This is a genomic window from Burkholderia sp. 3C (assembly GCF_054589155.1).
On sequence record NZ_BAAILN010000092.1, the window covers coordinates 85,406 to 141,514 of the forward strand.

The following is a 56,109-nucleotide window of genomic DNA, read 5'->3' on the forward strand; positions in this document are numbered from 1 at the left end:
GTCCTGGTAGAAATCGGCGAAGCGCGCCACCAGCACGTAGCTGCCGGTGCGCGGTTGCGGCCAGGCGGGCGCGTCATGCATGGCGATCTCCTGCGGGAGCGGGCTGGGCCGGCGCGCCGGTGGCGAGCTTGTTGCGATAGAGCACGATCGCGTTGGGCCGCGCATCGTTCTTGCGGCCGACGATCTGCAACAGCGACGCGTCGCCGAACGCGTGCAGCGCACCCTGGTCGTCGAGCGCGAGCGGCTGGTTGCGGATCGCGAACAGCAGCGCATGCGGGCGCAGCTTCTCGCGCTCGATCTCCTGCGCGCTCAACGCGCGCACCAGCGCGCCGGCCACCCGCGCGCGGCGCAGCTTCGGCTGCACGGCGGCGTCGGCGATCAGGGCCTCGTCGAGCCAGCCGAGCAGTTGCGTGGCGGTTTGCCCGTCGCGCGGCTCGAGTTCGACGATCAATTCGTCGCCCATGCCCGGCGGCAGCCGCCGCTCGAAGCACAGGTCGGGCTGGGTCGGCGAATACGATTCGACGCGCTTGAAATCGAGCTGTTCGTAGCGCGTGTCGAGCGTGTCGATGCGCGCCTGCACGAACTCGATCGCCTGCCGGAACTGCGGCGCGCAATCGTCGTGCTGATACGGCTTCATCAGCAGCGGCGTGGGGTCGGCGCCGATCCCGGCCGCCGCGCCCACCAGGTGCGCGAGCGCCTGGTAAAGCTGGCTCGGGTGGGTGCTGGCGGCCAGCAGCGTGGAGAACGGCGGCAGGCACGCGCCGATGCGCCGCGCCGCATCGAGATGCTGGCGCTGCTCCACGCTCAGCGTGTCCTCGCGCGCATCGAGCTTGCCGTGCTCGCCCAACTGCACGACCTTGTCCCACAGTTGATCGTGCAGTTCGTGCAGGCCGCGCCACAGGTTGGTTTCGCCGAGGCTGTCGGCCACCGCGATGTTCAGCATCGGCGGATGGTAGGGCGTGATGCGCAACTGCTGGTTGTCGGCCCGCGAGATTTCGAGCAGCGGCACGGCGGTCTGGGTCGACGGCGAACTGGTGCCCAGGTGCAGATGGAAGCGCACCTGCAGGCGCGGCAGTTGCACGGCCTGCTCGCCGGTGTTTTCGTCGAGGTTCGATTCGTCGAGCACCGAGTTGTAGCGGCGTTCCTGGCTGTCCTGCACGGCCGCGTGCGCGCCGCGCGGGTTCACGCAGCACCACACCTTGACGGGCGGCTCGCCGCTGCGGCACGCCGCGCCCACGTCGATCTCGATGTTGCCGGGCGGCGTGTAGGGCAGCGCGCCGGGAAAGCCCACCAGCAGCCCGTCGGGCAGCAGGCATTCGAGCTCGCTGATGCTGAGGATTTCCTTCACCAGTTCGAAGCGCAGCGTCAGCACGCCCCAGTAGAACGGCGTCACGGTTTGCAGGCGATGGCGCAGATGCGCCTGCCAATAGCGGTCGTTCTGTTGCAGATGCTGCGGCGAAAGCATCATGCCTTCCGACCACTGGACGGCATCGGGGAGCGGGGCGGTGAGTGTCATGGCCTGTTCATTCCGGAAAACGCATCGCGAGCGGGCCTCACTGCGATTGATAGGTGACGGCGGTCGGCGTGAGCCAGATCGTCACGTTCTTGTACGGCGTGATGTTGCCCTTCGGCTGGCCGGCCGCGCTCAGGTAGTTCGCGTAGCTGTAGACGGCGATCGCCTTGCCATGACGCTTCGGCAGGCTGGCGGTGGCCAGCGTGGCGGGCGGCACCTGCAGGCTCACCACGTCGATCGCGGTGGCGAGGCCGGCCAGCAGCGCGTCCTTTTTCTGGAACCAGTCGGGGCCGGTGGCCGGCAGCAGCGCGAGCACGTTGCTGTCGTACACGAACACCACGTCGAGCTGGGTGGCGGCGTTCTGGTTCGCGCTGATCTCGGCCACCACCTTGATCTGCGAGACGGCGGCCGTCTTCGGGCCGAACCAGCTGCAGGCGGCGAGCAGGGCGCACGGCGCGGCGAGCGACAGGCGGCGTAACCACGCCGGCGGGGCGGATGCGGTGCGCATGCTCATCCCAGCAGCAGCACTTTGAACTGCGCCGGCACCAGCGACATGCCCATGGTGTTGAACGGCAGGCCGTTCATGCCGACCAGCGAGGTCATGCGGGTGGCGAACGCGGTGCCGACGATCACCTTCAGGCTGCCCGTCAGGTAGGTGTCCGGCCCCATGAAGATGCCCGAGACCACGCCGCCGAGCACGCCCGGCTCGTCGCCCATGCTGATCGTGCCTTCGGTCATCAGGTTCTCGGCCAGCCCCTCGCCGAACATCACGTTGAACACCGACGGAATATGGCTGGCCGACATCGCCATGTTCGGATACGGCAGCGGAACGGGCACCAGGGCCGGCGTCTTGCAGACGTCGGGCACGGTGAACATCGACATGGCGGCGACGCTGTTGGTGGCGAACATGGCGGGCGGATCTCCGGTTTCGGTGGCGAGCGGTGCGGTAACGAGGCGGTGGCGGGGCAACGGCGAGGCAGCGCGGCGTCAGCCCATGCTGATGCGTTCGCCGTCGACCTTGACGTCCTCGTCGGCCGTGACGACGGCCTGCTGGCCATGCAGGCGCAGCACCCGGCTGACTTCGAGCAGGTAATGGCCGGCGCGACCGACGAACTGCCCGACGCTCTGCACCAGGCTTTCCTGCACGGTGGTGAACAGGTTGCGCGCGTTCAGGCTCAGGGCGCCGGTGGCGGCGCTGATCTCCACGTCGGTCAGCGCCTGCACGGTGATCGCGTCGCTGGCGCCGAGGCTGATGCGCGGCTGCTCGATGCGCAGCTCGCGTGCGCCCGGCACGCTCAATTGCACCAGGTGCGGCTCGCTGCGATGCAGGATGTGCAGCACGTAGCTGGCCGCATTGCGGCAGGTGGCCACCAGCACGTGATCGCCCACCTCGGGCCGGATCAGGCAGCTCAGGGCCTGGTGCGCGGCGCGCCCGTCGTCGAGCAGGAAGGCGTGCTGGTCGAGCGCCACGATGATGCGGGCCTCGACGAGGTGCAGCGGCAGGGGCGGCGGCAGCTTGTTGCCGGTCTTGGCGGTAGCCATCATTCGTTCTCCAGGGCGAGCGTGCGGGCCTCGGCGGCGAGGCGGGCGGGGTCGGTGCGGCCGACGCGGTGCTGGCTGGCGCCGCGAAAGTTCGTCTCGCACAGCGACGCGTTGTGGAATTGGGCGTGGTCGAGCGTGGCGTCGCCGAAATCGACGTGATCGCCCTCCACCTGTTCGAAGCGCGCGTGGCTCAGGTCGGCGCGCCGGAACGACACGTTGTCGTGATGGCTGCGGTTCCAGATGCTGGCGCGCAGCCGCGCGCCGTCGAGCCGGCAGCCGTGCAGGCGCGCTTTCTGGAAGATCGCGCCGTCGAGCTGCGCGTCGGCCAGGCTGGTGTCGGTCAGCACGGCTTCGAGCAGCAGCGCGTGCGGCGCCACCGCATTGCTGAGGTTGGCGTGCGCGAGCCGTGCGCGGTACAGGTTCACGTGGCTCAGGTCGGCGCCGGCCAGGTCGGCATGACCGAGTTCGGCGTCCTGCATCGAGCACCGCGGCAGGCGCAGCCCGCTCATCAGTTGGCCTTCGAAATTCGCGTTCGAGAAGATCGTGCCCTCGGCCTGCAGGCCGGCCAGGTTCACGGTGCGCCAGTCGGCCGGGCTGATCACGCATTGCCGCAGCGTCGCGCCGGCCACGCTGGTGCGATCGAAGCGGCTGTTCAGCAGCGTGCAGCGCGTCAGCGCGCTGCCATCCAGGCGGGCCTGGTCAAGCGTGCCGTTGACGATCGTGCAGGCCTGCACCTGCGCATGCTCCCAATGGCTGGCAGTCAAATTGCAATCGATCCAGCTGACGTGGCGCAGGTTGCGCGCCGCGAGCCGGGCTTGCGACAGGTCGCATTTGACGAAGCTCGCGTGATCGAGATCGGCGTTGCCGAAATCGGCGCCCCGCAAATCGCAATCGATGAAGCGCACGCGCGCCAGGTCGGCCCCGGCGAACGAGGCGCCGGCCAGGTCCGTCTGGTTGAAGATCGCGCCGGCCAGCGCACGGTGGCGCGCGTCGAGACCGCGCAGATCGTGCGCGCGGATCGGCTGGTCGAGCCGGATCGCGAGCGCGATCTCGTCCCACGGCGCGGCGCTCTGCGAGGCGGGCACGGCTTGGTGCAGGGTGCTCATGCCGGGCTCCCGGTGGCGGCGAGCGCGCCTTCGGGCGGAATCGCGCCGCTGCGTTCGCATTGCAGGAAGGCGGTATCCACCAGGCGCGCGCCGGAAAAATCGGTCTTGCGGCACAGGCAGCGATAGAACTCGGCCGCGGCCGCGTCGCTGTCGCGCAGGTCGGTGCGATACAGGCCGCAGCGCGCGAACAGGCCACCGTCGAGCCGCGCCCCGCGCAGGTCGCTGCGGCCGAGATCGCAACGCAGCAGGCGCGCGCCGCTGAGGTCGGCGCGGCCGAAATCCGCGCCGTTGAAGCCGCATTGCCTCGCCGTGACGCCGGCCAGCACCGCGTCGCGCCAGACCGTCGCGCCGCCTGCCTGCACGCCGTCGAGCACGGCCTCGTGCCAGCGGCTCGCCTGCAGGTCCGACATCGTGAACACCGATTTGAGCAGCTTGGCGCCGCCGAAATCGGCGCGCGCGAGCCGGGCGCGCAGGAACACCGTCTTGTCCAGCGTGGCGGCGTGCCAGCGGCTGTCGTCGGCGTCGAGATCGAACAGCGTGGCCTTGCTCGCGTCGGCGCCGTCGAACACCGCGTACGGGCAGGCGAGACGAATCGCGAGCAGGCGGCGCAGGCATGCGCCGCGCAGGCTGGCATGCGGCCATTGCGCGTCGATCGCCTGGGCGCGGGTCAGGTCCGCGCCGTCGAACACCACGTCGTCGCCCCGGCTTTCGCACAGGTTCGCGCCTTGCAGGTTCGCACCACCGAAGTCGGCCCCGTCGAGCCGCGCGCCGAGCAGCACCGCGCCTTGCAGGTTCGCGCCCGCGAAACACGCGCCGCGCAGGTCCGCGCCGTCGAACATCGTCTCGCGCAGGTCCGCGCCCGAGAAATCGGCGCCGCGCAAATCCGCGCCGGCCAGATCGCGCCCGGCCAGCAGCACGCCGGCCGCATGCCATTGACGCACGCGCGCGCCGAGCTGCGCCGCCACCTCGGGCGGATACGGCAGCGCGGCCTGGGCCAGCTTCGGCGCGGCGCGGCGCGACTGGCGCTTCAACGCCGGCAACTTGGCGATGGCCTCGCGCGAGGCCGCATCGCGGCTGCGTTGCTGCTCGCTTGCATCGGCGGGCAGCGGCGGCCATTGCGCGAGCATCGATTCGACCTGCGGATCGCGGCCGGCCACGGCGGGCGGCAGCAGGTCATGGGCCGGCCGGGCCGCGCGCTCGAACGCGGCGTCGAGCAGGGCGGCCGGATCGACCGGCGCCGGCACGGCGGCGGGCACGCTGGCGAGCGCGGCCTTGCCGCGTCGTTCGGCGTCGTCGGCCAATGCCTTGGCCTTGGTGACGATCTCGGACAGATCGAAATCGCCTTCGGCGACTGTTTGCGAGGTCATCAGGCCGAGCGCCGGCAGCGTGGCGCGCGCCGGCACGTGATCGGCCGGCGGCGGCGTGCCGCGCCGCGCCCAATACTGCGCATCGAGCAGGTCGAGCCGCTGCTGGCTGCGCGCGAGCGCCGCCTGTTCCGCCTCGTGCTGCCGCGCGGCGCGGCGCGCCAGCGCCTCGGCCGAGCGCTCGGGCGCGAGCTGGCTGTCGTTGAATACGTGCTGGCGGCCCAGCACCGGATCGAGACGCAGCGCCATCACCGCGTCGTAGTGCGAGCGCGGCTTGGGCTCGCCCGCATGCTCGTAGGCGGCCATCAGCACGGCCACGTCCTGCCCGTCGCTGTCGGCGATCTCGATCGTGCCGTGATGGATCGACACGCCCAGATCGTGATCGGGCACCAGCCACAGCGTGTCGAGCTTCATCGCCACCTCGCGGGCCTGCGCCGGCGCTTCGCCCGCACCGAGCACGAAGGCGCGCGCGGCGAAGGCCGGCACCTCGCCGGTCAGTTCGGCATGGCGCGGATGCAGGTTGCGCAGCGTGTAGCGCTCGCCGCCCGCGAGCGGCGCGTCGAGCCACTGATCGGGCGGCGCCATGTTGAACACGTGCCAATCGAGGTCCGGCGCGAAGCCGGGCTCGGCCGGCGCGCTCCAGCCGCGCCCGTAGCGGCCGAACCGGTCGCGCCGCGCGGCGTTGCCGATCGGAATCGGGCCGAACCCGGCCGGCACGCCGGCGCGCCAGGCGGCGTCCACCTCGCCGGCCGGGTAGGCCACGTTCGGCATCGCGCCGCTGCCGGTGCCGAAGCGCGCCTCGCGGGTGCCGCATCCGGCCGGATTGACCGGATTGCGCGGGCCGCCGAATGCCCGCGCGTACGTCAGCGGCATCGTCAGGAACGGCTTGGCGCGGCCGACCTGGCGCGCCCGCAACGCATCGGCGCGCCATTCGCGCTCGCCGCAGACCGCCAGGCACTTGCTGATCAGCGGCCGGCCGTCGGCGGCATCCAGCCGCAGTTGCACGGTGAGGCTCGCGCACGCCTGCTGGCCGGGCGCATGGGCGGCGCCGAGCAGCAGCACCTCGGCGCCGGGGCGCGGCATCGCCTCGTCGAGCGGCTGGCCGGCCGGCAGGCTCGCGGCCACGTGCGGCCACTGGGTGCTTTCGGCCAAATAGCGCTCGCAGGGCGCGCCGAGCGGAAAGAAGCCGAGCGCGGCCACCGACAGGTAGTGCCGGCCCTCGAACGTGTACGGCTTGAAGAACAGGCCGAGCGACTGGGGTTTGACGATTTTCATCGGGCGGCGCTCACATGAAGATCAGCGTGGCTTCGATCATGTGGATCCGCGTCACGATGTTGTCGACGTGGGGCGTTTCATCGTTGTTCGACACGCGCGCGCCGGGGCCGGCCGTCTCCACCACGGTGATCGCCGCCATCGTGACGATGTTCGAGGTCGCGCCGCTGGTCTCGATGCGGGTGGTGTCGCCGTGGGTGGCGGTGGTGGTGGACGCGCCGCTGGTCTCGCTTTGCTGCACCACGCCGTTGATCTTGGTGACGGTTTCGCCGCAGTTCACGTGATCGACCACGGTGAGGCCGGTGGTCTCGGTGCGCGTGGTGTTGCCGGTGAGCGAGGTTTCGAAGACGTTGCCGGTGGTGGTGTTGCGGGTGACGTTGCCGGTCAGCGACACCTCCATCACGTTGCCCGAGGTGGTGTTGCGCATCACGTTGCCGCTCACGCTGTCCTCGATCAGGTCGCCCGAAACCGTGTTGCGCACCGTGTCGCCCGACAGGCTGGTTTCGAGGGTGTCGCCGCTGATCGTCGTGCGCACCGTGCTGCCCACCATGGTGCTGTCGATCACCGAGCCGGTGATGTTGGTGTTCATGCTGATACCGGTGGTCGAGAGGCTGACCGAGCTGCCGACGATCGATACCGCGCTGCTGTCGCCGACGGCGCGCGTCGATTGCTCGTCGCCGACCGTGCTGTCGCTGATCGAGGTGCCGAACACCGAGTGGCTGTAGCTGCGCGTGCCGCTGGTGCGGCTGTAGGTCGAGCCGATCGCCTCGGTGGCGCTGAGGATGTCGCCCTCGGGCTGCCCGCCGCCATACAGCTCGGCCGGGTTCGAACGCGCGCCGGGCGCCGACGGGTCGGCGCAACTGAAGCTGTAGCCCGCGCCCTGCGAGAAGCTGGCGTTGCCGAAATGGCCGCTCGCATAGGCGCTGGAGACGATCCGCGTGGCCTGGCCCAGGTCCGGCGCGGACAAGCGGCCGTAGTTGATGGTCTGGTTGTCGCCGTAGTTGGTCGAATACTGGCTGCCCACATGGGTGTTCGACAGCCAGCCCGACGGCACTACCAGCGTGCTGCCGTTCGACTGGATCACGTTCTGGATCTCGGGCAGCTCCGATTCGTCCTGCGCGCGCGACACCACCACGATCGCGCCGATGGTGGGCGCGGTCTGCATCGACGCGGACAATTTGATCCACACCGGCGGGTCGTCCTTGGCGGCGGTCGAGAAGCGCACGTGCACGCCGATCTGCGGAAACGAGCCGGGGTTAAGGGTGTCGACGAAGCTGGCCTGCGCGGTGGCGAACGACGACGCCGCGCCGAAATCGATCGGCGGCTGGGCCGGCGCGCTGGTGCCCGACACCACCTCGGCCAGCACCGCGCCCTGCTGGGTGGACTGGATCGAGTAGGGCGTGATCAGGAACGCCGCGTCGCCGGCCTGGAAATGGTTCTGGTAGCCGCCGTCCATGCTGGCCTGATGCGACACCGAGGTCAGCACGAACGCGCCATCGAGGAACGTCGCCTCGGGCGTTTCGCCATCGCCGGCCGCGCGCAGGCGGAAGCGATGGCCCACCCGAAACGCCGAGCAACGGCTCGCGCCGCTCAACTCGCGGCGGCTGCTTTCCAGCGAGCTTTGCGTGCTGCGCGAGAGGATGCGCGCCTCCTCCTTGCCGCCGCCGTACTGATAGCTCTTGTAGAGGTTGAACGGCAGCGGATCGGCATCGTGATGTTCGTCGGCGCTGAACGAATTGAACTGCACCACGCGGTTGGTCAGCCACGCGCCGTCCTGCTGGGTCAGCACGCCATGCACGCCGGTGCTGGCGAGCGTCTGCTTCATGCTGAATTCGGTGACCAGATCGTCCTGCTCCATGCCGAGCGCGCTCGTCTCGGTGTACGTGTAGCGCAGCGGCGGCTGGCCGGGCGCAACCTCCGGGTATTGCGGCAGGTTCGAGAACACCACGCGGTGGCCGGTGGCGCCGTGCACGAAGTAGTAGTGCATCAAGGCCTTGCCCATCAGGCGCTTGAGGAATTCGAGATCGGTCTCGCCGGCCTGCATCCAGTCCTGGCGGCGGATCGTGGCCAGGTTGTCGAGCGTGACCGCGATCGGCGCGTAGGCGATGTGGTGCGCGTCCAGCAGCAGCTCGATCATCTCGCGCACGGTGCGGCGATTGAACACACGGTAGTGGTTGGTCAGGCCGAGCCGGTGCAGCGCCGGCTTCATGCCGATGCTGTAGTTGCCGCGATGGCCGGCCGCGAAGCTCGTCACGATGCCGTTGAACAGCGAAAACTGTTCGGCGGCCACGCTGTCGCCATCGAGCGCGGCCTGAAACGCGCCCTCGCTCGACGCGGCGTCGCCCACCGGCTTGGCGATGCCGACCGTGATCGCGCGGCCCACCAGTTCGTCGAAGCGCAGCCGGCCCGACGCCGCGCCGCTCGAATTGCCGCTCAGTTCGAGCTGGAATTCGAACGGCTCCGACACCTGCTCCTGGCCCTGGAAGCTTTCCAGCCGGAAGGTTTCCGCGCCGAGCACGGTGTTGCGATTGACGAACACGGCGCAGTGCAGGAACACGCGCGGCTCGGGCGCACCGAGCCGCTGCACGGAGAACGCGCGTGTGGCGTCGACGCCAAGAATCTCGTTCATGCGGCCTCCACGGCGTGATTGGTGCGAATCAGAAAGCGCACCGGGCGGCTCGCGTGCGGATGCGCGGGCTTGCCGGCCAGCCAGGCGCTTTGGCCGAGCCGCATCGAGGTGGTGTCGGTGCCGCGCGCCGGTTGCGGCAGCGGCACGCCCGGCACGCTGGCCTCGCGCACGTGCAGCACGATCTCGCAGTCGGCCAGGCGATCCACCAGCAGCTTCACGAGGCCGCACAGCATCGCGTAGTTCGACGAGGCGCCCGCGGGCCGGGCGGTGGCGGCCGACGCCGCCCAGCGGCCAAGGCTGTCGGGCGGATCGGCCGGTTCGGTCGGGTCCGAGCCGTCGGGCGGCGGCAGCAGGCGTTGCAGCGCGTCGTAATCCACCACGCCGATCTCGATGCGCAGCCGCGCCTGCTGGTCCCACACGCGGCGGCCCACCACCAGCGTGCGGCCGAGCTGATGGTTGCGCACGCCGAGCACGCAACGGTCGCGCACGTCGAGTTCGTGCCAGGCGCCGACGTTCTCGGTCACGCTGACCTGCGCGTCGAGCGCCGCGCCCAGCACGTCCACCAGCGTCGAGGCGGGGCGGCGGCGGTTCGCCAGCAGCCCGGCGATGCCGAGCCAGGCGCGCTGCGGCAGCGGCACGCGCGCGGCCAGCCGGGGGTCGGCAAGGCCCGACAGCGCGGCCAGGCAGCCGGCGATCTCGGTTTCGCCGGGCGGACGGTCGTTCAGCCCCGGCGTGAGCGCCTGCTTGACCTGATAGCGCAGCACGTTGGCGCGCTGGTTGAACATGTCGAGGAAGTCCGCCATCGCCGTGGCGCGCTCGGAGGCCAGCTCCCGCACCCATTCGGTGAACGATTCCGGCAGCGGGCCGGTCACGCTGGCGATGCAGAAATTCGCGGTGCGGATGTCGACGCCGCGAATCCGGCGCGCGCGGCGCCCGGCCGGTGCAGCGGCATCGAGCTCGGCATCAAGCTCGGCGTCGTCCGGTTCGCCGGGCAGCAGCGAAATGCGCGTGAACTCGCGCGCCGGGAATGCCGCCGAGAGATCCGCGCGAAAACGCAGCCGCTGCCCGATCGGCAGCGCCGGGTCGGTGTCCGAGAGCAGCAGGCGCATCAACTGGAACACGTCGAAGTCGCCGTACTGCTGGAACAGGTAGTCCCTTACAGTGCGATAGCGGTGCCGGCCGATGGCTGCCATGGCTTGTGGCTCCCCTTGAGATTGCGCGTTTCGAGCGCGACTTCCACCAGATGATTGACGCTGGCATAGCCGCGCAGGAAATGGCGCAGCACCGAACAGAACAGCACCGTGCTGGCCGCGCCGATATCGCTCGGGTCCATCGTCACGGTCAATTCGACGCCGCGCACGAAGCCGCGCCAGCCGTCACGCCCCACATGGCGCATGATGCTGCGGCTGCGCAGCGCCTGGATCGCGTCGATCTGCGCCCAGCCGCTCTCGCGTTGGGTGCCGACGTGCAGGCGCAGGATGTCCTTGAGCGCGGCCAGCGCCACCGGGCCGCCGTCGAGCGACAGGTGGTTCAGCGACAGTTGCGAGATCAGCGACCACGGGCGGTTGCCGATCTGCGGCGGCGTGTGGTGCGGCGTGGGCTTGGTCAGGGCGAGGATGCGGTTGGCCGGCCCCGCGTCTTCCAGATGCAGCGGGCTGCCCGACATCAGCCGCTCCGGCAGCCGGCGGTTGGTGCACAGCGCGCGGCCACCCACCACCTCGTCGGTCAGTTGGCCGAGGTCGAAATGCTCGTCGAGGAACGACACGTACATCTCGCTGCCGGCCACGTATTGCGCGGTGGCGGGCAGCCGGCGCGGCAGGTAGAAATAATCCTGATCCTCCAGCCGCCGGAAATCGTCCATCGCGAAATACGGCGCGATCGAGCGCGGCTTGCCCTCGCTCGAGATCGATTCGAGCATTTCGATCGAATGGATCTCGCAGTAGCGGTGGTTCTTCAGGTCACCGGTGACGTGATATTCGTATTCGGTATGGGTCAGCGCGATCGGCTCGATGCGTTGCGAGAACAGGTTCACCAGCGGCACGCAATTCAGGCGCAGCGACGCCGGGCCGATATTCCAGTCCGGCTGAAACGGCATGTCGAGCACCAGGATCAGGTCGAAGTAATCTTCCACGGCGCTGAAATCGATCTCGTCGAGACGGCCGATTTCGAAGAACAGGAATTTCTCGGGAAACGCGAAATACTCCTGGAGCAGCCGATAACCGGGGTGCGTATGGTGGTTCGCGGTCAGCGCCGCTTCGTCCGGCTCCATGCCGAGCCAGCGCAGGCTGTCGGGCGGCAACTGGCGGGGCCGGGCCGCCATCGACGGCAGCACCGCGACGCCGCTCAAATGCAGCGCGAGGCTTTCATACAGTTCGATCGCGTCGGCCTGGGCGTTGTCGATATAGAAGCGCAGCCGGCGCGGGCCGGCGCCCTTGGTATGCAGCGTGCCCACGCCGTCGGCGCGCAGGCGGATGCGCAGCACCGATTGCGAGGCCGTCACGCCGCCCATCGATTCGTAGCCGTGACCCGATTCGAACGACACCGTGTCGATGCGCAGCGGCAGCAGCGGCGTGTCGTAGCAGGTGCGGAACCGGCACTCGGTGCTTTGCCCGAGATGATTGGTGGGCGAGGCGCTCATCATGCGGCCACGCGGCAGCACCTGTTCGCGCGAGAAATCCGCGCCGTCCGGCTTCGGTTCGATCTGCGCGATCAGCATCGACGGGATCGGCGCCTCCAGGTGCGGATACAGGAACGACAGCAGCGTATCGGGCAGGCGCGCCTTGTCCTGCGCGATCTGGTGGCGCAGCCGCGCCGCGAGAAACGCGAACGATTGCAGCAGCAGTTCCACCTGCGGATCGGTCGCCTCGCGCGCGTTGAGCCCGAGCGTGCGCGCCAGCTCGTGATGCTTCTCGCCGAACAGCACCGATTCGGTACGCAGCGAGGCGAGTTCCTCGCGGAAGCAGTCGGCGAGGTTGGAGGTGGCGGGGCGCATCGTGACCTCGGGGCTCAGTGGGAGGGCAACTCGAAATGGAACACGTCGGTGCCGTTGCCGTCATCGAGCGAACCATAGATCGCGAGCCGGTACGGGCCGAGCGGCTGCCCGACCGACTCGATCTTCACGCGCGGCGCGAGCAGCCGCGGCTCGTGGCGGGCGATCAGCAGCGCCAGCCGCTGCGCATAGCGTTCGAGCTGCGGCTTGCTGTACATCTCCAGCTCGACCGCGCTCGGCATGCCGAAGCCGAGCAGATCCACGCCCGCGCCGGTGCTGCGCGCGCTGACGATGCGCTGGATCTGCGCGGCGACCGCCTCGCGCAAGTCGAACGGCCGGGAGCCGTCGAAGGCGGGCGCTTGCGCGAGGCGTTCGAGCAGGAACGGCATGGCGTGCTCCGGCTGCGGCGGATCAGAGGTTCGACGAGAACTTGCCGGCGATCGGCATGTTCTTCGCGATACTCCAGCCCGCCGTCTTCACGCCCTTGGTGGACATGTCGTTCATCTGCTGCGTGTAGGTCCAGATGACTTCCGTGAAGTTGAGCTTGAACTGCTCGGTCGGCATGTCGTCGGGATGCGTCTGCAGCTGGATCTCGCTGATGATGGCGTCCTTCAGCTCGATCTTCATGATGTTGGTGGTCTTGCCGCCCGATTCGCGCGCGATGTAGATCGTGCTCGGCTTGTCCGCGCCCTTGCCGAGCGTGGTGGCGCCCAGGCAGTACTCGTAGAGCTTGACCGAGGTCTGGTCCACGTACTTCACGAGCGTGAACTCGGTGATGATCGGCCGGCCCGAGGTGCGCGCGTTGTTGCTGACGTCGGTGGTGATCTGCTGCTTCATGCCCTGGTGCAGCGAGACGATTTCGATGCAGAGGCCGGAGGGGCCGTCCGCGGCCCAGGCCGAGTTGTCGACCTGGCTGCCGTCGTCGTTCATGATGCTTTGATCGCCCGGCTGGAAAAGAATCAGATCCATGATGGTTCCTGGAATGGAAGAGGTCGCGTATTACTTCGGCAGGTTGGCCACGAGGCGGATCGAGGTGGTCAGTTCCTCGAGCTGGAAGTGCGGCTTGAGGAACACCGTGGCGCGGTATGCGCCCGGCTCGCCCGGCACTTCGGTCACCACCACGCGGGCTTCGCGCAGCGGATAGCCGGCCTTGGCGTCCTGCGGCGCGTTGTCGTCGAGCAGCACGTAGTTCGAGATCCACGCGTTGAGGAAATCCTCCACGTTGCCGCGCGTCATGAAGCTGCCGATCTTCTCGCGCATGATCACCTTGATGTAATGCGCGAAACGCGAGGCGGCGAGCATGTACGGCAACATCGCCGAGATGCGCGCGTTGGCGTTGGCCGAATCGGAGAAGTACTTCTTCGGCTGATTGGTGGTCTGGCCGCCGAAGAACGCCGCCTTGCCGGTGCCCTTGCAGTGGCAGAGCGAGATGAAGCCGAGGTCGTTCAGTTCCTTCTCGCGACGGTCGGTGATCGAGATTTCGGTGGGGCACAGCAATTCCACGCTGCCGTGCGCCGACGTGTAGGTGTAGCTCGGCAGGTTGTCCACCAGGCCGCCGCCTTCCACGCCGCGAATCGCCGCCGTCCAGCTGTACAGCGAGAACGCGTTGGTGATGCGCTGGGCCAGCAGGTAGGCCGGGTTGCCCCACAGGAAGTGGTCCGGCGCCGGATCGGGGTAGCTCAGGACGTCGCCCGCGTCGGAAATCAAGGCCGTTTCGGTGCCCGAGCCGATGCGCTCGTCGAAATTGATGCCGTCGCACGGCACCGTGTTGCGCTTGTCCGGCGAGCCGTACGGCAGGCGCAGCAGCGCGCGCGGCAGGGCGAGCGTCACGTAGCGCGCGTCTTCCGTTTCGCGGAACGCCTGCCATTGCAGCGAATCCTGGCCTTCGAAGATCTTCGCGAGGTCGCGCGGCTTGTCGAGCTTGTCGAAGCCGTCCAGGCCGAACAGCGCGGGCGAGGCCTGCGCGATGAACGGCGCATGGGCCGCCGCCGCCACTTCCGACATCTTCGAGATGAAATCGATGTCGTTCGAGGTGTGGTCGATCGCGTAGTCGCCCACCAGCAGGCTGTACGGATTGCCGCCGAAGGTGCCGTACTCGGCCTCGTAGATCATCTTGAACAGCGCGCTCTGGTCGAACTCCACCGCCTTCATCATGTCCTGGCGCAGTTCGTCCTTGGTGGCGTTGAACACGCGCAGCTTCAGCATGGTGCTGGTCTCGGTGTTCATGACCAGGTAGTTCAGGCCGCGCCAGGTCGCTTCCATCTTCTTGAAGCTGTCGCTGTGCATGACGCCCGACAGCGCGATGCTCAGTTTCTCGTCGATCAGCGCCACCAGTTCGTCGATCACGGCGATCGCGCCGCGCGCGCTGGCGGTGTTGATGGCTTGCGTGGCGACCTTGTCGGTCGCGACGAAATACAGGTTCAGTTGGTCGGCGAAGGCCTGCACCAGCGGCTTGATCTGATCGACCTGCACGCCGGGCACGGCGGCGATGGTGGCTTGCGCGGCGGCCACATCGCTGGCGGCGAGGGCGGGAGCGGGCGCGGCCGGTTTGGGCGGCACCACGGGCGGGGTCGGCTCGACCGGCGCGGCGGGATTGGCCGGATCGACGGGCGTGGCCGGGTCGACCGCCGGGGCCGGGGCCGGAGCCGGGTCCTTGGCGGGGTCCGCAGCGGGTGCGGGCGTGGTGCCCTGCGACAGCTTGCCGATCAGGGTATCGAGCGCCGCGCCGAGCGCATCGTTGGTTTCCGCGCGGGCCTGCAGATCGCGGATCTGCGTGCGCGAATCGTAGAGCTTGCTCAACGACGGCAGCGCCTTGACGATCGGCATCGGCTCGAACGCGTCGATGGTCTTGAACGTCAGTTCGAAATCGTCGCCGAGCAGCCCCTTCAGTTCGGCGTCCGCGTTCTTCGCCGCCGTCAACGTGACGCGCGGCAGGATCTGCTCCATCACGTTGTTGAAGTTGTCGCGGTCGATCTCGACCATCGAACGCTGCTTGATGGGCGGCGTCGCGTCGTCGGTGGCGCGGTCGCCCTTCAGGTCGGCGAGCACGCCGACGATGAACGGCAGTTCCTTCTTCTCGATCGCGCCGCCCGTTTCCACGTCGTACGTGATTCGGACCCGGGGAGGGCGGACTCGCAACAGCTTTTTCTGAATGCTTTCACTCATGATCTCACCTCGCGTTATTGACTTTGTTGAAGCAGCCGGTTCGTTCGTCGATGAGCAAGCTCGGCGCGCCGACGTTGCCAGCTACGGCAACACGGCCGGGGCCTCGGAATGGCGGACGCTGTACTGCTATCGATAAGGTCTTCACGACGGCGCGGAAAAACCGGCCGAGGGTGAACGCTTCGCGGCAACAATCTTGCAATCGGCGTGCCAGGCTTGCGCGGGGCCGGCAACGCGATGATTTGAAATGGGAAATGACGCCAGGCGTGGATCGGTGTTGGGTGTGTGCGCACCCAGTGCTCGCGGCGCGATTCGGGTTGCGGCCGCGTGCCGCGAGCCGCTCCGCATGGCGTTCCGGCCGGTGGGTGGAACCTCGCCCAGATGGGTGAGCGCGAACCCCGACGAGGCGTATTTCCGCGAGGTGGTGGAGCGCAGCGTGCACGCGGTGGGGGCGCACGGCACGGTGTTTCTCGGCGACATTCGGCACTGCGGCCTGTTGCCGGTGTTTCACGCCTCGCTCGAAAAGTACGGGCAGCGCGGCGATCTGCGCCTGTCGCAACTCGCGCCGCGCGTCGCGCAGCGCGCGGCCAACGAATCCGAACTGACCGTCGACCCGGCGTGGTTCCTCGCCTTGCAACAGCGGTTGCCGACGATCGGCCACATCGACATTCAGTCGAAGGGGCGGCGCGTGCACAACGAGATGACGGACTACCGCTACGACGTGGTGATCCGGGTCGGCCACGCCGCCACCGCGCCGAGCGGCGGCCTGCGCTTCGATGCGTGGGACGGCGCGCCGCTGCCGCTGATCGAGCAACGGCCGAAGGCGCATTTCGACTCGCACGGCGAGCACGGCGATGCGCCGCCGTTCGCGCTGGGCGGCATCGCCGACGCCGCGCTGGCCGCCGATATCGCCGTGCATCGCGCGCTCGGCACGGACCTGACGCTCGACGCGGTGCTCGAAAGCGTCGCGCCGGCCGTCGATCGCCACGCGATGCGCGCGATGTGCGAATCGCTCGGCCTGCACGTCGCCATGGCGCCCGCCAGCGGCGATCGCGGCACGTTCCACGCGGTGGTGTCGCGCGCGCCGGTCGCCGTCGATTGGCGCGCGGCCGAAGGCACGGCTGCGCCGGCGCGGCTCGTCAATCAGCCGGCGCAGTTGAAGGTGGCCGGGCTCGACGTGCTCCAGGTGCAACGCAGCCTGCGCCAGAGCCTGCCCGACTACATGGTGCCGGCGCACCTGTGCGTGCTGGACAAACTGCCGGTCACGCCGAACGGCAAGGTCGATCGCCGCGCGCTGCCGGCCATCGATTTCAGCCGCAACGCCGCGTCGTACACCGCGCCCGGCACGCCGGCCGAAACCTTGCTGTGCGCGCTGTGGGCCGAGGCGCTGAAGATCGATCGGGTGGGGATTCACGACAACTTCTTCACGATGGGCGGCCACTCGCTGCTGGCGATCCAGCTCGTGTCGCGCATCAACCACGCGTTCGGCGTGGAGCTGCCGCTGTCCAACCTGTTCAGCGACCCGACGCCCGCGGAACTCGCGAAGTGGCTCGCGGCGCCGGTGGTCGAGCGCGGCCTGGTGCTGCCGCTGCGGCCCGGCACGGCCGGCGACGGGGAGGGCAGCGAGAAGGGCGACGGCGCGCCCCCGCTGTTCCTGCTGCATCCGGCGAACGGCGAGGTGCTCGTCTATGCCGGGCCAACGCGATGACGGGGCCGCAGCCCGTGTACGGCATCCGCTCGCCGAAGGCGGCCGGCGTCGAGCTGGCCGACCGCGATCTGGCCGGGCTCTGCTCGGCCTACGCGGACGACATCGAGCGGTTCCAGCCCGCGGGCGAGGTGCGCCTGTCCGGCTGGTCGCTGGGCGGCACGCTGGCGTTGAGCGTCGCGGCGGAACTGGAGCGTCGCGGGCGCACGGTGGCGGGCGTGATCCTGCTCGATACCTGGCTCAATGAACGCCACGAACGCAAACCGCAGGCGGAGGCGGAGGCCGCCGAATTCACGTTCGTCGGCTTCGTCGGCTACATCCTGGCATTCTCCGAGGACGATCCGCTGATTCGCGACCAACCCGAGCTGCATGTCTCGCTCGGCAACCTGCGGGCCGCCGTGTCGAAGCTCGGCGCCGACGCCGTGGCCGACGCACTGCAAGGCGACCCGCGCGCCTTCCTCGAATCTCAAGGCATTTCCGACGAGGCTTATCACACCATGACCGGCTATTTCGAAACGGTGCGCGACGCGTACGCGCTCACCGTCAATTTCGTGCCACCCGTGCTCGATGCGCCGATCCACACGCTCTGGGCGGTCGATTCGCTCGCCACCGGCATCGATCCCGATTGCTGGGCGCCGTACACGCGCAATCTGCGGGGCAGCCACAGCCGGCGGCTGCCGGGGCGGCACATCGATTTCGTGATGGGCGAGAATGCCGCGGCGATCGCGGCGGTACTGGACACATGGCTCGACGACACCGGGCCGCATGCGCCGCAGCACAACCGGGGAGAAATGGCATGGTCCTGAGCCGACACGCGTTGCAAGCATCGACCGACATGAGCGAGGCAAGCGGGGCAGGGGCCGGGACGGTGCCATGCTGAAACTCATTGCACGGCTGTATCGCCAATCCTGGCGGCTGCTCACCGTCGTGATCGCCGGCGGCATCGTGAGCGGCCTGAGCAGCGCCGCGCTGGTGGCGATCATCGGGCGGGTGATCGAACAGCACGACGCCACCGGCGCGCTCGCGCTGTCGTTCGCCGGCCTGTGCGTGCTGCAACTGGCGAGCAAGGCCGCCTCGGAGCTGGCGCTGCTGCAGATCTCGCAATCGATGATCTTCAAGCTGCGCATCTCGCTGAGTCGCAAGCTGCTCGCCACGCCGCTGCGCAAGCTGCAATCGATGGGGCCGGCGGCGCTGCTCGCGATCCTGACGGAGGATCTCAGCACGTTCGCCACCTGCTCGCAGTTGCTGCCGATCCTGTTCGGCAACGCCATCGTGCTGCTGGCGTGCCTCGGCTATATCGCGTGGCTGTCGTGGCAGAGCTTCCTGGCGCTGGTGCTGTTCCTGGTGGCGGGCTCGGCGTTCTTCACGTTCGCGCAGCGCGGGCCGGCGCGGCGCTTCGTGGAGGCGCGCGAGCAGACCGACGTGCTGTTCCGCGATTTTCGCAGCCTGGTCGAGGGCGCCAAGGAGCTGCAACTGAATCAGCGGCGCGCCCATCACTTCATCAAGGACGTGCTGGAGCCGGGCGCCGACAAGCTGCGCCGCGCGTTCTTCGCGGGGATGGCCGGCTACACCTGGGTGTCGAACCTCGGCTCGATGCAGTTCTTCATCGCGCTCGGGATTCTCGTGTTCGGCGTGTCGCACTGGTTTCCGCAGAGTTCGCCCACCTTGCCGATGGTGGCGCTGATGCTGCTCTACCTGGTGGAGCCGGTCGGCGCACTGCTGACCGCCATGCCCACGCTGCAACGCGGCGCGGTGGCGCTGAACAAGGCGCAGGCCCTCAGCGATTCGCTCGACGATTCCACGCCCGCGCCCGCGCTGGCGGAGGCCGACGCGTCGCCGTTCGCGGGCGGCCCGGCGTCGCTCGTGCTGTCGGACGTGCGCTACGTGCACCACGACGGCGAGCGCGGCTTCGCCGTCGGGCCGCTGAACCTGGAGATTCCGCTCGGCCGGATCAGCTACATCGTGGGGCCGAACGGCAGCGGCAAGACCACCCTCGCGATGCTGCTGCTCGGCCTGTATTCGGTGGAGCAGGGCCGCCTCACGCTGCACGGCGTGGACGTCACGCCCGACAATCTGGTGCATTACCGCAACCAGTTCACGGCGGTGTTCGCCGATTTCCACCTGTTCGAACGCCTGCTCGAACCGGTCACCGCCGACACCGCCCCACGCGTGCGGCATTACCTGAGCCGGCTCGAGATCGACCACAAGGTGAGCTTCGAGGACGGGCGCTTTTCCACGCTGTCGCTGTCCACCGGCCAGCGCAAGCGGCTCACGCTGCTGGTGTCGTATCTGGAGGACCGCGCCATCTATCTGTTCGACGAGTGGGCCTCCGACCAGGACCCGGTGTTCAAGCGCGTGTTCTACACCGAGTTGCTGCCGGAGCTGCGCGCACGCGGCAAGACCGTCATCGTGATCACGCATGACGACCAGTACTACCACCACGCCGATCATCTCTTCCATCTGGTGGATGGAAGCTCTCGCACGAGTCCCGACGCATGAATCACGAACCGACCACACTTCGCCCCGGCACGCCACGCACCGCCGGAACCAACCCGTGGCTGACGCGCTTCGGGCCGCCCGACGCGGCCCGCCGCCTGCGCCTCTATTGCTTTTCCTACGCGGGCGGCAGCGCCACGATCTACCAGCCGTGGCGCGCCGCGCTCGATGCCGGGATCGAACTGTGCGCCGTGCAGTTGCCCGCGCGCGGCATGCGCCTGGCCGAGCCCGCGGAGCGCGACCTGGCGGCGCTGGTGCGCCGGCTGTCGGACGTGATCGCCGCGCAGGACGCCGGGCCGTTCGCGTTCTTCGGGCACAGCCTCGGCGCGCTGCTGGCGTTCGAGCTGACGCGGCACCTGCAACGCTCGCGGTTGCCGCTGCCGGCCAAGCTGATCGTGTCGGGCTGCGCGTCGCCGCAGTTGCGCGAGCCGGTGGAGGCGCTCGACGAGCACGACGACGACAAGATGATCGAGCGCCTGACGCGCTACAACGGCACCCCGGCCGAGGTGTTGCAGCACGCGGAGCTGATGCGGCTGATGGCGCCGGCGATCCGCGCCGATTTCGCGCTGGTGGCGCATTACGTCTACGAAGGCGGCGCGCCGCTCGAGGTGCCGATCACCGCGTTCGCCGGCCGCGCCGACGACCAGACCTCGCCCGAAAAGATCGACGGCTGGGGGCGCGAAACGCAGGCGGCCTTCGCCCAGCACTGGTTCGACGGCGACCATTTCTTCATTCGTCCGCAGATGGACAAGGTGATCCTGCAACTGAACGCCGAGTTGAGCGCGACCGCGCTGCGCGCGCGATAACCATCGAGGAGAACGACCATGCCCCTGAAGATCCCCAACGACTTGCCCGCCGTGAGCGCGCTCGAAGCCGAAGGCGTCAGCCTCATCCGCGAGTCCGACGCCGTGCGCCAGAACATCCGCCCGCTGCGGATCGGCCTGCTCAACCTGATGCCGAACAAGATCCGCACCGAAACGCAGATCGCGCGCCTGCTCGCGCCCACGCCGCTGCAGGTCGAGCTATCGCTGATCCGTATCACCGATCACGGCTCGCGCAACACCTCGGAAGGCCATCTGAGCGCGTTCTACCGCCCGTGGGCCGATGTCCGCACGGAGAAGTTCGACGGCTTCGTGATCACCGGCGCGCCGCTGGGCATGCTGAAGTACGAGGAGGTGCGGTACTGGGAGGAACTGACCGAGATCTTCGAATGGACGCAGACTCACGTCCATTCCACGCTGAACCTCTGCTGGGCGGCGCAGGCGTCGCTTTATCACTTCTACGGCATTCCCACCCGGCTGTTGCCGAAGAAGGCGTTCGGCGTGTTCCCGCATCTGAACCGCGTGCCGAACTCGCCCTACCTGCGCGGTTTCGCCGACAACTGCGTCGCGCCGATCTCGCGGCGCACCGAGATCAGACAGGAGGATTTCCCGCCCGGGTCCGACATTCGCGTGCTGCTCGATTCGCCGGAGGCGGGGCTGTGCATGCTGGAGGATCTCAAGCACCGCTCGCTCTGCATGTTCAGCCACATCGAATACGATGCGGACACGCTGCGCGAGGAGTACGTGCGGGACGTGGCCAAGAACCTCGCGCCGGCGGTGCCGTTCGACTATTTCCCCGGCGACGATCCCGAGCGCGCGCCGCTCAACCGATGGAAAAGCCATGCGTATCTGCTGTTCGCGAACTGGCTCGGCGAGATCTATCAGACCACGCCGTATGAAATCGATCTGATCGGCGGTGAGTCGCACGAGGCGTTGAAGGTTTGAGAACGTGAGTGCGGCGTGGATCGAATCGCGGGCGAGGGCCATTGCGGCCCGGCGCCCGGTTTGATCAATGGAAAACGTGAATCAAGGTGCAATGACGTCAGTGATTGCGGCGGCAAATATCAAATCAATGCCGTTCGGTTTTATTTAAAGAATTCGGCCCGTGCCTATGGGTTGACATTGATATGGCCGCATTGCGAACAGGCGGCTTCCGCGCGGGCGATCGGGCGGGTATCCATGATGAAGTTGTCCGCGTCGCACTGCTCGCACACCACCATCAGGCCGTTGAACACGGTCTGGCAATCCCAGCATCTCAATTGATAGACTTCCGATGGCGCCAATACTTCCCAGCTTCCATTCAACGGCTTTTGGCAAGTCGGACAGGAAAAGCAGAGGGTGGAGAGTAAATGTGCCATTTGAGGAAAAGTGAGAATTGGGTTGAATGGCCGATTATTTTCATCACTGCTTCGCGGATGGTGCACCGGGGTGATGCGCGTGTCAACGCTGCCCCGATTGTTTATTGCTCGCGACTTTTCGGTTCATTCCCATCACCCCGCATCGCCCCCTCACACGTTATCGAACCCGACCTCCGCGAAGTTGCTCTGCGAGTGGTCATAGGTATCCGCAACATTGCGCAGGTGCTTGTCCCACACGCCGAACCAGCGGAATTCGAACAGGTAGAGTTGCGGCAAATCGCGCTGCACGAGCCGCTGCAACTGCGCATACAGCGCGACGCGCTTCGCCAGATCCGTCTCGACCTGCGCGGCCTCGATCACGCGATCCGTCTCGGCGCTCGCATAGCCGGCCGCGTTCTGCCACGCGACGCCGCGCACCGCGGCCTTCGACCAGAAATACTGCTCGACGCCGATCTGCGGGTCCTGCCAGTTCACGCCCCACGAGCTGACCAGATCGAACGTGTAGTCGGTGAACACGTTCTTGGTCCAGGCGGCCAGGTCGAACGCACGCAGCGTCACGTCGATGCCGACCGCGCGCAACGCCTGCCGCACGAATTCGCCGGTGCGCTGATAGTCGTCGCCGTACGGGATGAAATCGTGATTGATCCTGAAGCGCCAGCCATCGGCCTTGCGCGGATAGCCGGCCTCGTCGAGCAGCGCCTCGGCGGCCTTGCGATCGAACGCGTATTGCGGTGTATCCGCCGTGTAGAACGTTTTCAGCAGTGACGACACCGGGCCGGTCGCCGGCTTGGCGTAGCCGCGCCACACGGTATTGACCAGCGCCGCGCGGTTGATCGCGTGCAGGATCGCCTGACGCACCTTCAGGTTGCCGAGGATCGGGTGGCGCAGGTTCGGAATCAGCCAGAAGTTCGCCGCGAAGCCGTTGTAGCCGGCGCGGCTCACCACCAGCGACGGCGATTGCGCGAGACGGTCCGCGTCCGAGAACGTGACCGGGTTGCGCTCGCCGTACTTCACCGAACCGGTTTCGAGCCCGACGGCGCGCGCGCCGGCGTCGGGCACGATCTTCCACGTGATGCCGTCGAGATACGGCCCGTTCTCGCGCCAGTAATGCGCGAAGCGGGTCAGTTGGATGTCGCTGCCGCGCTGCCAGCTCTTGAACACGAACGGCCCGGTGCCGACCGGGCGGTTGTTGTACGGGTTGTTCAGGATGTCTGTGCCTTCGTACAGATGGCGCGGCAGGATCGGCGCGGCAATCGCATCGAGCGCGTTGAGGATGACCGGCGACGGCTTCGACAGGCGCAGGATCGCCGTGTGGCTGTCGGGCGTGTCGACGCGCGTCAGGTATTGGAACAGGCGCCGCGCGACCGGCGCGTACTGCTTCCAGATCACCTCGCCGGAATACTTGACGTCGGCGGCGGTGAACGGCTTGCCGTCGTGCCACTGCACGCCTTGCCGCAGCCGGATGGTCCAGCTCAGGCCGTCGGCGGACGGCGTGACGCTTTCGGCAAGCTGCGGGCGCGGCTTCAGGTCCGCGCCGTAATCGAGCAGCCCGTCGAAGATCTTGCTGGCCACAGCGCGACCGGGCGTGGACGTGTTCAGGAAGATCGCGAGCGTCGGCGGCTCGGGCGTGACCACCGCATCGAGCACGCCGCCGCGACGCGGTGCGGCGCCGCCGCTGCTTGCGCCCGGATCGGCATCGGTCAGCGCGAACGCGTCGGTCGCCGGCCAGCCGCCGCCGAGCGCGAGCAGCGCGCCCGTCAGGCCGAAGAAACGGCGGCGCGACGGCGCGTGGCCGTCGCTTTCGGTCGAATCGGGTTGGCGATCTTCGGCGCTGCTCGCGGGCGTCTGAACCATGGTGCGACTCCTGGCGGAAACGAAACGCGCGGCCCCTTGCCGCGCGAGGCGGCTCATTATGGCGGCAGTTTTCGGCACGACTTTGCGGCATTTCTCGAATGCTTATCAGGCGTTGCATCAGGCGTGGAGCGCATGACGGACCGTGCCCGAGACGGGAATCGGACGGGCAGGCGCGATGGCGTGAGCGGGGGGTTTCGCCGGCCTTCGAGCGGCGACCGGTTCGGCGTTGACCGCGCGATATTGCAAACCCTGTAAAAAATCGCGTCGGCCCTTGACCAGAACGACGCCCCGCGACGCCCCGGTGTGTCGATCCCGCACCGGGCATCCGATTTGCGTCTCGATCAGGATCGATTGCTTTCGCAAAGGACCCGCCATGATTGGTGTCGTGATTCCCGCCCATAACGAGGCGCACCGGCTTGCGTCATGCCTGTCGAGCGTCCTGGCGGCGGCGCGCCACCCCGCGCTCGCGCACGAGCCGGTGCAGGTGATGGTCGTGCTCGACAGTTGCCGCGACGGCTCGGCACGGATCGCGACCGGCTTCGGCGTGGCGACCCTGGTGGTGCACGCGCGCAACGTCGGTGTGGCGCGGGCGGCCGGCGCCGATCGGCTGCTGGAGGCGGGCGCGCGCTGGCTCGCCTTTACCGACGCGGACAGCCGCGTCGCGCCGGACTGGCTGGCCGCGCAACTGGCGCTGGGCGCGGACGCCGTGTGCGGGACGGTGAGCATCGACGATTGGCGGGGCCACCCGGCCAGCGTGCGCGAGCACTGGCGGCGCACCTATCGCGATACGGAAGGCCATCGCCACGTCCATGGCGCGAACCTCGGCGTCAGCGCACAGGCTTACCGGCGTGCCGGCGGGTTTCCGCCGCTGGCCTGCAGCGAGGATGTCATGCTGGTCGACCTGCTGGCCGCAACCGGGGCGTCGATTGCCTGGAGCGCCACGCCGCGCGTGGTGACCAGCGCGCGCCGCGATCCGCGTGCGCGCGGGGGCTTCGGCGACACGCTCGGCGCCTGGGCGCGGGTCCCGTTGCGATCCACGGATGAAGCGGAGCCGGACGGGCTGGCGGGCGTCGCGCCAGTCGCGTCATGAGGCCGGTGATGCGGTCGCTGATGCAGGATTGCGCCGCGCCGGAATCGAACGTGGCGCTTTCCGCCCGGCCGCCGAGCCATGACGACGAGCACGCGCCGCTGTTCGTCGTCTCCCCCCATCTCGACGACGCGGTGTTCGGTTGCGCGGCCTTGCTCGCGACCCGGCCCGGCGCAATCGTGTGCACGGTGTTTGCCGGTACGCCGGCATCGCCGCAGCACCGGCCCTGGGATCAGGCGGCCGGCTTCGCGCATTCCACCGCCGCGATGGCCGGGCGCTTGCACGAGGACGCGCAGGCGTTGGCCTGCTGCGGCGCGCGCGGCGTTCATCTCGCGTTCCTCGACGATCAATACGGCGCGTCGCCCGACGTTGCGAAGTTGGCCCGCGCCCTGGCGGAGCAACTGGCGCTGTCGCCCGGCGTCGTGCCGCTGCTGCCGCTCGGCTTGCGGCATCCCGATCATCGGCGCGTGGCCGAGGCGTGGCGTTACCTGCGGCGCGAGGGTTGGCTCGGGGCCTGTCTCGTCTACGAAGAGGCGATCCATCGGAACGCGCACGGCGAGGTCGAGCACGGCCTCGATGCGCTACGACGCTCGGGCGCACGGATCACGCCGCTCGATGGCGGCTGGTGCCCGGATCGCGAGGGAGATCGGGCGCGCGACGTCAAACGACGCGCCGTGGCGGCCTACGCCAGTCAGTTGCGGGCGTTCTGCAGCGGCCCGCTCGGCGATCTCGATCGTCCCGAGCGGTACTGGCGTGTCGATGGGTGACGCGTGGCGCTGAACCGGTCGCCCCGGCTTATGCGCTGCGGCCCGCCATCTCGGAATGCGCCGCCGCTTCCCTGCGCGCGAGGCTGCCCGGCTCGGCGCTCCAGACATCGAGCAGGAAATCGGCATCGTCGATATGCGTCGCGAGGGTCAGCGAGGCGGCCGATGCGGCTTGCGCGAAACAGGCGTGAACCGTGGCGGCGTCGATCCGCATGTCGTCGGCGCCATGCCGCCAGTGGCAGCAGGCGAGCGTGCCGTCGCGATCGAGGGCGGCGCAGGCGCGGCGGGCCAGCGCTGCGCAGCGCGACGGGGCGTCCAGGTAGTAAGCGAATTCGCTGACGACGATCAGGTCGAAACCGCCGTCGGGCCAGTCGTCCGGCATCGCGCGCGTCTCCACGCGAGCATGCGGGAACGGGGCGAGCCGTTGGCGCGCCAGGGCCACGGCGCGCGGCGAGAAATCGGCCGACAGCAGCGTGGCGCAGCGCGGGGCGAGCGCTGCCGACAACTCGCCGTTCGCGCAACCCGGCTCGAACGCGCGACGGTAGCCCTCGCGGGGCAGGGCCGCGAGCAGCAGCGCGCGCTTGCGAGCTTCGTACCAGCTCGAGCGGGTGCGCCACGGGTCGTCGCCGTCGGCGAACTTCGCATCGAAGCGGGCCTGTCGCGCGAGCGTGTCGAGGTTGACGGAAGCGGGGGGCGTCTTCACAGGCGCCATCCGGGTCGAGATTTCGCCAGCGCCGCGCCCGACGCGTCAAGGTCGCGCTCGGCATGACGCCGGAGAAGGAGCACGGGAGAGGGACGCATCTTCACAGGCGCCATCCTGGTCGAGATTTCGCCAGCGCCACGCCCGACACGTCAAGGGCGCGCTCGGCATGACGCCGGAGAAGGAGCACGGGAGCGGGACGCGTCTTCACAGGCACCATCCGGGTCGAGACGTCGCCAGCGCCGCGCCCAACGCGGCCAGATCGCGCTCGGCATGACTCTGGCGAAGGAACACGGGCAGATCCGCCGCCATCTGCGCGAACCAGCGGTCGCGGCACAACGGGCCCGCACCGAGCCCACGTTGCGCGGCGCGCAGCACCGTGTCGGCAGCGTGTTCGGCGGCGCCGCGCGCACGCAGCGCCGCCGCCATCGCGTCGGCGCGCGGTTCGGCGTCGATGGCTTGCGCCGTTTCGCGCAGCAGGGCGCGCGCGGCGGTCAGCGCGATGTCGGCGGTGCCCAGATGCGCGTGCAGATGCGGATCGTCGCGCTTGCCGGCGGCGTCGCGCAGGCGCGTGGCCAGCGCCGCCGCGCCGCCATACCAGCAGGCGGCGATGCCCGCACCGCCGTGCCAGAAGCCCGGGCGTTGCACGTACGCGCCGGGCGGCCCGACCAGGGTGGCGGCGGCATCGACGAAATCGACTTCCACGCTGCGCGTCGCCCGCATGCCGAGCGCATCCCAGCCGCGCGCGCTGATCGTCACGCCCGGCTGGCGCATCGCGACAATGGCGAGCCGGTCGTGGCCGTCGGCATCGATACAGGTCACGAGTGCGGTGTCGACGCAGTGCGCGCCCGAGCACCAGGCCTTCGTGCCATCGAGCCGAACCGGCCCGGTGCTTCCGGATCGCGTCGAGATCCGCAAATCGCCCGCGGGCGAACGGGCGGCCCACACGGCGAGCAGCCCGGGTTCGCGCTCTTCGGGCATCGGACCGCCCAGCTCGGCCAGGATCGCATCGGCATCGGCGTGCGCTTCGACAAGCTTGACCAGCGGCAGGTCACGGCCGGCCACGCCGGCCAGAAAGCGCCAGCGCGCGAGCGTATTGCCCGCGCCGGGGCGCGGCAGATGCGGGAATGCCTCGATGAGCCGATGCGCCGCCGCTGCCAGCGCGGTGTCGTCGAGCGAGGCGGGCAGGGTGGCGAGCAAGGCGTCGAGGCTCGCCAGGTCAGCAACGGGATTGCGAGGCGTGGGCGGCACGCCGGGCGGCCACCGCACCGCCGCACGCGCTCGATGCTGGCCGTTCGCCTGTTCCTGCGAGGTGTGCGTCATGAAGGGTTCTGGCTCCCGTGTTCTGGCCGAATCGATGATGAACACAAGCACGGGCCGTGCCTCCCCGGCGGCGAGGCGGATGGGCGGCGTGCGATTGCCGGGCTGTCATTGATCGGCGATTCCGAGGCACCGCAGCACGGCACGATGCTTGCAATGCAATCAGGAGGGGAGGCGAGCGATGCCTTGACGCCACGCGCTGCCCCTTTTTTTGCGGAGGTGCGCCATGACATCCCGACTTGATTCGGTCCTGCCCGACAAGGTGTTCGCCTTACCGGCCCTCGATCTCGCAAGGCCGCTCGGCGTGCGAATGACGGTGACCGGCCCCGGCTCCGACGATCTGCCGCGAGCCGACATGTCCCCCCCGGAACGACGCCTCGGCCGCGGCGGCCTCGCGGATCAGGACGCAGCCATCGACCGGGCGGTGCGCGCGGCGATCGCGCCGGTGCTCGATCGCGGGGCGGCGCGCGTGTCGGTCAAGGTGCGGCAGGCGCATGTGACGCTGGACGGCGGCGTGCCGTCCGCCAAGCTGCGCGACGCAATCGGTCGAGCCGCCGTGGGCTGCCCCGGTGTGGCCGGGGTCGACAACCGCCTCACGATCGAGCCGGGAAGCGCCTCGCCCGTGGTGCTGACCCCGGAGCGCCGGACCGTCACGATCAGGCCGGACGGCAGGCGAGGCCGGTAACGGTCGTGACGGGGCGGGGCGGGGCAATCCGCGCCTTCTCGATGCGCGGCACGGACCACCTTTGCCCTTGTTTCCCGGCCATTCCCTCCGACGAAACCCGCCGGCACGCGCCAACCGACGCTTTTGTACACGATGCTTGCAAATTGTTCGCGCGCCATGCCGCCGGGCCGACCCGGCTGCCGCCCGTGTTAGGATGCCCCGCCCGGAGGCAAGCTCCGGGGCGCCATCCGACGGCATCGAGGGTCTTCATGCCCATCCACTATCTTCGCGGTTTCACTTCGCCCGAGCGCAACGAGACGTCGAACCGTCGTCTCGGGCGCGTGCTCGCGTTCGTGGCGGGCGCCGCCAACGCGGGCGGCTTCTTCGCGGTCGGGCAGTACACGTCGCACATGTCCGGCATCGTGTCCTCGCTGGCCGACAATCTCGCGATCGGCGAACTCGACCTCGTGGCCGCGGCGCTGAGTTCCCTCGTGGCGTTTCTTGCCGGCTCCGCAACCTCGGCCATCCTGATCAATTGGGGCCGCCGCCGGCGCCTGACCAGCCTGTACGCGATGCCGCTGATGCTGGAGGCCGCGCTCCTGCTGCTGTTCGGCCTGCTGGGCGCGCATCTCGAAACGCACCACGTGCTGTTCGTGCCGGCGACGGTGTGCCTGCTTTGCTATGTGATGGGCCTGCAGAACGCCATGATCACGAAGATCTCGAAGGCCGAGATCCGCACCACGCACGTCACGGGGCTGGTGACCGATATCGGCATCGAACTGGGCAAGCTCGTCTATTGGAATGGCGGCTCGGCGGCCGAGCCGGCGGTGCGGGCCGACCGTCGCAAGCTGGTGCTGCTCGGCTCGCTGCTGCTGTCGTTCGCGGTGGGCGGCCTGGCCGGCGCGTCGGGCTTCCGGCATCTCGGCTTCGTCTCGACGGTGCCGCTTGCGATCGTCCTGGTCGCGCTCGCGCTGGTGCCGGTATTCGACGACATGCTGGCCCGGCGCGGTTAAGGGCGATCAGGGGCGAGCAGGCGCAACCCGCGGCTGCGCCGCGTGATCGGCCTCAGGGCTTCGGAATGACCGTCGCCACCTTGCGCAGTTCGGTCTGCACCTGCAGCGTGATCGCTTCGCCCTTGGCGATATTCACGATGCTGCCCGGGCCGATTTCCTTCTGTTCCCCGCCGCCGACCTGGCACAGCGCCGTGCCGCTGATCACGACAAAGGTTTCGTCCAGCGCGCGGGCCGGATAGCTGTACGTGCCCGGCGTCGCGCGCCACACGGCGACGGCGGCCGGGTGTTCGCTGCCGGTGTCCGTCCACACCCGGCGCGCGTACGAACCTTCGTCACGGCCATCGGCCGGCCGCGAAGGGGCGAAATCCAGGTCCTCGTCAACGTGGAAATACGTCTGCGTCATGCGTTCACTCCTGAAAATCAAACAATGAGGGGGTTGGCGACACGTTCGAGGCGAGTCTGAAGGTGACCTTGGACAATGGCAAATACCGCCAAAATGGCCGCCCATTCATTTTTGTTATGGCAAGCTCGAAAGCCGGCCAAGCAACGAGGGGATGATGAACGTCAGGCAGATCGAGGCATTCCGCCTCGTCGTGTTGCGCGGATCGATGACCGCGGCGGCGGACGAGCTCGGCACGTCGCAGCCCGGCATCAGCCGGCTGATCGCCGAACTGGAGGGCGCAACGGGCCTGCAACTGTTTTCGCGCAACGGCGGAAGAATCCAGATCACCGAGGCCGGTGCGGCGTTCTATCGCGACGTGGAACGCAGCTTCGTCGGGCTCGACATGCTCGAACAATCCGCGCGCGAAATTCGCACCATGGCGACCGGGCGGCTCAGGGTAGTGGCCGCGCCGTTGTTCGCGCTGGGTTTCATGCCCGCCGTGATCGAGCAGTTCGTGCAGCGGCATCCGCAGGTGTATGTGTCGCTCGAGATGCGCAGCGAGGCCACGATGCAGCGATGGGTGTCGTCGGGGCATTACGACGTGGGCATCGGGTCGGTCGCGCCGGAAGCGTATGCGGTGATGTCCGAGGACCTGTATCGCCTGCCGATGCTGTGCGCCGTGCCGGCCAGGCATCCGCTGGCCTCGCGCAGCAAGATCGTCGCGAGCGACCTGCGCAACGAGCGCCTGATCCTGCCGTCCTATGCGGACGAACCGCGCGCACCGATCGACCGGGTGTTGCGGGCGAACGGCGTCGACCAGGTGCCGGCGATCGAAACGCCGTATGCGTCGCTGATCCTGTCGATGGTGTCGCGCGGGCTGGGCATCGGCTTGACGAACGGGCTCGCGACGCTGCACAACGCGCACGAGCATGTGGTGCTGCTGCCTTTCGAGCCTCTCATGGTTGCGCGCGGGTACTTCCTGCACACCCAGACCAATGCCGCGAAGCCGCTGGTTCAGGAGTTTCTGGGTCTGGTCAGGCTGGCGTTGAAGGAGGACATCTTGAAGCTGCCGGAAGCGTATCGGGTGAACGCGAGTTTTGCGGAATAGCGGCTTGGCGGGGAGGGGGGTGAGTTGTGCGCTCGCCCATCGCGTTCCGCCAGGCCGAAAACCGCGCCGTTCGTTGGTGGACCCGCCGTGACAGGGCGGCACCTTCAACCCGGTGCCGCCCCGTGAGCGTCAGGGCGTTTGCCAATAGCCGCCGTCCGGGCCGCCGATCAGGTTGATCGAGTCGAAATCCAGGTGCCGCAGCGTTTGCCGGGTGGTGGTGGCCCAGCTGTGCGGTTCCTGGACGGGATATTCGGCGAGCAGCTTATACGTGGAGCCGACGGCCCAGGCGCCCTTGTTGAAAGTCCAGGTCTCGTTCGACTTGACCGGGCCGTAGCTGATGATGCTGCCGAACGGCTCGTAGATCGTGATCCAGACTTCCTTGTCGGTTTTATTGGTAACAGCATAGCCAGCCATGTTTGATCTCCTGTTTAAGTGAATATTTCCTGAAAAGCCAATGCCTATTCCCGATGGCTCCTGACTTAATGGAGCCGCGCTAGTATAGGTAGCCGACTTCGGATAGATTGATCGGGCGTCTCATTTTCAAATAACAAAACGCCATGGTTACGGGGTGCCTTTCTTGACGACGAATCTCTCGGCCGGCGATACGGTTCCGTCCGCTTGTCTGCACGATCATTTCAGTACGCATGCCGAGGCGCGTTCGCAGCAGTTGCTCGCCTGGCGAAGCCGCCTCGGCCATATGCTCGATGTGCCGATATCGCGCGCCCAAATGGCCGACGGCTTTCACGGAAGCATCGACATGTATCGGTCGGGTGATCTGAGATTCACGGATTGCCGTACCGATCCGGTGTTGCAGGCGCGATCGTCGGCGAGGATTTCCACCGACACCGTTCGCGACTACGTGTTTCACATCGTCGTGGAGGGGCACGTCGAGACGACGACGGGGCTCTATCCGAAGCGCAAATCGATGCAGTCCACGCCCGGCATCCTGGCGCTGGACCTGAACCAGCCCATGCGCATGGAGCGCAGCGCCTGCCGCCTGCTGGCGTTCTTCCTGCCTCGCGCGCTGTTGAATTCGGTGCTGCCGGAACCCGAGTCGATTCATGGAAGCGTGATCGGCTATCACTCGCCGATCGCGCGCCTGATCCCGTCGATGCTCGACAAGCTTTGCCGGAACCTGCCCCGAATGCAGGCGGCCGAGGCGCATGACGCGATGCGCGTCTGCGCGCTGCTGATCGCCGCGGCGTTCGGCAAGCAGGCGCGCCTGACCGGCACCGCCCGCATTGCGGCGCGCGCCGCGACGTTCGGCGCAATACGACGTCATATCGCGGCCAATCTGCACGAGTCGGACCTGTCGCCCGAGAGTGTGCAGCGTGCGTCGCAACTGTCTCGCGCTACGCTGTATCGCCTGTTCGAGGCGGAGGGGGGATTGGCGACCTACATTCGGAATTGCAGACTGCGTGAAGCCGCGGATCAATTGCGCCAGTTTCGGCATATGGCGATCATCGATATCGCCTTCGCACTGGGCTTCAGCAGCGCGTCGGATTTCAATCACGCATTCCGCCGCGCTTACGAGATGACGCCGAACGATTTTCGGTGGTTTGCGTTGTCGGCGCAGGCTGAAGCGAGGTGAGCCGAGGGCTTGATCGAGAACGACCGATATTTTCTGTGCATCACTCACGCATGCGCCTGAACCCGCAAACACGACATTTCAACTTTGCCCAGATGCGACATTACAACTTTGCTCTTACACACAAAATGTCGTTAATTCGCATTATGTCAAATTATTGAATGCCCGGCGCTCCAGGTTTGGAATCTGGAGTGGCACTACCTACCTAGCCCCGTGAATGGCTTTCGGTGAAAGCGATTGGCGGGGCTACCGAGCTTTACGGGTAAAATCATACCATCGGAACGTTAAACTCTCAACATGACCTCGCTTCTTGCATGGATGGCCGCGGACGACAAACCGGAAGGTAAGCGAATCGTCTCTCTTAACTTCGCGAGCGACAGTCGAATTTCATGGGGGACGGGAGCCGACCTTCACTCGCTCGACAGTTGTAGGAAGGTGTTCGCTTCAGATTCGTGGCCCGAAATCGTAGCGTTTGCAGGCGAAGTCGATCTGATACAACCGATAATAATCGCCTTCACTTCAGAGACAAACGCCCGCGGAGCGGCATTCCAACCAGACATTCGATTCGGGAATTTGAAAAATCTGATCGAATCTGGAATATCCATCTACTCGCGCACCCCCGTGTCGTCGGTTGTTTACTATGGTTCGCGCACCGGGATCGGTCCACGAGATAGCGTATTTCACTTTAAAAAATTGGAATGGAACGAGTATTCCAAGCTGCTAACCCCCTCCAATATTCCTTTGAATCGTGAATCCCCTAGCTCGACCATTTGCTGGGACGGGACCGGTCGGCCTGCAGTGAAGGCATGGCAGGAAGCCTGGAACAAGGGAAGCCCAAATCTTCATTTCACACGCCATATTTTTTCGGCATTTTGCGATGCAATAGCCAGCGGTAGTGATGAACGAACGGGTGGAGCACCGCAACTTGCGACCGTTCGCAGAAACGGAAATGGCATGCTGCTAGGATTTGTGGGTGGTTCTAGCGCGTACTTTAAAGGCGATAAAATTCGCGCGCACTCGAAAGACCTTCCCATCGAGTTCTTCGACGCGAATTTTCAGCGAGTTAATCGAGATGGGACGCTGGCGAAAGATGCACAGAAGCAACCTCGACCCTACGAAGCACCTGTTCCTGTTAGGAAAATCACCGACGTCGTCTGAGCCACCCACTTTATTTCGGTTTAGCCGCCTCAGCTACCCCGAGCTACGCATCGTGGGTTCGAGATCTGCCAACCGCGCACAACATTTGCGTTGGGCACGAATGTCGGGCGACATTTCAGCACTACCCGCTGCTGTTGCCGGTCCACTGTAACTACTTGAACCGGGATGCTCAAGACGCCCCCATCATTCTCGGCTGGGCCGAACTTGAGCTGGCTCGGTGTCGCCTGATAAAAGAGCGCCATATAATCGGTCGCTACTTCTACCGCTGCATCTACACTGCCAGGCTGCGGCTGCGATCTCGATGAACGTGCAAGGTTCCGCTATCGCCTCGGGCGCCACCTGCCCGTATGCAGCGTCGCTCGATGTGATCAGCACGACGGCGCATGGCACACCAGTTGCCGTTTGTCGATTTCACCACTCATGGATAGTTGCCCAATGGCTGTTCGCCGGTTCGAGTATCGAGCCCAACCAGCGCGGGAATCGTCTTGACCGCCGCACGCGCCGTGTTCAGCAAGTGCGAAGTTACAGCTAATAATTGACGTGCTACAGCTTCCCCTGCAAATTATTAGGAAAAATAACATCCTCCGTAAACGACCGACCAAGATCCTCAATGTCAAATATCGGCAAAACATGTTTTTTTAAATCTCCGCACATTATTTTATTGAATTTTACAAAATCCTTTACATTATTAGTAATGATAGTGCTGCCGGAATTGTAAGCCGATGCAAAAATAATTGCATCATTCCCTAACTCCCGCGCCCGCCTTCCTCCGATCTCCTCCGCATCCATGAGCGATATCAACGAGTGGCGTGCAGCGAACCATTCGTGTCGAGCCGGCACCCATAAATAAATAGATCCGGGCGGAAATGGCAAATTACGGTATTCGTGAATTTGCGCAGCATCATTATCAAGATGCAAAATATCATTACTCGAATATATCTTTCTGGCCAACTGATGTTGATTGTCATCGCGCTTACTCTCTGGGCCAAACCCGACTTCCAAGAGAGAAACGGCACTATATACAAAATTGTAATACTTAGCAGCATTTTCTAAAATAGATTGCGTTTTCGGATCCGTTGCAAGGTCATTTAAAATGCAAGAATCGAGAAGAAGATGCTTGGTCTTCAAGAATCGCTCAGACCCGGAATTTTCAGATTTCAGCACATTTACCCCAGATTATAGTTTTTGAATTGAAACGGCCGGTCGGCCTAATTTTATCGTGCTGCTTCATTTCCTGTTTTCTTTTCCGTTCAGCGAGCAATCCCATGCTCGGATCGCAAGCCGCTCGGCCTCGTTGATGTCTTCATCCGGTAGGACGTTTCGTAGCAACGTCAGCGTGATGAGATTGCCTCCGTATACCGCTTCCGCCAGAGCACGGTGTATGCGGCGAAATCCGTTTGGTTTGCTCCTGCGGTATGGGAGACCCGCAATCAGTCTCCGGACGTTCCTCTCGTAGTGATGCAAGGGCCTCCGGCTTCCACGCACCGCTTTACCGATGTAACGAGCAAGAACGACGCCGGTTTTCGGGTTGTGGATCTCCCACTTGTAGAGGAGCGCCATTGCTTCGTTCACGTCCACCCGGATCAACAAGAAGTCCATATCGTCCTTATGTCTTGAGCACCGCAATGTACCGGCCGCGTCGAATGCAAGGTGACACTGTGACGCGATTGAGCGGCTCACCAAGATGCCCTGCAGGGGAGTTCTCTAGAGAGCAGCTTCGGACGGCACAGATGAGGAGCGCCAGCCGGTCCCACTTCGCCCCGTCATCTTGCTGTCGGCCGCAGGGCACTATAACGTTGCGTGGCAGTGCCGACGGCAAGGCTTACCGCTAACAATGAAACGCCGCTGACCAGTAAATGCGCTAGCACGACGCCGACCGATTCGCCGCTGAGACCGCTGCGCTGAAGCTTCCACGAAAACTCAAAGTTCAACCAAGGAAGTGCACTCACCAGGCCGATGAAATAAGCCGGCGTAGCGAGGGCAAGCCGACGCAGGCGATCGCGTCGAGCGAGACCCCAACCAATAAATACGATAACGGCACACAGAACTAACCAGCAGCTCTCGCCGTACCGGAAACACCAAACGAACACCGCAGCCACGACCGCCAGGCAGCATCCGAAGGACCACCGCAGCCACTGCGGTAATGCATAGGAGCCTGCGGTAGGCGCACCCGCCGCGAAGTAATAGAGCTGCAGGATGCCAACGCCAATAAATGCGATGCCTACACCACTCAAAGCATGCTCAAGTGTGGACACAGCGCCATCCCAATGCAGCGCCGTGCGAATCATTTTCCTTATCGCCCGAACGCGCAGATCGCCGTGGATTGCCGCCGATCGCTCGCTATCACCCCATAGAAACAACCGCCAAGCGAAGCTAATCGCTGTCGCACCCATCAGAAGATGCCTACCATCGCGCATCGCGCCGTGCCAATCGATCACCGCGATACGCGCAGCCACCCGGATGAGTCGGTTGGTCCCGACCCTCCTCTTCGGTGCTCGAGTCATCAAGGTTCCCGTCCTCTACGAGAAGAATGCTTTTGCCGCTGCCTCCCCAACCCGTGCGGGCAGCCCCTTAGCCTCCGCAAAGGCGCGAACGACTCTGTCATACCCTGCTTGTGTGCCACCACAAGCAAGTTCGACATGACGTAGCGCATCGCGGTAGGTCCTCAATTTCACCAGCTTTCCTTCGTGCGCGCCTGCGAGATATGGATCGCATTTGTTGCACCATGGGTAAAGCACGGAGTCATTGTTCCAATAGCCAGTCACCAGGGTCGCGCGACTCGTGCAGTGATGGCACACCTTGGAGAGCGGCTTCGCGTCAAACTTGACAATTAACCTCTCCAAATCCGCTTGCAAATGGCCTAATCCAGAACCTGCGTTCGTTTGCTCAAGAACCCATTTCGCGTATGCGCCATGCTTCAGTACAACTACCTCAGACGACTTTCCCGTGTACCTGCCAAAATTAATCTCCATCGTGCATTCTCCCTCTTTCAGGAATCAATTTCATCCACCGGGTACCGAAACGGCACGTATATCCGACTTTGTATCTGAACACGGCGATTCGAATATCCAACCACGCTCCTCGGCAATGACCGCGGGATAGCCGGGCCGCATTATCGACAGCGGAGAGCTCATTGGGGCGTCGGCCGTTGCCGATTGATCCAAGCGACGTATGTCGGGAGTTATCGAACCTTCAAAGGCTATTCAGGTCGATCTGCAGTCCGGCTGCACGCATTTCCTTCGCGACCGTGACTTTCCAGGAACCACCATCATCGTAGGGCACATACTGCACACCGCTAAAATCAGATGGGATCTCGACGTCGCCACGTCGCAATGCGCATACGCGCCCCCTGCCGAGTCTCGCCGCGAAGTAACCGAGCTCGAGGATCACATTCTGCCGTGCCCGCTGCTTGAGTTGATCGAAAGTAGCGGCAGCCGTTCCCCCCTTGTCATCGGGCGTGAGCAACACGATGGCGAACGAGGCAGTGCTCGCCTCCCGCTCGAATTTCTCGATGATCGTTGAGCCTTGCCCTGCTTGCTCGTCGAGAATCACGCCCTCGAGCCCCAACCGGCCAAGCAGCAATTGAACTGCATATTTCGCGGCTTCATCGTGACCATGGACTATGAACACGCGCTCGCCCGTGGGGCGACGCGCCTCCTTCAAGCCCGCGTCGAGCTGGTTGAGATAGGCACTCCTAGGCGCGGCACGACGCGCCCTGCTCAGCAATCCAGCATCGTGGATATCCCCGTTCATAGCGCCCTCAATCAGGCGGTTGCGCTCAAGTACGCTATAAAGGTCTACCTGCTTAACTGACCAATGGGTGCAACCTAGGTCCCCGAATCCACGAGTACTGATATCCAGAGCATCGGCGAGATCTATCAAGGTTCTCTGCGGGATCGGGGGCACCCGGGGATCCCGGTCGAAGTGGAGGTAGTAGGAGTCGCTGCGATGTTCGATCTTCGTGATCCGACCAATAATCGCAGGAGTCGCAGAGTCCGCTCGGCCCTCGCAAGCAAACAACGTCGGAAAGAGCTTGAGACTCATTTCGACTGCGTCGCTCATCGGGAATCGCTCAGCAATTGTCCGGGCCGATCGATAGTGGAAACGCTCCATTGGCATCGTTCCCTCGCCTCGTTCCCACTGGCCGTCCCTTCCGGACACGATTAGATTGTAGTATTCATTCGGCCGCATGATGTCTCCGGATGTCCTCGACCTTCGTATGTGCAAATATCCACCGTGCAAGACGCCGCGCACCATACAGTGCAGAAGCACCTGCAGCCGCGAAGACAAACGCGGTTAACAGCCACCTGGACATGCTCAACACGGCTCCAGGAATCTGCGCGACAAGGTCTTTATAGACAGGCGTGGTGAATACAGCGAGCACTACGGCCAGAACGAGCGTGCAGACGTTGATTCGAGTGAGCTTCATGGATTTCCTTGGTGCCGGCTAGGCCGTTCTCAGATCAGTTGTGAGCGTTGCTTGCCATCTCTCGGCAAACCTTGTCTCGTAGAACAAAATCAACCGGTCCGGGCGCCCCTGTGCAGCCAACCCAGACACCATTCTTGAAGTCTTCCAGGCGGTGCTTCGTCCCGGTGCTATCTGCCATGTGCCATGTGATTGCGCTCGCGCCGGCAGCCACCGCGAGTGCGACCGCTAAGAACCCCAAAAAATTCAAATTCTTCATCTCATCGTTTTCCTATGCATCGCCAGCGACCGCGACTACCAGCAGCTCGTAAGGAGCGTTTGGTCTGCAGAGCAGCGAGAAAAATCCGTCAATCCCGCGTGGATGCGGCACAAATGGGTATGCCGGCTCACCATGCGCGAAAGACGGATCGATTAGAGTGCCGTCGATATCGCGCACAACCGAATGAGCGACCAACCGCAGAGGGCTACCCTCGAACTCTATCGCGAGCCATCCTCGCACTGCGTGGGCACCCGTGTGCGCCACCGTCCACATGTCGACAGCATCATGACAGTTCCGCTTTGGATCGGCCGCTGGACGCACATGTTTGACGGGCCGTGCGCGTCGCGCTGCAGCAAGACCATCGGTAATAGCCATCGCGAGCGACTCGTAACCGCCCGGCTGCGTCCGAATTAGTGCCATTTTTACTTTTCCGTTTTGCGCTTCGCGATTTTGTAGAAACCGTATCCATGATGAACGTTTAGCCCTGTGGACGACACCTCAGAAGAGGTGCCATCGTCTGCATTCCCTGTTTGATGCAGTCACGGGTGAGCCCAAAAAGCATTTCCAAATTCTCTTCGGACGGTCCGAATCGCATGTCGGCTAGTGACCGGCCAAATGCGTGGCCGCCCGTCGTGTACGACGAGTGCGTGCCAACAAGAGACAACGTGCGGTAAGCCGCCTCATAAAGCTCTTCCATACCTCCGAGCCTCGCCGCTTCAAACGCTGAAAACTGCTTATTCGTTTTCGGCGTAGCCCGGATGAAATCATCCAACAAGGCACAATCTTCTTCCGAAAGCGCTTGACGTATAGATTCGTTCTTCTGAAGCTTCTCCGCCTGTTTGATTCGTTCCGTGCGATCTTGTCCCTCGATTCGCGCGAGGCAGGCGGGGTTGTTGGCAATCGCCGCACAAAAAAACAGATGTTCATAGGCTGTGCGTAGTAGAGCGAGCGCCTCGACATTAAGCCCTCGCTCGCCGAGCACGATCGCTGCCTGGCACGAGGTAAGACATCGTGCCCAGAACGAGGCCGCCATCAATTGCGGTAACGACCTAGCGTCGACGCCCGACCTGAATAGTTGGCTCGTCGCCTCCCCTGAGATCTGTCGACATTGCCGGATCTCCTCGGCAAAGTCCTCCCGAATGGTTGCGATATAACCGTCCAGTTCAGGCGATAGGAATCCTTCCGTCTCGATCATTCGCTCTCCGTTTTCCTTTCGGTCATACAATCCATGATCCTTCCTCGCTTTCCGTGGTCATTGGAGGACGTCGTCGGGACGAACACCCGTGAAATAGCTGCCGTCCGGTCGGACTGCGACAAAACCAAATCCTGGTCCGCTGTACGACGGATCGCGAGCGACGTAGAGTGACTCTGCTTCGTCGTACTTCCAATTCCCTCGCCCGAACAACTTGTCCATAAACGCGGGAATGTCCTTCGCGATTTCGGCGTTCAACGCGGCTCGCGTTTCGTCGTTGATGGGCTTCTTCACTCTCGTGTCCTTGTGCGGTATGGCCGGCGTTTTCCTATGCGGCGCGAAGGCAGCATGTTCACATTCAACGCGACGAGATCTGTCGACCCGTCGCCGCGTGCGCAAAAATCCAGCGCGAAATGGGCCGCGCGCCATACACTGCGGAAGTACCTGCCGCGGCGGAGACAAACGCGATAAACAGCCACCTGCAGATTCCCGACACTGTTCCAGGAATCAGCGCAACAAGGTCTTTATAAACAGGCGCGATGAATACAGCGAGGACGACGGCCAGTACGAGCGTGCAGACGTTAATTCGAGTGAGCTTCATGGATTTTCCTTGGTGCCGGCCAGGCCGGCTTTTCCGATAGTTATTCAGTCGCTGCCAAAGCCGTTCCACATGAGGGGCATTTGCCAGTGGCGATGATGGGGGTCCATTCGTTGCCACAATGCTCGCACTTGCGACGCTGCGTGTTGATCGCATAACCCTGCTGCGCCAGCGTCGGAGCCTTAGAAAATTTGCCGCCCTGCCGATGCAGTTCACGGCGGTTTCGATATTTCTCCATCGTCCCGGCTCCCTCGTCTTTTCCGTTGTGCCGGCCACGCCGGCGTTTTCCTTGGCGCCGGCGGCCCGGCGTTTTCCTATCGGCGGTAGCTCGACTGACCGGCAACGTGTTTCATAGCCGGGATCGCATTTGAATACAGGCCGCGTCTGCGGCCTGTGGCTTCTCAGCGATGCGCGCGTCTAGCTGGCGTGCCAGTGCGGTGTGACATCAATCCAGTCGCCGAGATCGTCTTCCACGACTCCGGGATACCCGTTGGGCCACCCTTCCAGATTGGCCCGGATGAAGGGGTCCTGCGCGTTCCGCGCTCCCTCCGCATCCAGGCGGCTCACACGCTGCGCGTCGAGTTCCTCATTGATGAGCCTGACCAGTTCGGCACGCAGACCACGGCGGTCCTTGTAGAACGACGTCGGATCGATCTCCAACTGCGGCGGGAAATTCAGGCTCGCGGGTACGACGTCCTCGTCACTTAGGCTCTCAAGCAGGCGCCCCGAATACCCGTGCCTGTCGGACTGGATACGAACGGTGAACCGGCGTCCGTTTTTCTCATAAAAATGCACCCGGTGGTACACATCCTGCATCACGTCATCTGCCATGTCTGGTCTTCCTCTTCAACGTTTTCTTAGGCTCCAGCGAGGAAGGTCGCCGTCACCTTATAAGTGTCATACAGGCAAAAATTCAACACTGTAACCTCAACGTTCACCTGGTCCAGCGGGACGACTCCATTGATTATGCGATAGTAGAAGTACTCTTTCTGATTGCCGAGCGACTGACCTCGGTCAAACAATGACTCAAGATACTCCAACTGCTCCGCTTCATCCGGATGCTTCGTTGGCATCAAGAAATGCGGCGTAAGTATCATCTTACCAATGTGCTGCGTCTTGAATATCCAGTAATAGAGCGCGCGGGCGCCCATGGAGAAGTAATTGACAATTCTAGCCACATCGATTTCGACGGACACGGCGTCCTTCTCCTGGCCGGAAGGGGAAGTAAAGCGCACGGACACCGGGCTCTTCGTTGCGAGTGCATGAAGCGAGGAGCGCAGGCGCCCGTCTTTCACGAGTGCGTCCAACTCTTTCATCGCGGTAATCTCACCAAGTCCATCTAGTCGGTGGTGTATCTCCGCAGCCCTCACGCCGTCCGAATCTTCCTCTTCCAGCTTGGCTAGAGAACGCTCGAGCGAACGGGCAACAGCGCGTCGTGATATCTCGCGCAAACCCTCGAGATGCTTGACGCCGTCTGCTCGAACGTCTACCAGGAGCAATGTGCGGATGTATTCGTCGTCGGTCGATTTTGCTTGGTTATGCTCTGCGCACGATGGAACCACGATCAACCCCGACCGATGGCCTTTAGGGAAAAATGATTCCGGAGGGAAATGTTCCATTCCAACAGCGGGCTCATCGCAGCGGTAGCAAGTGTTGCCTGCTTGCGCCGGAACATCTTCACACATAATTGATTCGCTCTATAGTGCCGGCGGCCGGGGTTTTCCGTTACTTGACGACATCTAGTCGGTAGTAGTGACGCGTAACAGCATCGCGGCTAGATCTTCTTTCGTGAGAATCAGCTCGCATAGCTTACGTGGCTTCTCGTTACTGTCGAGCGTCATGACGTCAACGGCCATAAAAGATGCTCCGCCGACGAGCGTTGCCTGCTCCGGGAATTGCAACCATCGCGACGAAACTTGGCATTCAACCTTGCCGGCGATCAAATTTCGGCGCCGCCTCCTTTCAGCCGATCCGGGGAACCGTTTGACATTGCTCATTGTGTGCAACTCCTCGCGTTCACGTATCAACTACCATTTATACCTGTCGGGTATTTCGCATGTTTTCCTTGGTGTTCGCCAACGTCACCCTAAGTTGCCGCGCACGTCTATAGCGCAATGCAGCGCTTGTCGCAACTGGTTGGTCTGGCCGCCACCGAGATATTCATTCTCTTGCGGTTCGCATGCCACCCGCGCTCGGTCCAACGCTTCTTTCGGCTCGTTCTGCATCAGGAGCGTCGTCGCGTGGCAGAAGTATTCCCACTCGTGAACAGTCGCGCGCCGCGCGTGCTCGTCTAGTTGATCGAACAGTCGAGTCATCAGCGTAGAAACGACCTTTCCTTGATCAAACCGCGGCAAGTTATCGAACTCACCACCAACGGCCAGGTCGCGCGACGCCGCCTCGAAATCCAAATATTTATGCATTATTTAAGACCCTATTTTCTTTCAATGCCAGCGGCACCAGCGTTTTCCTTGGTGCCGGCCACGCCGGCGATTTCCTTGGTGCCAGCAGTGCTGGCTTTTCCTTAGTCCACAGCGACTGGACGGCTGTTCGAGCCGCACTGAGTATATATACTCAATGAGTACTGTCAGGCGCTTTTCGATCGATGCTCTAGGATCTCACGCACGAACTTCCAGACCATCTCTGGCATCGTCCGAAACTCGCTTGAGTCAGACGCCAGAAGCCAGTTATCCAGAGCTCTTTTCTTCGCGCCGATCCGGTCTGCAAATTGCTCTCGTGTCATGTCGAGCGTGGTCATTGCCTGACGCAAAAAATCCTGCTGAGATTGTGGCACGCCCTTCTTCACATTCACCTCCAAAATATACTCACGGAGTATATTAGCTCAGTGTATGAAAAAAATCGAGCGTGATCTGGATATCGGCATCTCGTGGAAAAGCTTGGGCCTCATTGCGAACGTCGCGTTACAGGCCAAGCTCAATCCTAGCAACAGATTCAAGCATCTCTCTATCCGAGACATCGATGTACGGCGACACGTGGTCCAAATGCGCGTGTCCCAACAGAATCTGGACCGTTTCAAGGGATTGTCCGTTCGCCACAAGACGAGTCGCAAACGTCCTGCGGCCGGTGTGGCTGCTATAGCCTGCCCCGAGGCCAGCGGCGCGGTAGAGGCCTGTTATGTAGCTTTGCAGGCTATCGGCGGCCCAATACTCCGTTGGCTCGCCGTCCGAGTTGATACGCCGTTTCAGACTCAGCTCGAATGGGCCGCCCTTCTGCGTCAGGATTAGGCGCGTTCGTGGCATCAGACCGCGAAACTCGCTCCGATCCAAGGAGACGCCGTCACCACGGCAATATCGCCATTCGACATAACGGTCGAATGTCTCCACGGCGCGCGGATGCGCGAGAAATACGCAACGTGCCCGACACCCCTTGGTGATGCTGCCCGGAAGCGCAACTTCCTCTCGGCGGCTGCCAGACCTGGCGATGACATGATGGACTTCGAGCCTCGCGATTTCTGTCACGCGCATACCGCACGTGATGCCTAGAAGGAGGATCAGTGCATCGCGCTCAGGAAAGCGACTCGTCGCTTCGGTGACACGCAGAAGGTGGCGGAATTTTGCGGGGGTGAGGACTTTGGCTCGCTTGGGTTCCATGTTTTCGGATCTCGTAATACGCACGTTTTTAAGCTTCGTTACGAGAGAGAAAACGCCGGGCGCTCCTTTTCAGTGTAATCCGCGTAAAGCCTCGCCTCCTCGGAAAAAGCCACCAATCACGGTCAGCGCAGGCGTGCCATGTATCTCACGGTCCAAACAAGGCGGTAGTGAGGCCGCCCGACGCCTAGCAAGCGCAACACCCGCGCGCGTGAGCCCGATATAGAGGAGCGCGTCGACGGTCTGGTACTGGCGCGCGGCGTCGCCCTTCGCTTCGTGGGTACTGGTTGCCAGACTTGTGTGGCCGAGCAGCGATTGCATATCGCGCATCGTGGCCGGACTGCGACGGCTTCGGTGGCGTGGGTCGCGTGCCACCCAGCGGGCGAGTATTGACCCGCTCGGGCGGACGGGCGCTTCACCGCGCCACACATCGCGCCGCGCGGGCGGTTGCAGACGATCGATGAGGCTGCGTACGGGGTGATTCGCCACCCTGTGGCAGCGTGCGGTCGGTGAAACGCGATCTCTCGCAACGTGACGCGTGGAGCGGCTTTCGACTGATTCTCGGGAGCGCTGGCATGAAAGTTGATTGCAGATGCCAACGTCGGATGGTTAGAAACGACGACGCCGCGACTTCCCGATGAATCGCTAGACTCGATGGAGAAATCGATGAGTTATGTAGCTAAAAAATCAGCGAGCACCTTTGGCAAACTCCTCTATGGTGAAAAACACGCAGCACCGCTCTATGCGGATCTGAAGAGCCATGCCCTTCAAATCCACCAGAAACGCACTAAAATCGCACAGCAGAGCAATCCGAACGCCTTTCACAAGATCAACACGATGGCGGAAAGCCTGCCCGCGAGCACGACAGAGTTCTCGCTGGTCGACAAGCGCATGCACAACGGGAAAATGACGGATTTTGTTCTGTATCCTTCGCCCTCCGTCGTCGATACGCGACAGACCAGCGCGAGCACGGTACCTGTCGTTAGCACACACCATGGCCCGGGTTACATGGAAGCGATACAGGTTGGGGGGAAAACCGTCCATCATGAATCGGTGAAACAGCCGAGCTGGTTGTCGAGCCTGCCGTATTTCGGAAGTGCTCCCGTGACCGACCAGGCATTGCTCGACGAAGCAGCCCGCAGGCGCGGGAAGCACATACCGAAACTCTAATTCTCGGACCACTGGGCAGAACGAATTCGCCCTGTCGGCCTAGGCGCACGTCGCGCAGCAACTGCTCCAGCTCGGCAAGATGGCCGGGCGATACGGCAGGAGCACTCTCGCCGTCCGCGTGTGACCGCAGCCGATTGAGAATCATGGCCACGGCGCTTTGACTCGAGAGGAAGTAGGTATCCATAGGCTGATCGCAGGATAGGCCGATGCGTTAGCGATGGCGCCCCTCTACCGCTCGCGCGCGAGTCCGGCGTGGAACTTCGCCGCCTCGATGCGCTGCCGGCGCTGCTCGGCCGTGACGTAGACGGACGTGGTTTGCAGCGACGCATGGCCGAGCAGTTGCTGGACAACGTCGAGCGTCATGCCGCTGGCCACCGACTGCGTGCCGAACGTGTGCCGCAGACTATGCGGGCTCGTGCGCGCCAACTGGCGGCGCTCCGGCTCGCTCAGATCGCCCATCGTCACCTGCAGGCGCTTGAGCACCCACGCTACCAGGGTCGCTGCGCCGCGCACCGAGTAGCCTGCCGCGTCGGCGCCGCCCTCACCCGACTGAAACTTCGTTTGTGCCCGCAGTGTTCTCGGTATCACCAGCGGAGCGAGCAAGGCACCGGCCGCCTGGTCACTGTCGAACTGGCGGCCGCGGTCGGCCCAATGCGCGCGCAGCGCGGCCACGCACACGTCCGATACCGCGACGAACCGCTCTTTCCTTCCCTTGCCGATCACCTGCAGCCACCAGGTCGCCGGCACCTCGCCGTCGCAGGGTAACCAAGCTAGCTGCTCGCGACTCGCCGCTGCCGCTTCCGATACGCGCGGGCCCGAGTCGCCCATCAGGAGCAACAGCGCCCAGGCTGCGCGCCATCGCGCAGCCTGGGGTGACGGACTCTGGCTCCAGTTGGCCATCTCTGCGCGAACCCGCGTCCACAGGTCGAGCGGCAGCGCACGGTCGACACGCAGCAGCGCCGCACGTTTGACGGGACGCGGATCGGTCACGGCCGCCCAGGGATTGCCGGCCAGGTAGCGAATGCGCACCAGCCAGTCGAACGCCGCTCGGATGGTGCGGATCGCATACCGCTGACTGTCGAGCGACATTGGCGCGTCGCTGAACGGGCGCCAGCGGCGCGAGCCGTGCGCAGCACGCGGCCCACAGAAGGCGGCCGACGGGCTTGCGAGAAACGCCTTGTAGGCCTCGCAGTCCTCGACCATCAGCGACGATAGTGCGGTCCCGCGCTCGACCACGCACCAGAGCAGCAGGCGCTCGAGTTCGCGGCGGTAGCTGCGCAGCGTGTTGGACGCGTCGGTGTAGCGGTTCAGGAAGGCTGCGAAAATCCATCACCCCACACAGAAGTTGACCCGCCGTCGCCCCTCATGGATATTGCTCGGGTGCCAAGCCCCGCGCGCCCATCCAGCCTCGGCGGCAGCATCTGATCGACATCGAATCCAACAAACCAAAGAGAGAACGCAGTCATGATCATGATTCCGACCGAAAACCTCATCGGCATCGCCGTCATTTCCCTGGGCATGGTCCTGACGCCCGGGCCGAACATGATCTATCTGGCTTCCCGTTCGATTTCCCAGGGACGGCTCGCCGGCATGATTTCGCTGGCCGGCGTCGCGCTCGGCTTCGTCTGCTATCTGGTGGCGTCGGGGCTCGGCCTGGCCGCACTGTTCAAGGCCGTGCCGCTGGCCTACGACGTGGTGCGCATCGGCGGCGCACTGTATCTCGGCTATCTCGCCTGGAACATGCTCAAGCCCAAGGGCGTGTCGCCGTTCGAGGCACGCGAACTGGCGCCGCACTCGCCGCGCCGCCTGTTCACGATGGGCTTCGTCACCAACGTGCTGAACCCGAAAATCGCCCTGATGTACTCGGCGCTGATTCCGCAATTCATCAATCCGGCGGCCGGCTCGACGTTCACGCAGTTCGTGCAGATCGGCGTGGTGCAGATCGCCATCTCGGTGTTCGTCAACGGCATGATCGTGCTGGCAGCGGCACGCGTCAGCGGCTTTCTCGGCAAGCGCCTCTCGGCGATGCGCGCCCAGCGCTGGATCGCCGGCACCGTGCTGGGCCTCTTCGCCGTCAACATCCTGGTGCGCGGCAAACCGGCCGCGTAACGCCAGGCGCGCCGGCTTCGGCCGGCGCATCACACAATGCATGCGATTCGCGACGCGCCCGGAACGGCGCTCCCCGTTACGCCCCCGTTCCCGGCGTCGCCACCATGAACGCCTCGTCGGTCGGCACGCCCAGCGCGGTCACCAGCCGATTCGTCTCCGACGCCATGCCGATGATCGCCAGCATTTCCGCATATTCCTCGTCGGTCATGCCCTTGGCCCGCGCGCCGGCCGTGTGCGAGTGAATGCAATACGCGCAGCCGTGCGCGATCGACACCGCCACATACAGCATTTCCTTCGTCTTCGGGTCCAGCGCGCCCGGCGCCATGACTTCCTTGATGCTTTCCCAGGTGCGCTTGAGCGTCTTGGGATCGTGCGCCAGCGCACGCCAGAAGTTGTTCACGAAATCGGAATTGCGCGTGGCGCGGATATCGTCGAAGACGGCTTTCGCGGCCGGCGACAGTTCGTCGTCGGCAAGCAGCGTTACGGTGGTCATTACCTGGCCTTTCGAAGAGGTTTCAGTCGAGATGTCCGGCTGGCGCGGCGCTAAACGAGCGCGCCAGCCGGCAGAGCCGACATGGTAGACGGTGCCGCGTGGCATGGGCGGCGCGCGCGTGGTTCGAGCGACGCGGCGCCCCATCACCCGCCCCCTTCCCCCCGCCTCCGCCAAAACGGCCGATCCACCCAACGCGTCTCCATCCGGTAGCACGCACTCAAATTCCGCAGATACGCATCGCGAATCCCGTCGATATGCTGCCGATATGCGTCGAGTGCCGCCGGCACGCCCTCGACGTCATGACGATAGACCGCGTCCGCACCGGCCAACCCGGTATAGAGCGCATTGAACAAACCCTGCGACGACAGCGGATCGAACGCGAGCGCGGCATCGCCCACCGCCAGCCACGCCTCACCCGCCACGGCCGCCTGCGTGGCGGTGTGCGCGGCGCAAAAGCCGTATGCGCCATCGGGACGAAACCCGCACGCATCGAGCCGGCCGACCATCTCGGCCAGCTCGGGCATGGCGGCCAAGCGCGCCAGCAACGCGTCGCGAGAATGGGCGCTGCTCGCGTCGGGCAGATCGGCATCGGTATAGAACGCCAGCACGCGGCCGCGATCGGGCAGCGACGCGGTGTACCACCACCCGCCCGGTTCCGCGTGCAGCTCGTTCGCGTCGCCGTCGTTGCCGGTGCTCGAGCCCGCATCCGTCCCGAAGATCCAGCCGCAGACAAGCCGATCCAGCGGCTCGCGCCCGCCGCCGAGCCGCCTGCCCAGCACGGCGCGCCGCCCGCTCGCGTCGATCACGAGCCGCGCCCGGGCCGCGACCGGCCGGCCGGCGCGCAGCAAATCCAGTTGCCAGGTGCCGTCCGGGCCGCCGCTGCGCTCGATGCCGCGCACCGCGGTATCCGCGACGATCGCCGCGCCGCGCCGGCTCGCCTCCTCGCGCAGCCATGCGTCGAAGCGTGGCCGATCGAGATGCCAGCCCGGGCCGTCGAGATTGCGGATCGCATCGGTATCGGCGAGCTGCGCGCCGCCCCAGGCGCTGCGCAGATACCGGCTCGGCGCATGGCCCTGCGCGACGAATGCGTCGTACAGCCCCATGTCCCGCAGCAGCCGGCCGGCGGCGGCCGGCAGGTTTTCGCCAATGCGGGCCGCGCTGGCCCCGCCCTTGTCGATCACGAGCACGCGCCGGAACGGCGCGAGATTGAGCGCGGCGATCGCGCCGGCCGGCCCGGCGCCGATCACCGCCACATCCGCCGTCAATACCGGCGAAGCGCTCAACGCAGCAGGCCGTGCGGGAAGCGCCGCACCTTCTCGATCGTCATCAGATCGACCGAATCGGCGCTCGCGTAGGACACCGCCCCCACCTGCGCCGCAGCACCCGACACATGAGCGCTCGCCTCGACAGCAGCCGTCCCGGCCTTGAGCCTGCCCTTGCCCTCGGCCTTCGGATCGTCGCTCGCCCGGGCGCCGGTCAGGCTGACGTCCTTGATCGGCACGTGCTGATCCTCCACCTCGACGAGCGCGGGAAAGTGCGCACGATCCGACGGCCCCTCGCGCACCTCCACCACGCCCAGATGATCGAAGTGGGCAATCATGTTGTTGATCTGCTGCGTGTAGCTGGTCGAGCCGAGCGGATCGATCCACGCGGCGCGATTGGCGAAGGCCGCGAGCCGCTCGCCGAGCGGGCGCTTCTCGTCCATCACGATGTCGTAGTTCTCCCGGGTCAGCACCTGGTTCGGCACGCGCGCCGGCCAGAACGACGGGACGTACGGATCGTAGGTCTTGTCATAGCCGGAACGGCAGCTCGCGGTATCGGTCTGCCACGGCACCGCCATCCAGCGCGTGATGCCGCCCGCCTGCTGGCCGGCCATCGGGCCGTTCGGCAGCGTCAGCGCATCGCCGGTCAGCACCTCGCCGAGGTTCGGGGCCTGCCAGCCCTCCTTCGCGTGGGCGAAGCGGAACGGCGCGACATACATGCTCGCGTAGCGCACCGGCCAGGTCATTTCGCAGCCCGGATGGAACGCGTCGGCCAGACAGAAATCGAGCGCGGCCTGGGTCAGCACGTCACCGCGCCGGGCGAGCGGATAATCCTCCAGCTTGGCCGGGTGCCGGTGCTTCGGATCGTAATCCTCGATGAAATTGCCTTCCGCCCAGGCCTGCAGCATGGCGAGCTGGGTGGCCGACAGCGTCGAATTCTGGCGCGGCGTGTTGGCGGCCGGCACGGCCATCGCATCGCCGTAGAGCCAGGGCCACGGCTTCGGCGACGCGCCGTCGATCGCCACGTTGCGGAACTGCAGCGCGATGGTGCGGCGCAGTTCGACGAACGCGCCGCTCGCGCTAGACAGGCGGCCCAACGCATCCTCGCTGGTCAGATCCACCATGCCCTTCCAGCCGAAGCCGGCCGCGAACCCGGCGTTGACCCACTGCAGGCCGTTCAGGCGCTCGAAGATCGGCAGGATGTCGTGCGTGAAGCTGGGCCGCGCCGGCATCGGCAGCATCGCGGTCCTGATCGCCAGGTCGCGCATCAGATCCCACATGGTGCGTACCGACTTGCGCTGCGGCCCGTAGTTCGGCGGCGCCACCACTACCCACGCGGGCGTGACCAGCAGCGGCTGCTTCTTGTAGGTGACGGTGGCGGTCACCGGGCCGTCGGACACGTCGTCGTGCCAGCCCTCGTTGTTGCCGAACGTGACCGCGCGGCTGCCGTCGTACGAGGCCGACACGCCATGCCCGCCGAGCACCACCAGGCGGCCCTGGTCGTCGGTGCGCAACTCGCCGAGATACACCGGCTTGTCCATGAACTTGCCGTCGTCGAAACGTTGCACCGCGGCGCCCTTCTTGCCGGCGACCTTGCGCGCCTTGGGCGTGATCGAGAGCGCGGCGCGGTCCGGCACGCCGGGGTTGCGCAGCGTGGTGGGCGGTGCGGAAGCGGCCTCGGGGATATCGAGCGCCAACTGGAAGCCATACCAAGCCGCCTTGGTGTTCGCGAGCTGCACCTTCCATTCGATGTCGGCGTTGCCGGCGTGCAGTTCCTCGACGATCTCGCCCTTGGCATTGACGCCATACACGCGAAAACGCGCCGCCTGCCGCTTCAGGCGCTGCTTCGCGTCGCGATAGAACCCGGCCGCTTCGGCCGGCGGATACGGCACTTCCGGCCCGATGAACCAGTCGTCGCTGGTGCCGACGCGCGCCACGCCGATCGACGGGTAGATCACGGCCTTGACGATGCAGGTATCGAGCGGCGCCGGTGCGGGCGCCGCCTCGCGCGGCTCGGTCGGGTCCTGCAGCGGCTGGCCGTTCGCCTCGTGACGGGCACGGGCGCTGGCCGCGTACACCACCTTGCGCGCCTCGGCCAGCGAACCCACCGGCTTCTGTACCTCGGGCACGCGCCAGATGTTGAACGCGAGCCCCTGGCCGTATTCGGCCTGGCCGCGCGCGCCCACGTCCTGCTGCGGCAGCACCAGCGTGCCGACCTGCACGTACGGGCTTTCCGATTCGGGCCATTCGACCGTGGCGCGATCGAGCGGCATCGTCTGTTTCGCCGGATCGGCCGGCTGCGGGGTACGCACCTGCACCATGAAGCGGAAGCGGTACTCGCGGCTGGCGAGGCGCCGGGCCAGATCGGTCGCCAGGTAATCCGCCTCGTTGTTCGGGACGTTTTCCGGTCGGGTTTCCGGTTCGAGCCGGTATTTCACGTACTGCACGTCCTTGCCGCCCTTGCCGGCCTTGCCGGCCTCGAACGGCAGGATCGCCCAGTAGTCGGCGGTCAGCACGCTGCCTTCCACCTTGGCCATCTGGTCGAGAATCCGCTGCGTTTCGGGGTGTGCCTTCAGATAGCCTGGGTAGTCGTTCGCCACCACGCCGGCGTAGGTGAACGCCACCATCTCCTCGGCGTTGTCGACGAAGAACACCGGGTGGTTCTGCATGATGAAGTCGGCCGTGTCGCCGCGCTCGCCGAGCGCATTCTGCCCCGGCACGCCGAACAGCTTGATGCCGATGCCGAGCGTCGTCTTCAGGTCCGCCGAGGCGGGCACCGTGTCGCTCGAAAAGCGCACCCACGCGTTGAGGGTGCCTTGCGCGAACGCGCCGACTTTCAGGTGCTTGGGAATCTTCTTGTCGATCTCGAGCCGCGCATGCGCGACGCCATGCAGCTTGCGGAACACGGCCCGTTCGGCCGGCGTCTGGCCGTTCTTGATGCGGCGCGCCTGCGCCACACCGACGAACAATTCGGTCAGGCGCTCGGTGCTTTGATCCTTTTCGGTAAAGCAAGGGGGAATCGCGTTGTGAAGCGCGTTGTTCTTCTTTTCCATGTTTTCCTCGGAATGTCTCGATCGCGTTGAATGCCGCGCGCCTTCGCTGCCCGACGCGCAGGCAAGGAACCTATTCAAATCATTGATTCGACGCCGTCAATCCCTCACGCCCCGGAGCCGCCTGCAGGAAGGATCAGCAGCGAAGCTTACCGATTAATCGTGAAACTTCAATATGAGAAAAACGTTTGCCCGTTAATCGATATAACAAAATAATTTCACCGATTTTGTTATCGAAAATCGATTGAAGAATACGATCGCGATGCCGTTAATAACGGGCTGATCCAACGGGTATGACGGGATATCGCGCAGCACGCTGCCCACGTATCCAGCACGCTCGGGGTAATTCCTGCCGCCGGTTCCCGCGGCCGCCACTCACCCAGGCTGTTTGTAAGCCACCACCTCGCCCCAACGCGCCTGCCACGCCCATCCGCATTCGCATATCGCACCGATATGGGTGCGTGCGCAAAAGCATATTGGACACGCCCCGCACTCCCCCGTAGCCTGCGCGGCAGGATCGACGGCAGGCTGCCGCTTCGCTCGGGGCAAGCGCGCAACGTCGCCGGATATCGCCGCGCCGTATATCGCCGATATCGCCCTGCCACGAGCGATCGCACCGAACGTCGAGCGGGATCGGCGCGGCATCGGAACGTGCGCGCCGTATATCGAGGCGGCCCCATCGGCATGACCCGGAGGCCGCCGGCAGCATCCGGGTCGCGCAGGCGCAACGCCGCGCACCCGAACGGAGGCAACGTGATCGACAAGCAGTTTTCCCGAAAGGCGGCCCGGCTGGCCGCCGCATGCGGCATGGCATTCACGCTCGCGGCATGGCTCGCCGCCTGCGGTGGCGGCGACGACAACAACGGCGGACAGGCCGCCGCCTCGTCCAGCGCGACATCGTCTTCCACGTCGTCGGCGTCCGCCGCCGGCGTGCAGCACATCCTGTTCGTCGGCGACAGCTTCACGCACGGCCGCTATGCGCCGGTGCGCCCCTATCATTCGGGCGGCGCGGCCGGCTCCACCAGCGCCTCGACGCTGGTGGTCGACGAAAACTACGGCCAGACCGGCGCGCGCGCCGAGCTCGAAACCGGGCCGTGGGGCGGCATTCCGGCGATCTTCGCGCAGCTCGCGGCCGAGGCCGGGTTGCGTTACGACGTCCATATCGAAGCGATCTCGCAAACGAGCCTCGCGAAGAATTTCGCGGCCGCCCCCAGCGTGATCGCCCAGCCGGGCTGGAACGCGGTGGTGTTGCAGGAACTCAGCGTCAAGCCGTTGCCGTCGGCGCTGACCGGCTCCAGCGTCAGTAATCCGAAGGATTTTTGCGCGAGCGTGAAGACAATCGAGAGCGCCGTGCACGGCGCGGCGCCGCATGCGAACGTGTATCTGTACGAGCCGTGGGCGCGCGGTGATCTCGCACAAACGCTGGCCGGCAGCACGAGCGCGTCGGGTTTCGCCGCGCAATATCAAACCGCGCTGAACACGCTCGCCGATGCGAACCACGACGCGTATTACAACGCGGCGGCTGTCGATGGCGCGATCGCCGGTGTCGCGCCGGCCGGCGAGGCGTGGCGGCTCGCGTGGAATCAGGGCGTCGCGAATTCCGATCCGTTCGTCACGACCAGCGCGAGCCTGCCGCTGCTCTGGTACGGCATCAACGCCGTCAACGATCCGCAGATCAGCGCGCCCGACTACATGCACCCGAGCGTGAACGGCGCCTATCTGGCCGGCCTCGTGCTGTTCACGCAGATCACGGGGGGCGATGCGACGCGCTTCGGCGCCGCCGAGGTGGCCGCGCAGCAGCTCGGCATTCCTGCCACGCTGGCCGTGCGATTGCAGCAGATCGCGGCGCAGGCCGTGGCGCAGGAAAGCGCCGCGCTGATCAACAGCACCGCGCCCGCGCCGTGCACGCAATCGCAATGAGCGCAAAGGCGGCGACTGGCCGGGCCACTCGAATGGCGTCCACGCCTGCTTCTGGTTGAGGTAGTGAAGCTCGCGCCCGGACAGCACGAATTTCATGTCGGTCACACCCGGGGTGGGCACCGCCTGCAATTCATACCGACGCGGTGATGACGGTTCCGCCATGCTCGGTCGTGTCGCCGAGTCGGATGAGGTTGATCATGATTGGGGTTCTTTAAAAACGGAGGCGGGTTGTTTCGGGATTGGAGCTTGGGTTTGATCGGCAGGCGGCTTGCATCGTCACGTTTTGTCCTCGTAGGCGACCAGTTTCCACATGACGTCTGTCGTCAAGCGGCGTTCGCCCATTACGCGATCAAGCAAGGCCAGCGGACGCGGTTCGTAATAGTCGATCATCGGCAGTTCGTCGCCCTTTTTGAAAATCCGTGTCGTTTCAGCCTGAAGGCCCGGGCGAAGTTGCGCACACCAGACTCCGCTTTCGGGACACTGCGTTCCGGCTCGCGCCGTTGAGCCCAATGGCAATCGAGCGATTAATTCGGGCGACGCCGCTGCCCTCGAAATCTGGGCATCAGCCGAAAGCGGCCATCCGGTCTCGGGATTCAGGTTTTTTTCCTTTGCCAATCGGTCGATCAATTCTTCCGATGGTTTGGGCGGCACTTGGGCATGCTGCTTTTCCCATTCGAACGTACCGTCCCATGTTGGGAGCTTTGCCGGCGGCAGCGGAACGATCTGGTCGATGTCAGGAACTTTCGGGTTCGCTAGTTCGTTGGCTCTCAGAAATTTCCCGATCACCTGATAGCGACGCGAGCGCTCGGAATCGCTACGCAAATCAAGATATAACGCTCTATCAGTGACAAGAGGATCTAAAAAAGATTTCTCAAGGGCCAAGGCAGATGTGCTATTTCCTGCAGCCACGCTTGTTTGAAAAGTAAGCGCGGCCTCACGGAGGTTATTAATGATTTCGAAATATAATGCCAACTCCAAAGCCGCACGTCCGTGCCCTTGATCAGCCGCACATTTCAACATTTTAATGGCCACATTCGGCGCCTTATCATGAGGAGCAAACAACTGCGAAACATAATACTGAGCACCGGCATTTCCCAGATTGGCGGCCTTCCGAATATACTTCAGCGCCAATTCTTTGTTTTGCTTCAGTCCATATCCTGAATTTAGGTAATAGCCGATATCGTAGTAACCTATCGGAATATCTTGAGTGACTAGCTGACTCGCCCACTCGACTGCTTCGTGTGCCGCATTCGGAGAACTGGCCATGCCATGCGACACCAATTGCTGTACGTTGTGATTGGCCTTGTAATGACCATGTGCGGCAGCGATCCTGAAATAACGTGCAACGTCGTCGAAGTTTTTCGGCCCATCGTGCGTCTGTAAATAACGGCCATAGCGGAACAACGCATCAACGTCCGAATCGATGGCAGGTAGTCGATCCGCTTCGCGGCTACAGGTGAACGCCAGATTGGCGCGTACGCCAGCAAGGTCAAACGATCCGGGCAAATCATGTTCCTTCGAGCAGGCGGATAAACTCGCAATTGCCAGAAAAATTAAAATGGTGAGATTTCTCAAAATAACATCCCCTTCTTTTTACGCGCGCTTAAGCGAGACTGCCGAGCCCGATCGGCGCGCGCGAGTGCATGCGGAATCAATTCGATATCGTCACGTTTTGTCCTCATAGGCGACCAGCTTCCACACAACGTCTGTCGTCAAGCGGCGTTCGCCCATTACGCGATCAAGCAAGGCCAGTGGACGCGGTTCGTAAAAATCAATCATCGGCAATTCGTCGCCCTTTTTGAAAATCCGTGTCGTTTCAGCCTGAAGGCCCGGGCGAAGTTGCGCACACCAGACTCCGCTTTCGGGACACTGCGTTCCGGCTCGCGCCGTTGAGCCCAATGGCAATCGAGCAATTAATTCGGGCGACGCCGCTGCCCGCGAAATCCGGGCATCAGCCGAAAGCGGCCATCCGGTCTCGGGATTCAGGTTTTTTTCCTTTGCCAATCGGTCGATCAATTCTTCCGACGGTTTGGGCGGCACCTGAGCGCGTTGCTTTTCCCATTCGAAGGTACCGTCCCATGGTGGGAGTTTTGCCGGCGGTAACGGAACGATCTGGTCGACGTCGGGAACTTTCGGGTTCGCCAGTTGGTTATTCCTTAAAAACTGAGCGATTATTCGATAGCGACGTGACCGCTCGGGATCTTTTGGCACGTCGAGAGCGAATTGCTTATCAATCGATTCCGGTGACAGGAAGGCCTTTTCAAGATTCATGGCGGTCCCGCTGACTCCTGCGGCCACGCCTTTCTGATAGGCCAGCACGGCGCCATCAGACCTCCCTATATAAGCCAAGTGGATCGCTAACTCGTAAGCCGCACGGCCGTGCCCCTGATCGGCGGCACATTGGCGCATCTGCCGAGCAATATTCGGTGC

At 64.7% G+C, this 56,109-nt stretch carries 56 protein-coding genes and 1 pseudogene (1 of these 57 running past the window's edge); 15 read left to right on the plus strand and 42 right to left on the minus strand.

The annotated features are described in order from the left end of the window. Positions 1-73: 73 nt before the first annotated feature. From tssK to tssC, 12 genes are all read right to left on the minus strand, one after another. Entirely contained in the window at positions 74-1,516 is a 1,443-nt protein-coding gene (tssK, locus tag ACYP33_RS16620; protein WP_459622869.1) for a type VI secretion system baseplate subunit TssK, read from the minus strand. Positions 1,517-1,553: 37 nt separating this feature from the next. Further along, positions 1,554-2,021: a hypothetical protein gene (locus ACYP33_RS16625; protein ID WP_459622870.1), complete on the minus strand. Its 468-nt coding sequence runs from the start codon at positions 2,019-2,021 to the stop codon at positions 1,554-1,556. 2 nt (positions 2,022-2,023) lie between these two features. Beyond that, a complete protein-coding gene (locus tag ACYP33_RS16630; RefSeq protein ID WP_459622871.1) occupies positions 2,024-2,422 on the minus strand; it encodes a DUF4150 domain-containing protein in 399 nt (132 codons plus the stop codon). A 78-nt stretch (positions 2,423-2,500) separates the two neighbouring features. Further along, positions 2,501-3,058: a DUF3540 domain-containing protein gene (locus ACYP33_RS16635; RefSeq protein ID WP_459622872.1), complete on the minus strand. Its 558-nt coding sequence runs from the start codon at positions 3,056-3,058 to the stop codon at positions 2,501-2,503. After that, positions 3,055-4,161: a pentapeptide repeat-containing protein gene (locus tag ACYP33_RS16640; RefSeq protein ID WP_459622873.1), complete on the minus strand. Its 1,107-nt coding sequence runs from the start codon at positions 4,159-4,161 to the stop codon at positions 3,055-3,057. The genes ACYP33_RS16635 and ACYP33_RS16640 overlap by 4 nt, the downstream gene beginning before the upstream one ends. Next, positions 4,158-6,800, minus strand: coding sequence for a DUF2169 family type VI secretion system accessory protein (locus ACYP33_RS16645; RefSeq protein ID WP_459622874.1), 2,643 nt, complete (start codon positions 6,798-6,800; stop codon positions 4,158-4,160). The genes ACYP33_RS16640 and ACYP33_RS16645 overlap by 4 nt, the downstream gene beginning before the upstream one ends. A 10-nt stretch (positions 6,801-6,810) precedes the next feature. Continuing rightward, complete coding sequence (locus ACYP33_RS16650; protein ID WP_459622875.1) at positions 6,811-9,426, minus strand: contractile injection system protein, VgrG/Pvc8 family; 2,616 nt, start codon at positions 9,424-9,426, stop codon at positions 6,811-6,813. Continuing rightward, a complete protein-coding gene (gene tssG, locus ACYP33_RS16655) occupies positions 9,423-10,619 on the minus strand; it encodes a type VI secretion system baseplate subunit TssG (RefSeq protein WP_459622876.1) in 1,197 nt (398 codons plus the stop codon). Before tssG ends, ACYP33_RS16650 begins: the two co-directional genes overlap by 4 nt. Next, a complete protein-coding gene (gene tssF, locus ACYP33_RS16660) occupies positions 10,583-12,418 on the minus strand; it encodes a type VI secretion system baseplate subunit TssF (protein WP_459622877.1) in 1,836 nt (611 codons plus the stop codon). The genes tssG and tssF overlap by 37 nt, the downstream gene beginning before the upstream one ends. 14 nt (positions 12,419-12,432) lie before the next feature. Further along, complete coding sequence (locus ACYP33_RS16665) at positions 12,433-12,804, minus strand: GPW/gp25 family protein (protein WP_414445200.1); 372 nt, start codon at positions 12,802-12,804, stop codon at positions 12,433-12,435. A 22-nt stretch (positions 12,805-12,826) separates the two neighbouring features. Continuing rightward, positions 12,827-13,384 carry an Hcp family type VI secretion system effector gene (locus ACYP33_RS16670; protein WP_414445201.1) on the minus strand — a complete coding sequence of 186 codons (558 nt, stop codon included), beginning with the start codon at positions 13,382-13,384 and terminating at the stop codon, positions 12,827-12,829. Between the two features lie 30 nt (positions 13,385-13,414). Further along, positions 13,415-15,580 (minus strand): type VI secretion system contractile sheath large subunit, encoded by a 2,166-nt coding sequence (gene tssC, locus ACYP33_RS16675; protein WP_459622878.1) that lies wholly within the window; start codon positions 15,578-15,580, stop codon positions 13,415-13,417. Positions 15,581-15,962: 382 nt separating this feature from the next. Here tssC and ACYP33_RS16680 point away from each other — a divergent pair, with 382 nt between their 5' ends. The 5 genes from ACYP33_RS16680 (at position 15,963) to ACYP33_RS16700 (ending at position 21,544) form a co-directional block, all read left to right on the plus strand. Next, positions 15,963-17,285 (plus strand): thioesterase domain-containing protein, encoded by a 1,323-nt coding sequence (locus ACYP33_RS16680; protein WP_459622879.1) that lies wholly within the window; start codon positions 15,963-15,965, stop codon positions 17,283-17,285. After that, entirely contained in the window at positions 17,282-18,088 is an 807-nt protein-coding gene (locus ACYP33_RS16685) for a thioesterase domain-containing protein (protein WP_459622880.1), read from the plus strand. The genes ACYP33_RS16680 and ACYP33_RS16685 overlap by 4 nt, the downstream gene beginning before the upstream one ends. Before the next feature lie 67 nt (positions 18,089-18,155). Further along, on the plus strand, positions 18,156-19,781 hold the full coding sequence (locus ACYP33_RS16690; protein WP_414449349.1) for a cyclic peptide export ABC transporter: 1,626 nt from the start codon (positions 18,156-18,158) through the stop codon (positions 19,779-19,781). Then, positions 19,778-20,584: a thioesterase II family protein gene (locus tag ACYP33_RS16695; protein WP_459622881.1), complete on the plus strand. Its 807-nt coding sequence runs from the start codon at positions 19,778-19,780 to the stop codon at positions 20,582-20,584. Before ACYP33_RS16690 ends, ACYP33_RS16695 begins: the two co-directional genes overlap by 4 nt. A gap of 18 nt (positions 20,585-20,602) precedes the next feature. Further along, positions 20,603-21,544 (plus strand): homoserine O-succinyltransferase, encoded by a 942-nt coding sequence (locus tag ACYP33_RS16700; RefSeq protein ID WP_459622882.1) that lies wholly within the window; start codon positions 20,603-20,605, stop codon positions 21,542-21,544. Positions 21,545-21,708: 164 nt separating this feature from the next. Here the strand turns inward: ACYP33_RS16700 and ACYP33_RS16705 are convergent, their stop codons facing one another. After that, positions 21,709-21,834, minus strand: a complete 126-nt coding sequence (locus ACYP33_RS16705; protein WP_414445219.1) for a hypothetical protein — start codon at positions 21,832-21,834, stop codon at positions 21,709-21,711. Between the two features lie 273 nt (positions 21,835-22,107). After that, complete coding sequence (locus tag ACYP33_RS16710) at positions 22,108-23,811, minus strand: ABC transporter substrate-binding protein (protein ID WP_459622883.1); 1,704 nt, start codon at positions 23,809-23,811, stop codon at positions 22,108-22,110. Between the two features lie 373 nt (positions 23,812-24,184). Between ACYP33_RS16710 and ACYP33_RS16715 the strand changes: the two genes are divergently transcribed. Both ACYP33_RS16715 and ACYP33_RS16720 read left to right on the plus strand, forming a co-directional pair. Further along, positions 24,185-24,901, plus strand: a complete 717-nt coding sequence (locus ACYP33_RS16715) for a glycosyltransferase family 2 protein (RefSeq protein ID WP_459622884.1) — start codon at positions 24,185-24,187, stop codon at positions 24,899-24,901. Between the two features lie 8 nt (positions 24,902-24,909). Next, positions 24,910-25,665: a PIG-L deacetylase family protein gene (locus tag ACYP33_RS16720; protein WP_459622885.1), complete on the plus strand. Its 756-nt coding sequence runs from the start codon at positions 24,910-24,912 to the stop codon at positions 25,663-25,665. A 28-nt stretch (positions 25,666-25,693) separates the two neighbouring features. Here ACYP33_RS16720 and ACYP33_RS16725 read toward each other — a convergent pair whose 3' ends face one another. Both ACYP33_RS16725 and ACYP33_RS16730 read right to left on the minus strand, forming a co-directional pair. Continuing rightward, entirely contained in the window at positions 25,694-26,365 is a 672-nt protein-coding gene (locus ACYP33_RS16725) for a class I SAM-dependent methyltransferase (RefSeq protein WP_459622886.1), read from the minus strand. A 204-nt stretch (positions 26,366-26,569) separates the two neighbouring features. Continuing rightward, the gene (locus ACYP33_RS16730) at positions 26,570-27,685 is read right to left on the minus strand and encodes an acyl-CoA dehydrogenase family protein (RefSeq protein WP_459622887.1); all 1,116 of its coding nucleotides are present in this window, start codon (positions 27,683-27,685) and stop codon (positions 26,570-26,572) included. A 307-nt stretch (positions 27,686-27,992) separates the two neighbouring features. Between ACYP33_RS16730 and ACYP33_RS16735 the strand changes: the two genes are divergently transcribed. Both ACYP33_RS16735 and ACYP33_RS16740 read left to right on the plus strand, forming a co-directional pair. Then, on the plus strand, positions 27,993-28,367 hold the full coding sequence (locus ACYP33_RS16735) for a BON domain-containing protein (protein WP_459622888.1): 375 nt from the start codon (positions 27,993-27,995) through the stop codon (positions 28,365-28,367). A gap of 248 nt (positions 28,368-28,615) precedes the next feature. After that, positions 28,616-29,359, plus strand: a complete 744-nt coding sequence (locus tag ACYP33_RS16740; protein ID WP_414449341.1) for a YoaK family protein — start codon at positions 28,616-28,618, stop codon at positions 29,357-29,359. 52 nt (positions 29,360-29,411) lie between these two features. On the opposite strand, the gene ACYP33_RS16745 is transcribed toward ACYP33_RS16740, so the two are convergent. After that, positions 29,412-29,762, minus strand: coding sequence for a cupin domain-containing protein (locus ACYP33_RS16745; RefSeq protein WP_414449340.1), 351 nt, complete (start codon positions 29,760-29,762; stop codon positions 29,412-29,414). Positions 29,763-29,916: 154 nt separating this feature from the next. Between ACYP33_RS16745 and ACYP33_RS16750 the strand changes: the two genes are divergently transcribed. After that, a complete protein-coding gene (locus tag ACYP33_RS16750) occupies positions 29,917-30,849 on the plus strand; it encodes a LysR family transcriptional regulator (protein WP_459622889.1) in 933 nt (310 codons plus the stop codon). 129 nt (positions 30,850-30,978) lie between these two features. Here the strand turns inward: ACYP33_RS16750 and ACYP33_RS16755 are convergent, their stop codons facing one another. After that, on the minus strand, positions 30,979-31,263 hold the full coding sequence (locus ACYP33_RS16755) for a hypothetical protein (RefSeq protein ID WP_414445229.1): 285 nt from the start codon (positions 31,261-31,263) through the stop codon (positions 30,979-30,981). A gap of 313 nt (positions 31,264-31,576) precedes the next feature. Between ACYP33_RS16755 and ACYP33_RS16760 the strand changes: the two genes are divergently transcribed. Together ACYP33_RS16760 and ACYP33_RS16765 are read left to right on the plus strand one after the other, a co-directional pair. Next, entirely contained in the window at positions 31,577-32,440 is an 864-nt protein-coding gene (locus tag ACYP33_RS16760) for a helix-turn-helix domain-containing protein (protein ID WP_459622890.1), read from the plus strand. Between the two features lie 294 nt (positions 32,441-32,734). Further along, a complete protein-coding gene (locus ACYP33_RS16765) occupies positions 32,735-33,595 on the plus strand; it encodes a hypothetical protein (protein WP_459622891.1) in 861 nt (286 codons plus the stop codon). Between the two features lie 543 nt (positions 33,596-34,138). Here the strand turns inward: ACYP33_RS16765 and ACYP33_RS16770 are convergent. The 17 genes from ACYP33_RS16770 to ACYP33_RS16850 form a co-directional block, all read right to left on the minus strand. Continuing rightward, positions 34,139-34,723, minus strand: a complete 585-nt coding sequence (locus ACYP33_RS16770; protein WP_459622892.1) for a type II toxin-antitoxin system VapC family toxin — start codon at positions 34,721-34,723, stop codon at positions 34,139-34,141. 99 nt (positions 34,724-34,822) lie between these two features. Beyond that, positions 34,823-35,194, minus strand: a complete 372-nt coding sequence (locus ACYP33_RS16775; RefSeq protein ID WP_459622893.1) for a hypothetical protein — start codon at positions 35,192-35,194, stop codon at positions 34,823-34,825. A gap of 164 nt (positions 35,195-35,358) precedes the next feature. Continuing rightward, a complete protein-coding gene (locus ACYP33_RS16780) occupies positions 35,359-36,051 on the minus strand; it encodes a hypothetical protein (protein WP_459622894.1) in 693 nt (230 codons plus the stop codon). 63 nt (positions 36,052-36,114) lie between these two features. Continuing rightward, entirely contained in the window at positions 36,115-36,567 is a 453-nt protein-coding gene (locus ACYP33_RS16785) for a hypothetical protein (protein ID WP_459622895.1), read from the minus strand. Positions 36,568-36,787: 220 nt separating this feature from the next. Next, complete coding sequence (locus tag ACYP33_RS16790; protein WP_459622896.1) at positions 36,788-37,657, minus strand: TIR domain-containing protein; 870 nt, start codon at positions 37,655-37,657, stop codon at positions 36,788-36,790. A gap of 115 nt (positions 37,658-37,772) precedes the next feature. Continuing rightward, the gene (locus tag ACYP33_RS16795; RefSeq protein ID WP_459622897.1) at positions 37,773-38,024 is read right to left on the minus strand and encodes a hypothetical protein; all 252 of its coding nucleotides are present in this window, start codon (positions 38,022-38,024) and stop codon (positions 37,773-37,775) included. 34 nt (positions 38,025-38,058) lie between these two features. After that, complete coding sequence (locus ACYP33_RS16800) at positions 38,059-38,280, minus strand: hypothetical protein (RefSeq protein WP_459622898.1); 222 nt, start codon at positions 38,278-38,280, stop codon at positions 38,059-38,061. A 478-nt stretch (positions 38,281-38,758) separates the two neighbouring features. Further along, complete coding sequence (locus ACYP33_RS16805) at positions 38,759-39,475, minus strand: DUF5677 domain-containing protein (protein ID WP_459622899.1); 717 nt, start codon at positions 39,473-39,475, stop codon at positions 38,759-38,761. Between the two features lie 57 nt (positions 39,476-39,532). Next, positions 39,533-39,766, minus strand: a complete 234-nt coding sequence (locus tag ACYP33_RS16810; RefSeq protein ID WP_459622900.1) for a hypothetical protein — start codon at positions 39,764-39,766, stop codon at positions 39,533-39,535. Between the two features lie 64 nt (positions 39,767-39,830). After that, a complete protein-coding gene (locus ACYP33_RS16815) occupies positions 39,831-40,073 on the minus strand; it encodes a hypothetical protein (RefSeq protein ID WP_459622901.1) in 243 nt (80 codons plus the stop codon). A 40-nt stretch (positions 40,074-40,113) separates the two neighbouring features. Beyond that, on the minus strand, positions 40,114-40,308 hold the full coding sequence (locus tag ACYP33_RS16820; RefSeq protein WP_459622902.1) for a hypothetical protein: 195 nt from the start codon (positions 40,306-40,308) through the stop codon (positions 40,114-40,116). 179 nt (positions 40,309-40,487) lie between these two features. Continuing rightward, a complete protein-coding gene (locus ACYP33_RS16825) occupies positions 40,488-40,901 on the minus strand; it encodes a hypothetical protein (RefSeq protein WP_459622903.1) in 414 nt (137 codons plus the stop codon). A 26-nt stretch (positions 40,902-40,927) separates the two neighbouring features. Beyond that, a complete protein-coding gene (locus ACYP33_RS16830) occupies positions 40,928-41,689 on the minus strand; it encodes a hypothetical protein (RefSeq protein ID WP_459622904.1) in 762 nt (253 codons plus the stop codon). Positions 41,690-41,809: 120 nt separating this feature from the next. Further along, positions 41,810-42,067 carry a hypothetical protein gene (locus tag ACYP33_RS16835; protein ID WP_459622905.1) on the minus strand — a complete coding sequence of 86 codons (258 nt, stop codon included), beginning with the start codon at positions 42,065-42,067 and terminating at the stop codon, positions 41,810-41,812. Between the two features lie 84 nt (positions 42,068-42,151). Continuing rightward, positions 42,152-42,490, minus strand: a complete 339-nt coding sequence (locus tag ACYP33_RS16840; protein WP_459622906.1) for a hypothetical protein — start codon at positions 42,488-42,490, stop codon at positions 42,152-42,154. A 164-nt stretch (positions 42,491-42,654) separates the two neighbouring features. Continuing rightward, positions 42,655-42,873 carry a transcriptional regulator gene (locus tag ACYP33_RS16845; RefSeq protein WP_459622907.1) on the minus strand — a complete coding sequence of 73 codons (219 nt, stop codon included), beginning with the start codon at positions 42,871-42,873 and terminating at the stop codon, positions 42,655-42,657. A 115-nt stretch (positions 42,874-42,988) separates the two neighbouring features. Beyond that, on the minus strand, positions 42,989-43,678 hold the full coding sequence (locus ACYP33_RS16850; RefSeq protein WP_459622908.1) for a tyrosine-type recombinase/integrase: 690 nt from the start codon (positions 43,676-43,678) through the stop codon (positions 42,989-42,991). Between the two features lie 663 nt (positions 43,679-44,341). On the opposite strand from ACYP33_RS16850, the gene ACYP33_RS16855 reads away from it, so the two are divergent. Next, positions 44,342-44,845 carry a hypothetical protein gene (locus ACYP33_RS16855; RefSeq protein WP_459622909.1) on the plus strand — a complete coding sequence of 168 codons (504 nt, stop codon included), beginning with the start codon at positions 44,342-44,344 and terminating at the stop codon, positions 44,843-44,845. A 228-nt stretch (positions 44,846-45,073) separates the two neighbouring features. On the opposite strand, the gene ACYP33_RS16860 is transcribed toward ACYP33_RS16855, so the two are convergent. Then, entirely contained in the window at positions 45,074-45,934 is an 861-nt protein-coding gene (locus tag ACYP33_RS16860) for a tyrosine-type recombinase/integrase (RefSeq protein ID WP_459622910.1), read from the minus strand. A gap of 381 nt (positions 45,935-46,315) precedes the next feature. Between ACYP33_RS16860 and ACYP33_RS16865 the strand changes: the two genes are divergently transcribed. Next, positions 46,316-46,954: a LysE family translocator gene (locus ACYP33_RS16865; protein ID WP_459622911.1), complete on the plus strand. Its 639-nt coding sequence runs from the start codon at positions 46,316-46,318 to the stop codon at positions 46,952-46,954. A 76-nt stretch (positions 46,955-47,030) separates the two neighbouring features. Here the strand turns inward: ACYP33_RS16865 and ACYP33_RS16870 are convergent, their stop codons facing one another. The 3 genes from ACYP33_RS16870 to ACYP33_RS16880 all read right to left on the minus strand — a co-directional run bounded on the left by ACYP33_RS16870 (position 47,031) and on the right by ACYP33_RS16880 (position 51,762). Next, positions 47,031-47,447, minus strand: a complete 417-nt coding sequence (locus ACYP33_RS16870) for a carboxymuconolactone decarboxylase family protein (RefSeq protein WP_459623173.1) — start codon at positions 47,445-47,447, stop codon at positions 47,031-47,033. Between the two features lie 143 nt (positions 47,448-47,590). Then, complete coding sequence (locus ACYP33_RS16875) at positions 47,591-48,730, minus strand: NAD(P)/FAD-dependent oxidoreductase (protein WP_459622912.1); 1,140 nt, start codon at positions 48,728-48,730, stop codon at positions 47,591-47,593. Next, positions 48,727-51,762, minus strand: coding sequence for a LodA/GoxA family CTQ-dependent oxidase (locus ACYP33_RS16880; protein ID WP_459622913.1), 3,036 nt, complete (start codon positions 51,760-51,762; stop codon positions 48,727-48,729). Before ACYP33_RS16880 ends, ACYP33_RS16875 begins: the two co-directional genes overlap by 4 nt. Positions 51,763-52,512: 750 nt before the next feature. Between ACYP33_RS16880 and ACYP33_RS16885 the strand changes: the two genes are divergently transcribed. Then, positions 52,513-53,679 (plus strand): hypothetical protein, encoded by a 1,167-nt coding sequence (locus tag ACYP33_RS16885; RefSeq protein ID WP_459622914.1) that lies wholly within the window; start codon positions 52,513-52,515, stop codon positions 53,677-53,679. Positions 53,680-53,721: 42 nt separating this feature from the next. Here the strand turns inward: ACYP33_RS16885 and ACYP33_RS16890 are convergent. The 3 genes and pseudogenes from ACYP33_RS16890 to ACYP33_RS16900 all read right to left on the minus strand — a co-directional run. After that, a pseudogene (locus ACYP33_RS16890) lies at positions 53,722-53,841 on the minus strand (hypothetical protein); the annotation flags it as partial. 114 nt (positions 53,842-53,955) lie between these two features. After that, a complete protein-coding gene (locus ACYP33_RS16895) occupies positions 53,956-55,254 on the minus strand; it encodes an SEL1-like repeat protein (RefSeq protein WP_459622915.1) in 1,299 nt (432 codons plus the stop codon). 90 nt (positions 55,255-55,344) lie between these two features. Next, positions 55,345-56,109 carry the 3' portion of an SEL1-like repeat protein gene (locus tag ACYP33_RS16900; RefSeq protein ID WP_459623174.1) on the minus strand. The gene runs 531 nt beyond the window's last position, so only the last 765 of its 1,296 coding nucleotides appear in the window; the start codon falls outside the window, past its right edge; its stop codon occupies positions 55,345-55,347.

Excerpts from the sequence above, each read along its gene's own strand:
- ACYP33_RS16630 (WP_459622871.1), bottom strand. The coding sequence starts at position 2,422 with ATGTTCGCCACCAACAGCGTCGCCGCCATGTCGATGTTCACCGTGCCC.
- ACYP33_RS16865 (WP_459622911.1), top strand. The coding sequence starts at position 46,316 with ATGATTCCGACCGAAAACCTCATCGGCATCGCCGTCATTTCCCTGGGC.
- ACYP33_RS16710 (WP_459622883.1), bottom strand. The coding sequence starts at position 23,811 with ATGGTTCAGACGCCCGCGAGCAGCGCCGAAGATCGCCAACCCGATTCG.
- ACYP33_RS16760 (WP_459622890.1), top strand. The coding sequence starts at position 31,577 with ATGGCCGACGGCTTTCACGGAAGCATCGACATGTATCGGTCGGGTGAT.
- ACYP33_RS16795 (WP_459622897.1), bottom strand. The coding sequence starts at position 38,024 with ATGAAGCTCACTCGAATCAACGTCTGCACGCTCGTTCTGGCCGTAGTG.
- ACYP33_RS16750 (WP_459622889.1), top strand. The coding sequence starts at position 29,917 with ATGAACGTCAGGCAGATCGAGGCATTCCGCCTCGTCGTGTTGCGCGGA.
- ACYP33_RS16730 (WP_459622887.1), bottom strand. The coding sequence starts at position 27,685 with ATGACGCACACCTCGCAGGAACAGGCGAACGGCCAGCATCGAGCGCGT.
- ACYP33_RS16640 (WP_459622873.1), bottom strand. The coding sequence starts at position 4,161 with ATGAGCACCCTGCACCAAGCCGTGCCCGCCTCGCAGAGCGCCGCGCCG.
- tssK (WP_459622869.1), bottom strand. The coding sequence starts at position 1,516 with ATGACACTCACCGCCCCGCTCCCCGATGCCGTCCAGTGGTCGGAAGGC.
- ACYP33_RS16820 (WP_459622902.1), bottom strand. The coding sequence starts at position 40,308 with ATGGAGAAATATCGAAACCGCCGTGAACTGCATCGGCAGGGCGGCAAA.
- ACYP33_RS16685 (WP_459622880.1), top strand. The coding sequence starts at position 17,282 with ATGACGGGGCCGCAGCCCGTGTACGGCATCCGCTCGCCGAAGGCGGCC.
- ACYP33_RS16775 (WP_459622893.1), bottom strand. The coding sequence starts at position 35,194 with ATGGACTTCTTGTTGATCCGGGTGGACGTGAACGAAGCAATGGCGCTC.
- ACYP33_RS16690 (WP_414449349.1), top strand. The coding sequence starts at position 18,156 with ATGCTGAAACTCATTGCACGGCTGTATCGCCAATCCTGGCGGCTGCTC.
- ACYP33_RS16645 (WP_459622874.1), bottom strand. The coding sequence starts at position 6,800 with ATGAAAATCGTCAAACCCCAGTCGCTCGGCCTGTTCTTCAAGCCGTAC.
- ACYP33_RS16785 (WP_459622895.1), bottom strand. The coding sequence starts at position 36,567 with ATGGAGATTAATTTTGGCAGGTACACGGGAAAGTCGTCTGAGGTAGTT.
- ACYP33_RS16755 (WP_414445229.1), bottom strand. The coding sequence starts at position 31,263 with ATGGCTGGCTATGCTGTTACCAATAAAACCGACAAGGAAGTCTGGATC.
- ACYP33_RS16835 (WP_459622905.1), bottom strand. The coding sequence starts at position 42,067 with ATGAGCAATGTCAAACGGTTCCCCGGATCGGCTGAAAGGAGGCGGCGC.
- ACYP33_RS16825 (WP_459622903.1), bottom strand. The coding sequence starts at position 40,901 with ATGGCAGATGACGTGATGCAGGATGTGTACCACCGGGTGCATTTTTAT.
- tssC (WP_459622878.1), bottom strand. The coding sequence starts at position 15,580 with ATGAGTGAAAGCATTCAGAAAAAGCTGTTGCGAGTCCGCCCTCCCCGG.
- tssF (WP_459622877.1), bottom strand. The coding sequence starts at position 12,418 with ATGCGCCCCGCCACCTCCAACCTCGCCGACTGCTTCCGCGAGGAACTC.
- ACYP33_RS16815 (WP_459622901.1), bottom strand. The coding sequence starts at position 40,073 with ATGAAGCTCACTCGAATTAACGTCTGCACGCTCGTACTGGCCGTCGTC.
- ACYP33_RS16855 (WP_459622909.1), top strand. The coding sequence starts at position 44,342 with ATGAGTTATGTAGCTAAAAAATCAGCGAGCACCTTTGGCAAACTCCTC.
- ACYP33_RS16745 (WP_414449340.1), bottom strand. The coding sequence starts at position 29,762 with ATGACGCAGACGTATTTCCACGTTGACGAGGACCTGGATTTCGCCCCT.
- ACYP33_RS16805 (WP_459622899.1), bottom strand. The coding sequence starts at position 39,475 with ATGATCGAGACGGAAGGATTCCTATCGCCTGAACTGGACGGTTATATC.
- ACYP33_RS16635 (WP_459622872.1), bottom strand. The coding sequence starts at position 3,058 with ATGATGGCTACCGCCAAGACCGGCAACAAGCTGCCGCCGCCCCTGCCG.
- ACYP33_RS16870 (WP_459623173.1), bottom strand. The coding sequence starts at position 47,447 with ATGACCACCGTAACGCTGCTTGCCGACGACGAACTGTCGCCGGCCGCG.
- ACYP33_RS16830 (WP_459622904.1), bottom strand. The coding sequence starts at position 41,689 with ATGGAACATTTCCCTCCGGAATCATTTTTCCCTAAAGGCCATCGGTCG.
- ACYP33_RS16735 (WP_459622888.1), top strand. The coding sequence starts at position 27,993 with ATGACGGTGACCGGCCCCGGCTCCGACGATCTGCCGCGAGCCGACATG.
- ACYP33_RS16625 (WP_459622870.1), bottom strand. The coding sequence starts at position 2,021 with ATGCGCACCGCATCCGCCCCGCCGGCGTGGTTACGCCGCCTGTCGCTC.
- ACYP33_RS16670 (WP_414445201.1), bottom strand. The coding sequence starts at position 13,384 with ATGGATCTGATTCTTTTCCAGCCGGGCGATCAAAGCATCATGAACGAC.
- ACYP33_RS16650 (WP_459622875.1), bottom strand. The coding sequence starts at position 9,426 with ATGAACGAGATTCTTGGCGTCGACGCCACACGCGCGTTCTCCGTGCAG.
- ACYP33_RS16740 (WP_414449341.1), top strand. The coding sequence starts at position 28,616 with ATGCCCATCCACTATCTTCGCGGTTTCACTTCGCCCGAGCGCAACGAG.
- ACYP33_RS16700 (WP_459622882.1), top strand. The coding sequence starts at position 20,603 with ATGCCCCTGAAGATCCCCAACGACTTGCCCGCCGTGAGCGCGCTCGAA.
- ACYP33_RS16695 (WP_459622881.1), top strand. The coding sequence starts at position 19,778 with ATGAATCACGAACCGACCACACTTCGCCCCGGCACGCCACGCACCGCC.
- ACYP33_RS16715 (WP_459622884.1), top strand. The coding sequence starts at position 24,185 with ATGATTGGTGTCGTGATTCCCGCCCATAACGAGGCGCACCGGCTTGCG.
- ACYP33_RS16880 (WP_459622913.1), bottom strand. The coding sequence starts at position 51,762 with ATGGAAAAGAAGAACAACGCGCTTCACAACGCGATTCCCCCTTGCTTT.
- tssG (WP_459622876.1), bottom strand. The coding sequence starts at position 10,619 with ATGGCAGCCATCGGCCGGCACCGCTATCGCACTGTAAGGGACTACCTG.
- ACYP33_RS16850 (WP_459622908.1), bottom strand. The coding sequence starts at position 43,678 with ATGGAACCCAAGCGAGCCAAAGTCCTCACCCCCGCAAAATTCCGCCAC.
- ACYP33_RS16840 (WP_459622906.1), bottom strand. The coding sequence starts at position 42,490 with ATGCATAAATATTTGGATTTCGAGGCGGCGTCGCGCGACCTGGCCGTT.
- ACYP33_RS16720 (WP_459622885.1), top strand. The coding sequence starts at position 24,910 with ATGCGGTCGCTGATGCAGGATTGCGCCGCGCCGGAATCGAACGTGGCG.
- ACYP33_RS16765 (WP_459622891.1), top strand. The coding sequence starts at position 32,735 with ATGACCTCGCTTCTTGCATGGATGGCCGCGGACGACAAACCGGAAGGT.
- ACYP33_RS16860 (WP_459622910.1), bottom strand. The coding sequence starts at position 45,934 with ATGTCGCTCGACAGTCAGCGGTATGCGATCCGCACCATCCGAGCGGCG.
- ACYP33_RS16800 (WP_459622898.1), bottom strand. The coding sequence starts at position 38,280 with ATGAAGAATTTGAATTTTTTGGGGTTCTTAGCGGTCGCACTCGCGGTG.
- ACYP33_RS16790 (WP_459622896.1), bottom strand. The coding sequence starts at position 37,657 with ATGAGCGACGCAGTCGAAATGAGTCTCAAGCTCTTTCCGACGTTGTTT.
- ACYP33_RS16665 (WP_414445200.1), bottom strand. The coding sequence starts at position 12,804 with ATGCCGTTCCTGCTCGAACGCCTCGCGCAAGCGCCCGCCTTCGACGGC.